The following is a 57,671-nucleotide window of genomic DNA, read 5'->3' on the forward strand; positions in this document are numbered from 1 at the left end:
AGACGAATTTGCCGTCTGCACCTGCCTGACCATAGACCTCGGCCAGCGCTCGAAGTTGCGAATTTGATCCAAAGACCAGATCAACCCGCGTGCCGGTCCATTTGACAGCACCGCTGGCGCGGTCGCGGCCTTCATAGACGCCGTTGCCCGCGGGCTTCCATTCGGTGCCCATGTCCAGCAGGTTGGTGAAGAAATCGGTGCTGAGCGCGCCGACCCGGTCCGTGAACTCTCCGAATTTCGTGTCGCCGAAGGTTGCACCCATAACCCGGAGACCGCCGACCAGCGCCGTCATTTCCGGTGCCGACAGCATCAGCAGCTGCGCCCTGTCGACCAACAGCTCTTCTGGAGAAATGCTGTAATCCGATTTCTGGTAGTTCCGGAATCCATCTGCAATCGGCTCCATCACCGAGAAGGAGTCCACATCCGTCTGATCCTGCGTCGCGTCCGTGCGGCCCGGAGTAAATGGCACCTGGACGTCGTGACCCGCCGCCGTGGCGGCCTGTTCGACCCCGACCGCACCGGCCAGAACAATCACATCGGCCAAAGAGACCTGTTTGCTGCCGGGCTGCGCATCGTTGAACGCCGTCTGAACGCCTTCCAGCGCATCCAGCGCTTTGGATAGCTTCATCGGCTCGTTCACGTCCCAGTCTTTCTGCGGCGCAAGGCGGAGACGGGCGCCATTGGCCCCGCCACGCTTGTCCGACCCGCGGAAGGTCGAGGCTGAAGCCCAAGCAGTCGACACCAATTCAGGCACCGACAGGCCAGCGGCTGCGATCTTGCCCTTCAGATCGGCCACATCCGCGTCATCGATCAGGTCGTGATCCACAGATGGGACATTGTCCTGCCACAGCAGTTCCTCAGCCGGAGCTTCGTCACCGATATAGTTCGAGCGCGGCCCCATATCGCGGTGGGTCAGTTTAAACCAGGCACGGGCAAAGGCGTCGGCGAACTCTGCGGGGTTCTCGTGGAACCGCTTTGAGATCGGCCCATAGATCGGATCCATGCGCATCGCCATATCGGCGGTGGTCATCATGGTTTTGACCTTTTTCGACGGATCATGCGCCGCAGGGGCCATGTCTTCTTCTTTCACGCCGACAGGTTCCCAGATCCACGCGCCCGAGGGGCTTTTGGTCAGGTTCCAGTCATAGCCAAACAGCAGGTCGAAATAGCCGTTGTCCCATTGGATCGGGTTCGCGGTCCACGCCCCTTCGATACCACTGGTAGTAGTGTCGTCGCCTTTGCCGGAGCCGAACTTGTTGATCCAGCCAAGGCCCATTTCCTCGATCGGGGCGGCCTCGGGTTCCGGCCCAACCAGATCGGGGTCGCCTGCACCATGTGCCTTACCAAAAGTGTGACCGCCAGCGACCAGAGCGACGGTTTCCTCATCATTCATTGCCATCCGACCAAACGTGTCGCGAATGTCACGACCTGAGGCCAACGCATCCGGTTGCCCGTCCGGGCCTTCGGGATTCACATAGATCAGGCCCATCTGCACAGCGGCCAGCGGGTTTTCCAGATCGCGTTCGCCCGAGTAACGGCTGTGCGGATTATCAGTCGGGGCCAGCCATTCGGTTTCAGTGCCCCAATAGACGTCTTCTTCGGGTGCCCAGATATCTTCACGGCCACCGGCGAATCCAAAGGTCTCGCCGCCCATGGACTCGATGGCACAGTTACCAGCCAGGATGATCAAGTCAGCCCAGGAAATCTGATTGCCGTATTTCTGTTTGATCGGCCACAGCAGGCGGCGCGCCTTGTCCAGGTTGCCGTTATCCGGCCAGCTGTTGAGCGGCGCGAACCGTTGGTTCCCGGTCGAGGCACCACCGCGGCCATCGGCCGTCCGATATGTTCCGGCGCTGTGCCAGGCCATACGGATGAAAAGGCCACCGTAATGACCATAGTCTGCCGGCCACCAATCTTGCGAATCCGTCATCAGCGCGTACAGGTCTTCCTTCAGCGCTTTCATGTCCAGCTTTTGAAACTCTTCCGCATAGTTGAAATCCTCGCCCATCGGATTCGATGCGGGCGCGTGCTGATGCAGGATGGACAGGTTCAGTTGGTTGGGCCACCAGTCCCGGTTCGACCTTGTGCCTGCACCATGCATGACAGGGCATCCGCCCGTTTTGGGGTTGTCACTTCCGTCCATATCGATCTCCAATCCTGGCTAATTTCCGGCTTGTTCGCACGGTCAAAACTCGGTCAATCAAGACCACAAACAGATGACACTTTTACTCTGCCCGAAAGTGCGGCTGAAACCACCTGTTCAAGGCATTGAGTATCGGCACCTCTTTTGTCTTGTCGCGCCACTCCTAGCAAATTTAAATCATGCGAAAAAGTTTTGTTTATCGATCATTGTGATAATCAAAACCTATCAATCAAAGGACAACTGCACGCTATGTGTCGCGCATCAGCGCTTCCAGACCAACCCGGTAATTCGGGTACAGCAGGGATACACCCAGTTCTTCCTTGATCCGATCATTTCTGACCCGCTTGTTTTCATTGTAAAAGCTGCGCGCCATCGGGGTCAGGTCAGCCTGATCAAACGGCACGGCCGGAGGCAGAGGCAGGCCCTGTAACTCGGCCGCATAAGCGATCACATCCTGCGGCGGGACGGGTTCGTCATCACACACGTTGTAGACCGCGCCGGGATTTGGCGCCGCCATCGAAGCCGCAAGAACCTGCGCAATGTCGGCAACATGGATACGCGAGAACACCTGACCAGGTTTGACAATGCGCCGCATGCCGACCCGCTTGAGCTTGGAAAACGGGCCGCGCCCCGGGCCATAGATACCGGCCAACCGGAAGATATGCGTTGGCAAACCGGGAACCGCCAGCCATTGCTGCTCGGCCTTCACCCGCCATTTGCCGCGTTCGGCCGTTGGTGTAGCCTGTGTGGTCTCATCCACCCAGCCGCCTTGGTGATCGCCATAAACAGCCGTCGTCGACAAATACCCGACCCATTCAAACTGATCCGCGCGCGCAGCGATCTCGTCGTGCAGTGCCGCAAGCACCGGATCACCGTCGGCCTTTGGCGCGGTTGAGATCAGTATATGTGTCACCCCGTCCAGATTCGGCACCTGCCCCGGCCAGACCACAGGATCCGCGCCCGAGGCTCGGATCGTGGCGGATTGGGCCGGGTCCCGCGTGGTGCCGCAGATGCGCCAGCCCTGAGGGTGCAACACACGGGATAAGGCTTGTGCCGAATACCCGTGACCAAAGGAGAAAAGAGTACCTGTCATGATACCTTTGATGATCTGCAATTCCTGCCAATGCAAGCGTCCGCTCCGGAATACTTGATTCGAATCCCTCAATGCGCCTTTCTTCTAAGCATGAGCCAAAAAACACCCGACCTGCACTCTGCCTACGCGCTGGATTCGCCTGAAGACCACAAGCAGCTTTATGCGGAATGGGCCGGCGACTATGATGATACCTTTGCCGCACGCGAGGATTACCAGCTCCACATACAAACGGCCCGCGCCTTTGTGGCCGCTGGCGGGCAAGGCCCGGTGCTGGATGTTGGTGCAGGCACCGGTTTATGCGGTGCGGTTCTGGCCGGACTTGGAGTCGGGCCCATCGATGCCACCGATATCAGCGCCGAAATGCTGGATCAGGCCATGCGCAAGGATATCTACCGTGATGCGATTGTGGCCGATCTGAATCAGGGCATCCCGGTACCACAAGGCAGTTACTCCGGCATCGTCTCGTCCGGCACCTTCACCCATGGCCATCTCGGTCCCGAAGCGCTTTCGGCCTTGCTGCGCGTGGCGCGGCCCGGGGCGCAGTTCGCCCTGTCCATCAATGCACAGCACTATGAAAAGCTGGGCTTTGCCGATGCGCTACACAAGCTGGCGCAGGGCCAGATACAAAATCTGACCCTGTCCGAGGTCCGGATCTACGGCGATCTCGCAGCAGGCCCCAACAGGGATGACACCGCCCTGATCACGATGTTTGAACGGACCTGACAGCCGGAGACGCTCAAGTATACATCTGTTTCTTATACGCGCGGGTCCGGGTCGTCGCCTCGGCAGATCCGTCGTGATACGTGCCAAACCACTTGTCGAAAGGGATCTCGGACGTGCCATAGTTGCACTCAAAATACCGGTGATGCAGCTGATGAAAAAAGTCACCGGCCCGGGCGGCATCCGCATCACCTACCTTTAGCTTTTCAAACCCGGAATGGGACAAAACCGGGCTGACCTGCTGGAAATAGCTGTGGAACAGCAAGTGCAGCGGATGTGACGGCACGATCAGGTGGATGAAATACGTGGTGAAATAGAACAGGTTTTCATACCAGTGGTTTGAGATCCCCGACCACGGCCCGATATTGACGTTTCGGTGATGCACCGCATGCACATGCTTATAAAGTTTCGGGTGATGCTCCAGCCGATGTACCCAATAGAAATGCAGCCCGGACCACATCGGGATGAACGCTAGCCAAACCACACACCAGACCGGCGCACTGGCCCACGTCACGGTGGGTACGTACCCGTTTGCCATCGCCCAGTAGATTCCCCACTGGTAGATAGTTGCTACTGTCATCGCGCTGCCCAATGTCCACCAGATATTGTCCCAGACCTGATTGCGGAACGTAAACGTGCCGTTGTCGCGGGTCAGGTCGCGGCGGTCAAACTTTTTGTACATGCCCTGTCCCTTGCGCATGTACAGCCACCAATGCAGGCCGCCCGCGACCAGGATCTGCGGCACCATGTTCAGCAGCCAGATGCGAAACATCCAGCCGGGTGCAAAGCTGTGCATTGACTCTAACGCAGGGAAAAACAACGCATAGGCCCCGACCGCCAGCACCAGACACAGCGTCAGGGCGGTGATCTGCAACCACGCACCGCTGTACCATTTCAGCACCGCAACCGGGCGCAGCGGCCAGCGGAACAGAGGGTTCAAACTCACCGGCCCCTCGGGGCAGTAATTCCAGCGGGCGGATTCAGGGTCCGGGGTCGCGCCGGTTGTTTCGGCAGCCCTTTGATCACGTGGCATAGTCAGACCCGTCGGCATCTAGCAAGGCCTTGATCTCACGCAGGTGAGCACCGGACTGATCGGGATAGTCGTCCAGTTCCTGTGCCGTTTTTTCGGCGATCTCGTCGGACAACACGCGCAAAGGCTGACCGGTTTGCAAGGCGCGGATGTAGGTTTCGGCCGCGCGCTCAAAATAATAAAGCCTGTTAAAGGCATCCGCCGGGTTGCTGCCGATAATCAACACGCCGTGATTGCCCATGATCATGACCTTCTTTTTCGGGTCCGACAGCATCGACGCACAGCGCTCGCCTTCGCTTTCAAAGGCCAAGCCGCCAAACTCCTGATCGACAACATAGCGGTTGAAAAACGTGGCCGTGTTCTGATCGATCGGTGGCAGAGTACTGTCCGCCAAAGACGCCAAAACAGTGGCAAAGATCGAATGCACATGCATGACACAGCGCGCATGGGGGCAACGGCGATGAATCGAGCCATGCAGGCCCCAGGCTGTCGGGTCCGGCGCGCCGGGCTGGGACATGACATCTGGGTCATTTGCGTCCAGAAACAACAGGTTTGACGCCGTGATACGCGCGAAATGCATCTGGTTGGCGTTCATCAGGAATTGCGTGCCCTCTTCATTCACCGCCAGGCTGAAATGATTGGCAACGCCCTCATGCATATTCAATCGCTCGGTCCAGCGGAAGGTGGCGGCAAGGTCCACGCGTTCAGGCCAATGGTCGATATTGGGGCGCAAGTTGGCAACACTCATTCCGGACTCCTGTCGGATGGCTGGGTTTGGGAAAACCGTGACTGCGCTGACCAGATTTGACCAACGAAAAAATCGCAGCTATTTCATAAGCTGGACTTATGGCAAGGTTATGCGCATGCAGAAATCGCTTCCGCCGCTGGGTTGGCTGCGCACGTTCGAGGCGGCAGCCCGCCACCTGTCCTTTACCGGTGCCGCCCGCGATCTGAACATGACCCAAAGCGCCGTCAGCCAGCAGATTAAGTCGCTGGAAGGGTATCTGGGCCAGCCGCTGTTTCAGCGCCGTCCCCGCGCGCTGGAACTGACCGAAGCGGGCATCACCTATCTGCCGGTGGTGCGCGAGGCGTTTCGAACGCTGCTCCGCGGCACCCAGGCCATCACGGGCGCGCAGCAGCACGCGGTTCAGGTCCAAAGCAATATCAGCTTTGCAGTCAACTGGCTGGCCCCCCGGCTACCCCGGTTTCGCACCGAGCATCCTGACGTTCAACTCACCATCTCTACCGAGCTTTGGGAGCCCCGTGAAATGGCAGAAGGCGCATCCATCGAAATCCGATATTCGCTGCGGCCCTCGGATACGGTGCGGACCGAAGTATTGCGGACCGAAGACTATTACCCCGTCTGCGCACCAGGCTATGACGTGACGCTGGATACGCTAGAGGATCAACCGCTTTTTGACTGCTCAAACCTGCTGTCGAATTGGGCGAATTGGGCAGAAGATCAGGCTCTAAATTGGAGAAATCCACCCATTACCTATTCGACGACCTATCTGGTCAGCCTGTCTGTTGCGATGGCCGGAGGGGGGCTGTGTTTGGCCCATGACACCATCGCGCGGGGCCTGATCGAACAGGGGCGCCTTGTGGCCCCCTTCCCGCATCGCGCGGTGATGCCAGAGGCCTATTACCTATTGCTGTCCCCTCAGGCCGAGGAAACACCGGGTGCGCTGGCCTTTGCCGACTGGCTGCGGCACGAGATGGCGGCAGATACTTTGCACTGATCCCCAGGGATTCTCCCGCCCATCGTCCCTGCCCCTTCGGGGTTGTTCCTCTGGTTGGGCCACGCAGCGCTGGCGCGCTGTGTGACGGTTTCATGATAGCGGTCTGGCAGGGGTTGCACCTTCCGGCGCATTTGGGAAAGGTGGGCCATGGAATACACACCCCTCCCCAGCTGGCCCGAAGTTGCCCCCCGTTTGATCGCCGTTGCCGCAGGACGCGAAGCCGCAGATATGGTGATCCGCGGCGGCATCTGGGTGAATGTGCACAGTCGTGAAACCCTGCCTGATCACGACATCGCCATCGCCGCCGGACGCATTGCATTTGTCGGGCCCGATGCCGCGCATTGCGTAGGCCCCGGCACGCAGATCATTGAGGCACGCGGACGCTATATGCTGCCCGGCCTGTGCGATGCGCATATGCACATCGAATCAGGCATGCTGACACCTGCCGAATTTGCCCGCGCAGTGATTCCCCATGGCACCACATCAATGTTCACCGACCCACATGAGATTGCGAATGTCCTGGGCCTGGACGGCGTGCGCATGATGCATGACGAGGCCCTGATGCAGCCGGTGAATATTTTTACCCAGATGCCTTCCTGCGCACCTTCTGCTCCGGGCTTGGAAACCACGGGCTATGAAATCACACCCGAAGACGTGGCCGAAGCAATGAACTGGCCCGGCATCATCGGTCTAGGGGAAATGATGAATTTTCCCGGCGTAATCCATGGCGATCCCAAGATGCTGGCTGAGATTGCGGTGACGCAGAGGGCCGGAAAAACGGTGGGCGGACATTATGCTTCGCCTTATTTAGGGCCTGATTTCGCGGCCTATGTGGCGGGCGGACCGGCAGATGATCACGAAGGCACCTGCGAGGCGGACGCCATTGCGCGGGTGCGGCAGGGGATGCGCTCGATGATGCGACTGGGCTCGGCCTGGTATGACGTCGAAAGCCAGATCACCGCCGTCACGGAAAAAGGGTTGGACCCGCGGAACTTCATCCTGTGCACGGATGACTGCCATTCGGGCACGCTGGTCAATGATGGGCATATGAATCGCGTCGTGCGGCACGCAATTGCCTGTGGATGCGACCCACTGATTGCGCTGCAGATGGCGACGATCAACACGGCCTCCCATTTCGGGCTGGAGCGCGAGATCGGCTCGATCACGCCGGGGCGGCGGGCAGATGTGATTCTAAGCTCGGACCTGACCGAGTTGCCTGTCGAACTGGTCGTCGCGCGTGGTCAGATCGTGGCCGAGGATGGCGCAATCTCGGTGGAGTGCCCCCACCTGAAATGGCCGGGCACGGCGCGCAACACCGTTCATCTGGGCCACGCGCTGACCGCCACCGATTTTGAGATCGCCGCACCCGCCGGAGCCAACCGGGTGCAGGCCAATGTGATCGGCGTCGTCGAAAACCAGGCCCCCACCAAAGCGCTGAAGGCTGAACTGCCGATCATCGGCGGGCTGGTCGAAGGCGAAGATGGCGTGTGCCAGATCGCTTTGGTGGAACGCCATCGCGCGACTGGTGGGGTAACAAACGCCTTTGTCTCGGGGTTCGGGTATGAGGGCAAGATGGCCATGGCTTCGACCGTGGCGCATGACAGCCATCATATGATCGTCGTGGGCACCGACCGTGACCAGATGGCGCTGGCGGCGAACCGACTGGCCGAGGTCGGCGGCGGTATCACCCTTTTCCGCGATGGCCGGGAACTGGCACTGGTGGAGTTGCCGATTGCCGGATTGATGTCGGACAGCCCCGCCACCGAGGTCGCCGCCAAGGCAGATCAGATGGTCGAGGCGATGCAAGCCTGCGGCTGCCAGTTGAACAATGCGTATATGCAGCACTCGCTGCTGGCCTTGGTCGTGATCCCGGAACTTCGGATATCCGACCTTGGGCTGGTGGATGTGCGCACCTTTGAAAAGATCGAGCTTTTGGAACCTCTGGCATGACAATAATAAAGACACCTGACGTCCCGACCCCCGAGAAATTCACAGACCCCGCTGCCGCCGTAGCGCGGCTGGAAGAGCTGTATGAACAGGCGACGCGTTTCCTGTGCGACAGCTTTGCCTATGCGATGAAGCAGGGAACTCCCTCTGAACGATTCAGAGCCTATTACCCGGAAGTTCGCATCAAGACCTCGTCTTACGCTCAGGTCGACAGTCGCCTGAGCTTTGGTCATGTATCCGAACCTGGCACCCATGCCACAACGGTAACGCGCCCCGACCTGTTCCGGTCATATCTGACGCAACAAATTGCGCTGCTGATCAAAAACCACGACCAGCCAGTTACAATCGGAGCATCGGATACGCCGATCCCGGTGCATTTCGCCGTGGCCAACAATCCTGATCTGGTCGTCCCGCATCAGGGCGCTGCGGGGTTCACCCTGCGAGATGTTTTTGACGTTCCGGATCTAACCACCACCAACGATGACATCGTCAACGGGGTGCATGACCACGAAGATACGGCCGGACCGCTGTCACTGTTCACCGCTCAAAGGGTGGATTATTCGCTGGCCCGCCTGGCGCATTATACCGCGACCGACCCCAGCCATTTCCAGAACCATGTCTTGTTCACGAACTACCAGTTCTATGTGTCCGAGTTCGAAAACTACGCGCGCGAACAGCTGGCCGACCGCGACAGCGGCTATACCAGCTTTGTTTCGACCGGCAATATCCAGATCACCGCCCCGGATGCTGCTTTGGACCAGCCACTGAAGTTGCCTCAGATGCCGACATACCACCTGAAACGCGCGGATGGGTCGGGGATTACGCTTGTCAATATCGGCGTGGGCCCGTCAAACGCAAAGACGGCCACCGATCATATCGCTGTATTGCGTCCCCATGCGTGGCTGATGGTCGGCCACTGCGCCGGGCTGCGCAACACACAGGCGCTTGGGGATTTTGTACTGGCCCACGCCTATTTGCGCGAAGACAAAGTGCTGGATGACGACCTGCCTGTCTGGGTGCCGATTCCACCGCTGGCCGAGGTTCAGGTGGCCTTGGAACATGCCGTGGCCGAGGTGACCGAACTTCAGGGATACGAGCTGAAGCGGATCATGCGCACCGGCACCGTCGCCTCGGTAGATAACCGCAATTGGGAGCTGCGCGATCAGTCCGGCCCAGTTCAGCGGCTCAGCCAGTCGCGTGCGATTGCGCTGGATATGGAAAGCGCGACCATCGCTGCAAATGGCTATCGGTTCCGAGTACCTTATGGCACCTTGCTGTGTGTGTCTGATAAGCCCTTGCATGGAGAGTTAAAGCTTCCCGGCATGGCGTCATCCTTCTATACAACACAAGTCAGCCGCCATCTGGCGATCGGAATACGAGCGATGGAACACCTGCGCGGCATGCCGTTAGAGCGCCTGCACAGCCGGAAATTGCGATCTTTCGACGAAACCGCCTTCCTCTGAAGCAAAAAAGCAACGAATTCCCCCTATTTTTAGGGTTTTCGACGCTACTATTCGTTGTGTTCACCCACAATATCCCGTTAAAGTTACGCGGTGAGGCCCAAATTATCGGGCACGTTAAGGAGACCAAGAAATGGCAAAGCCTATGACAAAGACTCAGCTGGTTGCTGCTCTCGCTGAGGAAATGGGAACCGACAAGAAAGCTGCGAACTCTGCGCTGGAGGCCATGACTGGCCTGATCACCCGCGAAGTTTCGGCCGGCGGTGCGGTGACCCTGCCCGGCGTTGGCAAAATCTACTGCCGCGAACGCCCCGAGCGCATGGTGCGCAACCCCGCCACTGGCGAACAGTTCAAGAAAGAAGCTGACAAAGTGGTCAAGATGACCATTGCGAAAGCTCTGAAGGACAGCGTGAACGGCTAATCCCAGCCTTTACGGATAAGCGATTGAGGGCCGCCGTTTGGGGGCCCTTTTTCTTTGAAGTAGTTTGAGTTTCTTTGCAGTGATTGAGTTCATGTGCTCAGCTGAAAAAGTTTAGGCCAGCTTTGAGCCCTAAGAGGATATTTGATAGACCTCAAAACCTGCTCTCGCAACGTGCCACATTGTGGGCGGTGATTGGCCTGTTCTAAGAAGCGTCAAGCCGCTGACGACCGACACAGACAACTCGCGCGGATCGGAATGTCCGCACGTGCCGCGGCTTGATCAAGAAGCAGTTTAACATGTGGGAGTTCAACGGTCTCACCTCTGCGTTGGAGACATTCGTGAAGGCCATGTAGCCCCCACACATTGCGGGGATTCTGGCTTGGCCGCGGGAGCTTGCCATCGAGCCCTAGATCGGCGCGGTATACTGCTTCAGCCTCGTTATGTTCGCCAGCCTCCATCAGCAACGCACCCAGCGCATGGCGCGTTGGTTGAGGCCAGGACCATGGTTCTTCATATTCTAATCCATCGTCCAATTTGACTGCCTTGCGAAGGTGATCGAGACCGGATTCCAGATTGCCGGCTTTGAACTTAACTTCACCTTTCATCATCTCTTCTGCTATGGCGAGAACATCGCGTGCCTTATTGTTAAATAGCATTCGACTATCCGGCACTTCGGCATAGGCGGCAGTGAAATTACCCATTTCGGACTGCGCCTCTTCGTGACGCCCGAGATTGGCGAGAGCAATAGCCTTGGCATAGTAGATGAGTGCGTTGGTGGTTACGTAGAGCTCCTTATCCTCTGGTTGTGGAAGTTCGAGAATCTCAGCCCACATTCCGAACCGGATATAGACATGAGGTGCCGCCGCCACGAAGGTCTCGAATATGTCAGGGTAAGAGCGCACCACCTCGTCTGGCACTTCATCGCGCAGGCGGGTAACCGATTCCACGGCAGCAGCCTTTTGGCCAAGGAACATCGCGCCGTAAAAAGCAAAGTGCAGATTGTGAATGCGGTAAAGAGCGTAGAAATTCGCCGCCCCAGCATATTCTTTGAACGCCTCATCCACCTTGGCCGCAGCGAGGTTGCGGTAAAGCACGTTCTGATACTCACCGCAGAGAACGTCGATATGTGTGGCCATATGAACTAGGTGACCAGCATCGGGCACAAGATCTGTAAGCTTATCGCCATGACGCAACGCCTTTTCTGGGTGCGGCGACATTTCCATCAGGTGTATATACATATGCAACAAACCCGGATGGTCCCACGCACCTGGGAGTTGGTCAAAGGCTCGTTCGAGAACTGACATGGCCTCGAGGGTCGAAGCTTCGGGGTTTGGAATTCCGTTGCTAAAATCCCAGAGCTGCCATGGCGTCCGGTTCATCATCGCTTCTGCGTAGATGCATGCAATGTCCAGATCGTCCTTATTGGCCTCGTAGACGGGTTTCATCACCTCCGCAAACCCATCGTTGAAGGGTTGATAGTCCTCGATTTCTGGATCAGTAGGATAGCGCGAAGCCAGTGCCTCAATTAATGCACGCTCCGTTGGTTTGGCGTTTTCAATTGCGAGCCCGGCTTTGAGTGCTGCGTGAGCCTTCGCCAGCGCAGGCGCCTTCTCATCGGGAGTGAATACCTCCCAAGGTTTATTGTAATTCGGACCAATGGCGTAGGCTATACCCCAATAGGCCAGCGCGCAGTTGGGATCGGCTTCGACAGCCTTCTCAAAGCAGACGATTGCCTCATCGTGATTGTAAGCGAACACCCAAACAAGGCCTCGATCAAACCATGTCTGTGCTGCAGGCACAGTACTTACAGGGCGGCTGTAACATCCCAAATCAAAGTAACCGGTCACAAGAAATACCCCCTCTTGAAAAGCGCACCCTAACACGATTCGCCGAACATTGATCGAATGCTCCAATTTTGAGGCTGAAGTGCCGCCAAAAGTCGGCCTTGTCTCGTTTTGTGTGAATTTACTGGCATTTCGTTTTTTCAGTCGCGGTGAATGTATCTTTTGACAGGCCGTGCCGCAGCACTCCGAACTCGTAATCAGGCTCGGCTTTGGGTCGCGCCTGACTCCGAATTAACCGTGTTCCAAGCAATGGCGCGCCATAGGCCGCGCGGGCGTTGAACTTATGTCCGCGATCTTCGTTTTTGTGATTATGTGCCGGGCTTTAGTCTTTTTCTTTGAGCCCGTGAGGTTAGTGCTGCCCCAGGCATTCGATGCCGCCGTTCTGTTCATTTTGGTTACAACTCTGATTATGCTTCATTGGCAGAAGCTGGATCATGCCGCCATTTCAGCGGTGCAACCGGCACAGAAGCTGAATGCGTCGGAACAGGTGTGGCGGTATGAAGCTGCAGCGCTGGCATTTTGGCGCGATTTCATGAGAATATCAAAAACGCCTCCGTGGTGCCGATCGCACACCACAGCCCGCGTATCTTACCGCGGATCATGATTGCGACTTCGTCCATGTGCCACTTGTCGTTCGTTTGAGGTCGATCCCGCCGGGTGCAATCTGCAAAATGCCGAGTAATACGATTGACCCACAGCCGCATCGTTTTTTAAGTGACAATCACGCGTCGCGCAGCCAAAAAGCCTCCCACATCAGCCGTACTCAGCGCGAAGCGGGGGTACGCCGAGACGAGCCAGGCAATGATCTCACATGGAAACCGGAATCCCTACAGGCGCGGCATGTTGGTCGGAGTGTTCATGGCCCGCAGATAGCCCGGTCAAGTCCAGCGAACAATTTGGCAATAACCGCTGGACAGGTGCGTCAATACGAAGGCTAAACCCAACCTTTCCGGAAATTTGCGACATAACCCACATCGGCTGCCTGCTCGCCAGCTTTCTGTTTCTTGATCGATTGGCTGGTTTGTTCGTTGGTGAATCTCGTCTTCATTTGTCCGTCCTTTGGTAGGGTGGGCTCTACAAAAGATGGAGAAGACACAGGAACTCAGGTCAGCTGGAATACAGGTATACTGCACTTTCAACCCTGTCGCGGAAGCAAGGAGGTGAGAATGAAGTCCTTTACACTCCCCATAAGCTTGCGCATCGGCACTTCTGATAGCACGCTACGATAAGCGCTGCCTTCCAGAACCTCGATTATTATCTGTGACGCTTGTTCCGGGTCGGGGACTGCACGAAAATCTTTGTCATCAATTCCCCTTTTCACAACAGCGGTAAGCGCGTGGGTCAACTCGGCGTGGTTATCGACAAATAGTTGCGCAATGTCTGGCTGACGGATTGCTTCACTGGAGATTTCCAGAGTGAGAATGACATTTTCCGGCGCGGCCAAGTACTTTGAGTAAGCGCGAATGAACTTATCCAACACTTTTGGAGTGGGCGACCGCATTGCTAGAATCTTTAGAAAAGGGTCCATTTCCTTTCGTTCCAACATCGCAATTTCGACCAGCACATCGTGCTTGCCGGGAAAGTGGTTGTAGAGATTTCCAAGACTAACCTGCGCCCGGTTTGCAATGTCACGCACGCCGGTCTGGTGATAGCCGCGCTCAAGAAAGCACATTACGGCCGCCTCAAGTATCTGATTCCGGCGCTGTGCCGAAGCTTTGTCCCGCTTGGACGCAGGTTTCTTTTCAGTTTCAGTCATTTTCAGTTTCACTATTGAACGAACGATCGTTCATAGTATATGACAATCAATCAACCGCCACAAGGCGTGTGTTAATAGATACTGAGAGGATGGTTGCGGAGTGGAAGCTAATCCCGATAAAGTTGCGCATAGACCTGCGCGCCCATGGGTGTGGATCGGGCTCTCGCTATTGGTCTTGATGGTAGTCGTCGTCCTGCTGTTCGGCGAAGAAGACACGATTGACGTGCAGGCATCGCAAACCGCGCCTTCCCCCCCTATAATCTCAGTGGTCAAGGTCAGTGCGGCACCCGCAACGACCCAGTTGTCTGCCTATGCCGAGGTTAACCCGCTTTGGGATGCCGAATTAAGGTCAGCTATTTCCGGGCGAATTATCGCAGTCCACGACGCCGCCCTTGCCGGCGCAAAAGTGGTTGATGGAGACCCTCTATTTTCAATCGAAAAGGCCCCTTACGAAAGCGCGGTCGCCGCCGCTGAAATGGAATTGGAAGAGGCCAAGCTTGCGTTACTGCGCGCGCAGAACAATGTGACGGTGGCCCGCAGGCAGTTCGAAAGAGATGGCACTGAACCGCCAACAGAACTGGCATTGCGACTACCCCAACTAATAATTGCGGAAAAATCAGTGGCCGCGGCTCGCTCGAGGTTGAGCGCAGCGCAAAGTGAGTTATCGGATACTGATGTAATTGCGCCATTTTCGGGCTTTGTGACTCGCCGCTTTGCCAGCTTGGGCCAAACGGTGGCTCCGGGAGACGCATTGGTTCACATTTCGGACAATCGCCAGTTTGAACTGGTCGCAGAGTTCAGTCAGGATGACTGGTCGCTGTTGAAGCACCCGATTTCCAACACCTACGCGAAGTTGCTGCATCGCAACGGTGAGCCATTGGGACAGGCGCGCGTGCGCCACGGAGGCGGTTTTCTGGATCAAGACACGCGACAAGTGCGCGTCTTTCTCGATATCACCAAACCGGATGAACGAATACTCGCCGGTGACTTTCTTCAGGTTCAGATCACAGGTCGCACGATCGCCGATACCTTCACTTTGCCGGAAAGTGCGCTGACACGCGCGGGCCATGTCTGGCTGGTTGGCGATGACGATCAGCTGCAGCGCGTAACACCAGAGATTTTGTTCCGCAGCGAGGGCACAATCACAGTCCTCGCGCCAGAAGCGGTGGGCACTTGGCGGGTTGCAAAGACCCCACTGGCTTCTTTTCTGCCGGGTCAGCGGGTGACATCGCAATTGGATGAGGGCTGAGCCATGCATGTGCTGACATCCTGGTTCATACGCAACCCCGTCGCCGCCAACCTTATGATGGCATTGATCCTTATTCTTGGGGTGCAAACGCTACTGAATATCCGCATCGAGGGTTTCCCCCGTATTCCGCCGGAAAGCGTTACAATTGTGATCGAATACCCCGACGCGACAGCAGAGCAGGTGGACGAGCTTGTCACTCAGAAGGTCGAACAAGCCCTTGAGGGGCTGGAGGGCGTGCGCAGTGTCACATCACAATCAGAAAACGAATTCAGCACTGTCACCGTGCGGCGGGCGGGCGGAGAGAAGCTGCAGGCGGTTTTGGACCGGGTTCGCATTCGGATCGACGGATTAACCGATCTTCCGGACACGGCCCGCCGCCCTGTCATCGAAGCGTCTGGCTTTGACTTTCCTGCACTGTATCTGAACCTTTACGGGCAAACAGACCCGGCCACATTGCAGACGTTGGCACAACGGCTCAAAGAAGAGTTGTTGGCACAACCAGAGCTCTCGCGTTTGCAAATCTGGGGGTTGATCCCGCGTGAAATGCGGATCGAGATCGACCCGGTGCGGTTGCGCTATTATGGCCTGACAGTTTCGGATGTCACGCGCGCCATTGACCAGAACTCGCTCTCGTTTCAGGCCGGACGCCTTCGCACCGAAGGCGGCACCATTTTTCTGCGCGCCGACAACCGAGCAAAATATCGCCCGGAATACGCGTTGCTACCAATCATTGAACGCAGTGATGGCTCTTTTGTCTCGCTCGGGGATATCGCGACCATCGAAGACGGGTTTCAGGACGGTGAATATCTGTTTCGCCTGAACGGCCATCCGACGGTTGGTATGGAAGTTCTGGTCGGGCAGAAAGAAAACCTGTTGGAAATCAGCGATGTAGTACGCAGCACCGTTGAAGAATTCAGTCGTCAGTTGCCAGGTGCAATTCAAGTCGACGTCTGGGGTGATAGCTCCGGATACATCGCTGACCGCCTCGCCCTTTTACGGTCGAACGGAGTGCAGGGGCTGATACTTGTAACGCTTATGCTGTCCCTGTTCCTGAACGTGCGATTGGCCTTTTGGGTTGCAATGGGCATTCCGGTTTCAGTCATGGGCGCGATCGCGGTCTCAGGCTCAAAATGGGTGGATTATTCACTGAACGATGTCACCACGTTTGGCCTGATCATCGCGTTGGGGATCTTGGTCGATGACGCCGTTGTCGTTGGTGAGAGTGTTTTTGAAGAGCGTCAGAAAGGCAAGGACGCCATCAAGGATACAGAACGCGGCGTGAAACGCGTAGCGGTCGCAACTGTATTTGGCGTGCTGACTACAATCGCCGCTTTCTTTCCGATGCTATTGATCGACAACCCGTTGGGTAAGGTACTAGCCGGATTTTCGGGCGTCGTAATCCTGACACTGATCTTCTCGCTCATCGAAAGCAAATTCATCCTGCCAGCCCATTTGGCGCACGTTCCAATGGGACGTGGGCGCCGCTATCTGCTAACCCGGCTTTGGGGCCAGGTGCAGGATGCCGCTCAAGGGGGGCTGCATTGGGTTCGGGATCGCATCTACCAGCCAATGCTTGTCGCTGCAGTACGCCAGCGCTACGCCGTGTTGATCCTGTTCATTGCCGCAGCGACCCTGGGGCTTGGACTGATGTACAAAGGCAAGGTCAGAACCGTGTTCTTCCCCGAAGTCCCGGGACAGATCATCACGATGAATGTTGAAATGGATGCTCGTGCGCCCTTTTCGCTGACACGCGCCAATGTAGACAGAATTGAGAGCGCACTGAACGACCTGAACACCGAACTTGCCAACGATGCGGGCATGAGCATTCTGCCCGTTCGGTCTGTGTTCACCATTATCAGCGGTGCTGGCGAGGCGCAAATCTATGCCGAAATGATCCCGGTAGGCGAACGCCCAAATGTGCCGATCCTGAGAGTCGTGCGCGACTGGCGAGATCGGGTGGGCGATGTCGAAGGGGCAACGGAATTGGAATTCACCGGGTCAGAGGCGCTCGCCGGTGGCTTTCGTATTCGCTTGATGTCCAAGGATGAAGATTTGCTTGAACAGGCCAGTGCCGAGATAAAAACATTTCTGTCAAAGATTGAAGGTGTGACGAACGTTCGGGATGGTCTTGTCGGAGGTCAGCCTGAGCTGAAACTGCGACTGCGCCCGGACGCGCGGAACCTTGGGTTCAACTCGGAAACCCTTGCCACTCAGATCGGATACGGATTTGGCGGCGCAGAAGTGACAAAGGTCAGGCGCGAAGGGTCCGAAATAAAGGTCGTTGTCCAGAACGCGCGTGAAGACAGCGATACACTGGCCGATCTGATGCAGACACAATTGCGCAGCGCGTCGGGTGCCTGGGTGCCGTTGGAGACCGTTGCCGAAATCGAAGGCTCCTATGCATCAGGTGTCGTCAACCGTCGGGACGGCAAACGCATGAACATTGTTGCCGCTTCCATCGATCGCACGCTTGTCGCCCCTGAAGAGGTCGGACAGGCCGTGTTTGAGACTTTGGTTCCTGAGCTGCGCGCAAAATACCCCAGCGTGACCGTCCTGGCCGCAGGCGAGCTGGAGGAAATGTCTGATATCAGTGGCGGCTTGAAGCGCGCCCTGCTTTTGGCCGCGGTTTTGATCTATGTACTGATGGCCGTGCCATTGAAAAGCTACTGGCAACCCTTTGTCATTCTGGCGATCGTCCCCTTTGGCTTTGTCGCAGCCGCTGTTGGTCATCTGATCATGGGTTTTTCGCTCTCTCTGTTTTCCTTTTTCGGTATGCTTGCACTGACCGGTGTCATCGTGAACGACAGCCTTGTTATGATCACCCGGTACAATCAGGCGCGCGACGAAGGTCAACCTGTCGACGCTGCATTGCACTCGGCTGGAGTCGGGCGGTTTAAGGCAATTTTTCTCACCACCGCAACCACTGTAATCGGCCTGCTACCTTTACTGACCGAGACATCAGAGCAAGCCCAGTACCTGATCCCAGCCGCAATCTCTTTGGCCTACGGTGAGCTTTTTGGCACTGCTCTGATGCTGGTGTTAGTCCCTGCGCTGATTGCCATCGCCGAAGACGTTATCGGTCTCTTCAAAACCACTCCCCTGCACCCTGCCGCCCAAGGGACATCAGTATGATCAGAACGCTCATACACTCTGCATTTGCCACCTTGGCACTGACAATGCCTGCTGTAGCTGACGGTCTTAATGTGACCGTCGTTGGTATCCGGAATTCCAAAGGAAATATCGTGATCCTCATTTTTGATGATGCGCGCGCCTTTGACAACTTCGACGTCTGGAGTGCCGTTGACTATGTTCAGATCCCGTCAAGGAAAGGCAATGTCCGTCACGAGTTTGAGAACCTAACCACGGGTCCTTACGCGGTTCTGTTGTTCCACGACGAAAACAGCGACGAAGACCTGAACATGACGGCGACGAAACTGCTGGAGGGCGTTGGTTCGACAGGAGCTCCAAATCCTCAGGATGAACCTGATTTCAATGCCGCTTCGGTCTGGCCAGGTGATGTTAGTGTTCGGATCCACTATGATCAGTAACCCGCTATGCTGACGGATCGAGACTTAACGGTTGGCACGCTTCTGAGTGTGTTTCGCTGGCGTGTCGGACTTACGTGGGCACTGATCCTGTCTGAAACTGCACTCACTGTTTTGATCCCGCTGTTCATCGGCTTTGCTATCGACGGGTTGCTGACCGAAGTATTTCAGCCCTTCTTCTATCTGGGGGCACTTTTGATCGCCCTCATACTGATCGGCGTAATCCGTCGAATCTATGACACTCGGGTTTATGGGAACATCCGTGTTGAGTTGGGTAAGGCGCTTGCATTTCGCTTTTCAAACTTACCGATATCGTCACTCAACGCCCGGATCGGAATGGGCCGCGAATTGGCAGATTTCATGGAAGAAACACTGCCTTCGGCAATCGCCGGAGTTGTACAGTTTGTTGCCTCGGGTATCCTGTTATTCTACTTTTCTCCTACGCTAGCCCTTTCGGCCTGTGTAGTGCTCTTTGGAATGATATCCGTCTATACGTTGTTTCATTCAACATTCTGGCGCTGGAACAGGGCGCTGAACGAGCAGGTAGAGCAGCAAGTTCGCATATTGGAACAACGCAGCGACCGACCTGCACACGTACACTTTAACAGACTGCGCCAGTTCGAAGTAAAACTCTCGGATACAGAAGCCGTTCTTTACGGTACGATCTTTGTTCTGCTGATCGGTCTGGTTCTGTTCAACCTTTGGTTTGCGACGCAACACCTGAGTGTGACGCCGGGGGCCATCTTTTCGATTGTCAGCTATTCTTGGGAGTTTGCCGAAGCCGCGCTGGCACTGCCGGTGACCTTACAATCATGGTCACGCCTGTCTGAAATCACGACACGCCTGGACCGCTCTAATGGGACAGCTCAACCGAGGACCTAGAGGCCCTGATGCCGATCGCTGAGATCTAAATTGCTAAACGCGGGTGGATGGCAGGATCACAGATGTCTCTTGCCGATATTACTTTCGGCACACAGCTGTTTGCTACTTTACTGTCCAGCTTGATCGACCCGATTTACCGAACCTGCGGGCTTACTATGACCGCTTGCACACGCCCCGGCTTACGCCGAGCGCGTGATAGTACATAAGCAACTTGAATTCCAACGTCCGGACTGCATCAAGCGCTACACTCGAGCTATACAGAGGTTCAAAGCCTTCGCTTCAGCAGAGGCCACGCTGGCAGGCAGCGACGTCGCATACATGATCCGTTAGGGCCAACACACGCCCGAGATCGGTCCCTTCAATCAATTCGCTAAGCTGGCTTGCGCCGCCAGACGGCCATCAACAGGGCCTGAAGCGCGAGGTCAGTTGTCATACGAGATTGCGCAGAAACAGCCATCTGCCGCTTCGAAAGCAAGAACGGACGATGCAGGGGTTCGATCTCTGGGAGATCTCCAGCGGTTCGTGGCACCGATTCGACCGTTCAGAACTGCTTTTGTGTCCCTGCACGTCGTCGCTCCGCCTTAACAAACCGGTATCTCTGTCTCGGAGCGTTTGACGCCCGGAAGGCGGCCGCTCGAGCAGCATGAAATCAGAGCATCGCGAGTTGTCTTTACTAAGGCGACTAACGTGACATCACCGTGCTCGGGGTTTGCTTGGCAGCCTTCCAATAGTAACTTGGCTGCTCAGGGATCGCGGCCATACCGCATCGAGATCATGTTCGAGCGCCTGAAGGGCTGGAGAAGTGTCACAACCCAATATGAACGCTGTCCCAAAGTCTTCCTGTCCGCAACCGCATTCGCTGCAATCGTCACCTACTGGTTACGAATCCTGTGCCTGGGATTTGTGAGCATCGAATAAGCATTCAAGGAATAAATTCAGTCGTCGCCCTTTGGATCTGCTCTTTCTCACTATCGCGGACATTTTCGAGACAAAACTTGCAGGCTTACAGTCAATTTTCCGGACTTTGCCTGCGTCCAGAAATGGTGTTGCCGTATGGCTCGGCAGGAAGCCGAGGTATCGTCCCGACAAAACAAGAAGCGCGAGAGCTTCTTCGTTTTGAACAAACGCAGATTTGCGTAGTTTGAGTTTCTGATGCACAGCCATGTTTGGTGAGTTGAAACTGAGCCCCGCAAACGAATACTTCCGAAGTTCAGCTACGGTAAACTCTGTTTTCTGGCGATCAAAAAGTTCGTGACTTCGACCACAAAACAGATGCATTTCTTCAGTGTAAAGGTCGGTGTAACTCAACATTGGTGATTGGCGATGCAGGGGCACTATGCCCAGGTTGAACTTGCCGTTGATGACGCCTTCCTCAATTATGTTCGGCGGCTCCATTGAAATGTCGAGCGTGACACCTGGTGCTTTGTCGCGAAACATCTGTATCGCACCAAAGACATTGGCCTCGGGGTTTGATGAAGCGTGATCGAAAAATGCGATCTTCAGCTTGCCGGTTAAATCTGCACGTGCTTCGTCAATTTGTTCCTGAAACCGATCGATGGATATAAACAGATCTTCCGAAGACTTCAGAACTTGCTCGCCGTCTGACGTTACCGAGAACCCGGCCGGACCGCGATGGCAAAGCTTAAGGCCCACGCGAGTCTCTAGGTCGGAGATGTGTTTACTGATCGTTGATCGGCCGATGTTCAGTTCAAATTCGGCTGCGGTGAACCCGCCGCAAGCAACAACTGTTTTAAATACGTCCAGCAACCTGATGTCGACATCCGTAACCCGATTTATCGCAATTTTTTTGGCCATACAAAAGTTTCCTATTTATCGACCTTTAATTCAACAAGTTTGTATTAACGACCCGGTTAAGCCTTTCTATAGTCCGCGCAATGACCGCCCGCGAAAAAAGGACCATTGCGGTACATTTCTGCTAAGATCGTGACAATAAAAAAGGGAGAAAGAGCTTATGAATATGATAAAATCATTATCCGCAGCAGCGGCAGCCGCATCCGTAGCCGTGCTGACACTTACCGCCCCGGCCTCTGCAAAGAACTTCAAAATTGCGGTTGGCGACAGCGGCGGCAGCAGCCAGGAAGCCACCGGTCTGGGCTTTGTCAAAGCACTTGAAGAGCTTTCTGGCGGCAAGCATACCGCCACCCTTTTCTTGAACGGACAGCTGGGTTCGGAACAGGATACCGTAAACGAGGCGGCTATCGGCACGCTGGATATGTCGCTGTTGGCGATCAACAACATCACACCATTCTCGCCAACCGTTGGTGTGTTCACACTGCCCTACGTCATTCTGAGTCTGGAAGATGCAGAAAAGCTGACCCAGGGCCCTATCGGCCAGGAATTGACCGAAAACACAATCAACGACGCTGGTGTACGCATCATCGCTTGGACCTACACCGGCTTCCGGGTTCTGACCAACTCAAAGAAACCGGTAAAATCAGTTGCAGACCTTGAAGGGCTTGTCATTCGCGTTCCCAAGAACGAAATTATGATCGACACCTATAAGGCCTGGGGCATTAGCCCAACACCGATGGCCTGGTCCGAAACCTTTGCGGGATTGCAGACCAAAGTGGTCGATGGGCAGGATAACCCTTATACCACCATCAACGCGATGAAGTTCTACGAAGTGCAAAAGTACGTCACGAACATTCGCTACATCTTCTCAATCGAGCCACTGATCATTTCCGAGCAAGTATTCCAGGAACTTTCCCCTGAAGACCAGGAAATCGTTCTGGAAGCCGGCAAGGCTGCGACCGCTGCATCTGCACAGTTTCTGCGTGACAAAGAAGCAGAAATCAAACAGATCCTTCTTGATAAGGGCATGCAGATTGATGATCCGGAAAACAACGAGCAAGAGTTCATTGATCTTGCGACGGCAGCTGTATGGCCGAAGTTTTACGAGAGCATCGGTGGCGTTGAAAAGCTGAACGCTGTTTTGGTCGAGATCGGTCGCGACCCCGTCTCGGAATAATCCTACCATAATATATGTCGGAGAGCGCCTTTCGGCGCTCTCCCAACAAAGGTGAGGGACCAATGACAAAGTTCTGGGGAATTCTCAACAACATAGAAAGCTACATTTGCCGCACATTACTCGCGGTTTTTGTTTGCCTCTTGTTCCTGCAAGTCATCGTGCGAACCCTGTTCAACTTCTCATTTTCATGGGTAGAGGAGCTTTCGGTATACATGTTCGTTTGGTTCGTTTTCTTTGGCGCAAGCTACGCAGCCAAAATGAACGCGCATAACCGGGTCACCTTCCAGTTCAAGTTCCTGCCTCCGCGCGCGATCAAGTACATTGAGGCATTTGCAGACCTGTTCTGGCTGTTTTTCAATGTCTACTTCATCTATCTGGCCATTGATTTCATCTTTAACAAAATGAACAGATTCCAATCTTCACAGACGTTGGGTTTTCATCTCAGCTGGGTCTATATCGTTTTGCCTATAGCATTCACGCTGATGACCATTCGGATTCTTCAGGTGAACTATAAGAAGATCATTCTGGACGAAGATCTCGTCGACCCCGATGCCATCGACCTTGAAGAAGTGCGCGCTGAAACTGGCGCGGACCCGATCGACATCGACTCAATTACTCAAGATCAGGAGAAGAACTGATGGGATCCGAAATCGTACTCATCTTGTTTGGAGCGTTCCTGCTACTGCTGTTTATCGGTGCCCCGATCACAGTTGCACTGGGCGTCTCAACGCTTCTCACCTTTATTTACCTGGATGAGAACCCGATCAAGTTTGTCCAGATAGCCTTCACTTCAGTCGGTTCGTTTCCTTTGATGGCACTGCCCGCATTTATTCTGGCAGGCGCGTTGATGGAGGCTTCGGGATTATCCAGACGGCTCATCAATGTGGCTGAAAGTTTCGCAGGTCCCTTCACCGGAGGCATGTCTGCTGCCACAGTTTTCGCCTGCCTTTTCTTCGGCGCTATATCGGGGTCCGGTCCGGCAACGACGGCCGCGGTTGGCATGCTGATGATCCCGGCAATGATAGAACGGGGCTACGGCCGCAGTTATTCATCCGCCATAACAGCATCTTCGGGTGGATTGGGCATTGTGATCCCTCCGTCAATCCCACTGATCATCTTCGGCATTGCCGCCCTTGGCATGCCAGCCCCCCCAGACGCGGTTGCGGAACACGGCCAGTTCCAAACTGTGTCGATTCCGAAACTGTTTATCGCTGGTTTCATGCCTGCTTTCCTTATCGCAGGCAGCCTGCTGGTGATGAACTATATTCTCGCCAGAAAGAATGGCTACAAAGGCTCGGCAGAAGGCTGGTCAGCAAGAGAAATCTGGTGCGAAATGTACCGTGGTTTCTGGGCACTTATGGCGCCTGTCGTAATTTTGGGAGGCATCTATTCAGGATTCTTCACACCAACCGAGGCCGCCATTGTAGCGATCTTTTATACATTGGTTGTTGGTGCGTTCATCTACCGCGAACTGACATGGGAAAAGTTGTTCACTTCGCTAGAGACGACCACATGGTTGACTGGGCGAGTACTGCTGATCATGTTCACCGCGACGGTTTTTGGGCGCCTTTTAGTGGAAAACCAGATCCCGGCGGTGATTGCTGATGGTATGCTGTCTATCACAGACAACATCTATGTCATTTGGACACTGGTGATATTCTTCTTGCTCTTCGTGGGTATGTTCATGGAGACACTGGCGACTATCCTTATCTTGGTGCCGGTAATGTTGCCTGTCGCATACAGCATGGGGATCGACCCGATCCACTTTGGCGTTGTCATGGTCTGTACACTTGGTATCGGTTTTCAGACTCCGCCATTGGGTGAAAACCTGTTTATCGCATCGGGTATATCGAACATTTCGATAGAACGGATTTCCGTCGCCGCCTTACCTTTCGCGTTCATCAACACAGTTGCGATCTTTATCATCGCGTTCTTCCCTGAAATAGCACTGTGGCTGCCGCGCGTGATGGGTTACTGACCCACCGAACAGAAAGGATTTTCGAATGCTACCTGAAATCAATGACATTCTGTTCGCGACGGATTTGTCCAAGAACTCGGACAATGCGCTGAGATACGCTTTATCTACGGCGCGTGCCTATGGCGCGGGGGTTCACGTCCTTCATGTGACTGAACCCTTGTCCCAGGATGCAATCGTCACACTTCAGATGTTTCTGCAAGATGACGAATCCCGGAAAAAAGCCATTGGCGATCGGCACGCATCAGTAAAGGAAATGCTCAGGAAAAATCAGCAGGATTTTGTGCAATTGCTGCCCGAAAGCGAAAAACAAGACTATTCAGTAGTGAAATCGGTTGAGCTGGTTGACGGGCATTCCGCAGAAGTGATCCTACAGAGGGCTTCTGAATTGAACTGCCAGTTGATCGTCATGGGAACGCACGAGCAGGGTACCGGCCATACCTTTATCGGAACTGTGGTCAAACGGGTATTACGACGCTCTTCCATACCTACGCTGATCATTCCCAACACGGCATAACTGAAATCCTGCCCTGTGGAAATTCACAGCGGTTCGTTACTGCCATAGGTTCTACGCTAGGGTCAGGTCCCATTGATTTCCGTCGAGCGGCGTGCTTCACCGCTCGAAACGGAGCGGTGACATGTTTGATCTTTACTGGTTGAGCGACGCACAGATGGCGCGTCTTGAGCCCGATTCTCCAAAGTCCCACGGCAAGCCGCGTCGATGATCGACGCGTTCTGAGTGGGATTATATTCATTAGTCGCAATAGCTTGAGTTGGCGTGATGCGCCCAGGGATTACGACCCACTTAAGACGCTGTACAACCGGTGGAAGCGCTGGAGCGACAAGGGCATTTTGCCCAGATGATGGTCGGGTTGGCGGTTCGTCATGGCGAAGAGAAAACCGTGATGATTGACGCCACATTACTGAAAGCGCACCGAACGGCGACCAGTATGGGCGTGAAAAAGGGGGACGCAGTCTGGTCGAATTCGGACGGGTCGACGCAATGATTGCGCGGATTGGCGACCGGGCATTGCTGAGCAGTCTTCCAAACGTCGACTGGTTGCTTGGGGATTGTGGCTATGACGCTGACTGGTCCAGAGAAGCGTTGAAAGACAAAGGGATACGCCCCTGCATCCTGGGTCGCAAGCAGCGCAAGGTAACCGTCAAGTACGACAAGCGCCGCTACAAACGCAGTAGTCGCATCGAGATCATGTTCGGCAGGCTCAAGGATTGGACACGCGTCGCGACACGTTACGATCGCTGCCCAAAGGTATTCCTCTCCGCAATCACTCTCGCAGCAATCGTAATCTATTGGTTGTGAGTCCTTACACTAAGTCGTCGTAGGCGGACGCTTAGGGCATATGGGGTCACGGCGTATGAATGTTTGTCTATCTTCGTCAATTCACCGACCGGTTTAGACAAAGTTGTCACCACCTTCTCTCAATTTTCCGGACAAGTAGAGTGACGGCGCAATACCGCTTTGCGTGTTAAACGCAAACGCCCCTCCATATAGAAGTGAGCCGTTTTCGTTTTGGTAGGCGTATCCAAGTTGTAAGCTGATGTCATCGGTCGGGTAGTGAGACACCATCGTCCGAACAAAGAAATCGTTGTCGATCACATCCCCACCTGTAACACCTGCGATGGCATCTATAGGCATTCGTCCAAGATAGAGCGCGCCCTCGACTCCGCCTTGATAGAAGTCTGCGTTCAGTCCATTTCCAAGATTTACGTAACCTGCAACAATGCCAAGCAGATCCTTTGACGGATCACGCCAAGAGAAATGGAACCCGGTCCCAAGAATATCAACGTTGTCGGAGTTGCTACTGTTGAGTTTTACAGCAACCCCGTCCAGTTGGAGCCCGTATTGGTAACCCAGCGGTACCGCGAAAGAACCCGTTGCACCGTAGGCATCGCCGTCTCCGAAAAGCCCGCCGAATAACAGTTCGCCATTTGCCCCGTCAACTGCGGGCTGGGTGTTTGATGGGGCTTCCACCTCCTGAGCGCTGGCGGCAGTTGAGATCAAGACTGCAAGAGAAAACGCTCCAATCAAAACATAAGCACAAAACCAAAGTTGCCTCTTCGAAGTGCGTTGTCGAATTTGCCTAAACCCGCCCCAATTGTTACCAAGCCTCAGACGAATAGGCATTGTTCCCTAATTCAGTTTATTCTTTGTTGGCCAGAACTTTGATGGGTCCTGTTGCACGGATCAAACGAAAGAACCATTGTCCCGCTTCTCATGGCCCCCGTTTACACTTTAACTTTGTTCAGGTTTGCTGTTTCACCCAAGGCAGACGGTAACAAAGCTGCGCGAACAGCAGCTTTGTCCGCATAGCGAACATCCGCAAAAGTGGGTGCTCCCAAAGGAAAATGGGCACCACATGAGTGCCCGTTTCAGGTTTTGATCGCGACTGATTAGTGAACCGTCTCGACCTTGTGGAAGTCCAGATCGCGATCTTCAGGCATTGAATTGATGCTCAAGACCTCTTTGCGCTTGGTGATCAGGATAAAGACCACGCAGGCCAGATAGAGACCGACGACCACGGCACCGATCCACTGAATCTGCAGCCACTGGCTCTGGAACAACAAGGTAAGAGCAAATAGCAGCGCAACATTGCCAGCCACGTAAGGCGTCTTACCGAACCGCTCGACCGTCATATTCAGGTTGTCTGTATAGAGCCTAATAAGGGAATCAAGCGAATTGATCACAAAGGTCACGCCCACGATCACCATGGCGATATTGGTAATGCCCGCAGTGCTGAGATCGTTTAGGTGATAGTAATATAGAACGGTGAACCAGATCCCCAGCGGGATTGACGGGAAGATCAACAGCGCCGCCAGAAGCTGCCAAGTCTTCAACCCACCCACAAAGCGTGAAGTGAACTGACCGATCATGATCGACCATGCGAACCACCAGAACAGGTAGAAGGCGTGATAGTCGGTCAGCGGCAGGACAAATTTGTGCAGATTGCCGAAATAGGCGCTGATGTTGCTGCCGGTTTCGACAAACCCGCCGATGCCCATTCCCGCAGCGATCCACATACCCAGGATTAGCGACAGGAACAAAAAGGTCGAGCCCACCGACAGGATGCGTACGTATTTCAAGTCGGTCGAGGAATACGCCGCCGCCAGAATGACCACAAACACGATCACGTAGAAAGTGGTGACCACGGATTCACCGTCGCCAATCTCGGGCAGGTAGCCGGGCAGGTAGATCAGGAACAGGCTGGCGGTGAAAGCGCAGGTCCCAATGATGACTACGTTGTTGATCAGCTTGACCACTGGGATCTCAAAGAACTTTACCCGCGGCTCGATCACGCAAAAATAGAAGGCCGTCAGGAAGTAGAAGGCCCAGATCAGAAAGCCCCAGAATCCGAACTCGATCGCCAGTGGGTTGGCAAAGGCATAAGCCGGTTCTTCGGCATAGCCGCCGAATTCAGTCAGGGGAAACATGATCAGACCGACGTCCAGACCGGATGTGAACAGAATGGCAATGAACGTGAACAGATGAACGGGAGTGACGCCTACACATCGCAGGTTCCACCACTTCACCACAAAGAAGGCGACCAGTCCCAAAGCCAGCAGGACGCCAAACGACAGAATGAACTCCAGAAACACCGGCAAACCCCCTTTGATGCGGCATACACTCTGGGCTTTTATTATTTACTGGCCAATCAATCAATAAAAACGAATCTATTTCCCGTTTTGCTCATTTTCTCTGCTTTTATTGGTGTTCACTATTACTGGTGCTTGTGGCGTGCTGCAAAATCGGGAACAGTCCCGAAGATTTCAAAAGGGGGATGCAATGGATCTGCGCGCCACGGCCATGGGGCTGACATTTGCGTTGATCTGGTCCTCGGCCTTTACCTCGGCCCGGATCATTGTGGCCGATGCATCGCCGCTGTTTTCCCTGGCGCTGCGGTTTCTGATCTCGGGGCTGATTGGAGTCGCGATCGCGCGCGCGATGGGACAAAGCTGGCGCCTGTCACCGTCACAATGGTATGCGACGATCCTGTTCGGAATCTGCCAGAATGCCCTGTATTTGGGCCTGAACTTCTATGCGATGCAAACGATCGAGGCCTCTGTAGCCGCGATCATCGCTTCGACCATGCCACTGTTGGTGGCACTGGCAGGCTGGCTGTTTCTGGGGGAAAGGCTGCGGCCCGTCGGGGTGGCCGGGCTGTTTGCCGGTTTTGCAGGCGTTGCCGTGATCATGAGCAGCCGGGTCGGTGCAGGCGTGGATATGTTCGGCGTGATGCTGTGTGGGATCGGGGCGCTGGCGCTGACCTTTGCCACGCTCGCGGTGCGCGGCGCGACATCGGGCGGCAATTTCATGATGGTGGTTGGCCTGCAGATGCTGGTCGGATCGGGTGTCCTGTTCGTTGCCGCCCCCCTGTTTGAGACGATCTACATCCATCCCACTGTGCCTCTGGCACTGGCATTCACCTATACGACCCTGTTCCCCGGACTGCTGGCCACATTGATCTGGTTTCTGCTACTGGACCGAATCGGAGCCACCCGTGCGGCCACGTTCCATTTCCTCAACCCTGTCTTCGGGGTGACCATTGCCGCACTGTTGCTGGGTGAAAAGTTGGGTCCGCTGGACGCGATTGGCGTACTGGTGACGACGCTGGGAATTCTGGCGGTTCAGGTGTCGCGGCAACCGGTTCGGGGCAGCAAAGACTCGGCCTGACTCGGAAACTTTAAGAAATCAGATCTGGTGCCTGGCCCATAAGATGCCACAACCGGGCCCTAGGGATCACCCGCACGAGGTCGCGAGGCGGTTGAAACATGGCTTTGATTTCCCCGACACCACGCCCAAATAGTGTACAACACGCAAAACCCTCCGGAGGAGCCATGACCCGCTACACCAAAGACCCTGAGGCCATAGCCGCCCTCTCACCCGAAGAGTTTCACGTCACGCAACGCAGCGGGACCGAACGACCGGGCACAGGCAAACACCTGAACAACAAAGAACCTGGGATTTACGTCGATATCGTGTCGGGCGAGCCATTGTTCGCTTCGACCCACAAATACGAATCCGGCTGCGGCTGGCCCAGTTTTACCAAACCTATCGTGCACGCACATGTTGATGAGTTCAAAGACAGCACTCTGGGCATGATCCGCACCGAGGTCCGCTCGAAACACGGGGATAGCCATCTGGGACACGTGTTCCCCGATGGCCCGCGCGAACACGGCGGGCTGCGCTATTGCATCAACTCTGCCGCGCTGCGGTTCATCCATCGCGACGAGATGGAGGCCGAAGGCTATGGCGAATTCCTGATCCATGTGGAGGACATCCAATGACCGAACACCGCGCCGTTCTTGCCGGAGGCTGCTTTTGGGGCATGCAGGACCTGATCCGCAAACTGCCCGGCGTTTCGCGTACCTGCGTCGGATACACCGGCGGTGACGTTCCCAACGCCACCTATCGCAACCATGGTACCCATGCCGAGGGGATTGAGATCTGGTTTGACCCCGCGAAGACCACCTATCGCGACTTGCTGGAGTTCTTTTTCCAAATCCACGATCCCACCACCGCCAACCGTCAGGGCAATGACCGGGGGATGAGTTATCGCTCGGCCATCTACTATGTGGATGACGGGCAAAAACAGGTGGCCGAGGATACGATTGCGGATGTGAATGCCAGCGGCCTCTGGCCCGGTAAAGTCGTGACCGAGGTGGAGCCCGTCGGCGCGTTCTGGGAGGCCGAGCCCGAGCATCAGGATTACCTTGAGCGTCTTCCCAACGGCTATACCTGCCATTTCCCCCGCCCCGATTGGGTACTGCCGAAACGCGACGCGGCTGAATAAACGGGTTTGCCCTCCTTGCGGGGGCTAACCCGACGCCACTCGAGGTCGTCCGCTGGCCTCAACCGTCACCATCGCCTCGACAAACACCTCCTGCGCTTCAATCCGGGCAGTGCGGATATCCCGGTCGACGACCACACGGATATCCTCGGCCCCGGCCTGGCGGACTGCACTTTCGGCCTCTTGCCGCAACACGGATTCCAACAGGGCCAGTGCTGCGTCAGAATCATTGAAATCCTGCGGGCCATCTTCAAGATGCACCCGGTAGCGACCCTCGGACGGTGAAGTCACCGTGCCCGACCGGCGCAATGTCAGCCGTCCAACCACCGCGCCGATGGCATTGGCAACCCCGGCATGTTCTGGCAGGATCATGCGGCAATGCAGCCGGTCCCCAACCGCTGGGTAATAGCTAGGGGCAGAGGCTCCCAGACCCACAACATCAACATTAATCGACGTATCCAAAGCCAGCAAACCGCGATGCCGGGCCAACCCTTTTTGCGTCAAAACGTGGCGCGCAAGATCAGAGGACGGAACCCCAAATTCCTGCGCTTCTTCGGCAAAAGCAGTCTCTAATAAGGTCAAAGCGGTTTGTTCCGTCAGCTGATCCACAATCATGTGCGCCAGAACCTCCGGTGCCGAGGCCAACATATCACCCGTCCCGATCCGTTTGCGCGCCATCAGTTCCAGTGCTTTACGCGCGGCCTCTGCATCCCACGAATCTAACCGCCCCAGAACGTGGCTGGCATCCGACGGCGTCACACCCGACACCTGAACGATCCCGCGATCTACCAGCCGCGTCAGTGCACCGTTTTCCATTCGTGTGCGCAGCAGGTCGCTCAGAGGCAGAACCTGGTCTCCCAACCGCTCCAACAACGCTTCTTCGCGTGCGCCCAACCCATCTGCGTGGATTCCGGGAATGCGGCGAGCAAACCGTGTGTCATGCTCACCCACCGTCGTGGCCCGCAGTTGTGCGTCCAGAACGGCATGGACCGCCTTGGGTGCCTCTGACGCGATCAGCGACACTGGCAGGACACGCCGTGGCCCCAGAAACACGCCGCCACGCAGCCCTTCGGTGACCACATGCACTTGACTGTCGCCGCCCAGACCATGCGTGCGCATCGCCACGGCCTCGACCATGGTCCGGAACCCTCCAACCCGCGCACCTGCGGGGTCAATCGCGGGCTTGCCGTCCCGGATCAGCGCCACATCCGTCGTCGTCCCACCAATATCCGATACCAGAGCGTTCTCGGCCCCGGTCAACCAGCTGGCTCCAACGATCGACGCCGCTGGTCCGCTGAGAATGGTCTCAATCGGCCGCTCTCGCGCTTGGTCCGCGCTCATCAGCGCACCATCACCGCGCACCACCATCATCGGCGCGGTGATGCCCAGTTCTTGCAGGCGAACCTGCGCACGTCCGATCAAACCGTCGATCATCCCGATCAACCGGGCGTTCAAAACAGCTGTCACTGCGCGCTTCGGACCGTTCAACTTGGCCGACAGATGGTGTGAACAGGTCACCGGCGCACCGGTTCTTTCGGCGATGACTCGCGCCGCTTCAAGCTCATGCGCCGGGTTCCGCGTGGCAAACTGCGCCGCCACTGCATACCCCGAAATCCCTTTATGAGAGTCTAAAAACGCCTCAAGCGCAGCCCTGTTCAGCGGCGCAGATTCACCCCCGGCATGGCTGTGACCGCCAGAGAGCACCAGCGCCGGATCGCCTTTCAAGGCGTCCTGCAGACCGTGCTTTTCCAGATCACTGTCTTTAAACCCGATATAGATCAGCGCAACGCGCCCACCCTGCCCCTCGACCAGTGCATTGGTGGCCAATGTGGTCGACAGTGACGCCATCGAGATCTGATCCGGAGAGACCAGCGCCTGATCCAGCACCGCCTGAATTGCCTGACCCACACCAATCGCCAGATCCGCGCGCGTTGTCAGCGCCTTGGCTGAGGCAATCACATCGCTCTCATCCCGGATCAACACCGCATCCGTATAGGTTCCGCCCGTATCTACCCCCAAAGCCAGCGCCATCGGGATCTCCTTACTGTTCGCTGCAAACGGGTGTAGCGGTTTGGACCGACACGTCCAGCCTGTTTGCGGCACCTACGACAGTTGTTTCACCGCCCAACAGGCGGCATCGACCACCGTCGGATCGGCATCCTCGGCCAAGCCTTGCGCTACAGGTTTCAACCCCTGCGCGCCAGAATTACCGATGGCATAGAGCACATTGCGCACAAACCGGTCCCGCCCAATGCGTTTGATGGGCGATCCGGAAAACTTGGCCCGAAACGCGGCATCATCCAACGCGGCCAGTTCAGCCAGCGCGGGCGCTTTCAGGTCGTCACGCGCGGCGTAACGCAGATCGCTGGCCGCGACAGCAAACTTGTTCCACGGACACGCCGCCAGGCAATCATCGCATCCATAAATACGATTGCCGAGCTTCGCGCGCAGGTCTTCGTCGACCGGACCTTTGTGCTCGATGGTCAGATAGGAAATGCACCGCCGCGCGTCGAGCTGATACGGTGCTGGGAAAGCATCCGTCGGACAGGCATCCAGACACTCCCGACATGACCCGCAATGATCTACCTCTGCCATGTCGGACGGCAATTCCAAAGTGGTAAAAACAGAGCCGATAAAAGCCCAGCTGCCCCAATCCCGACTGACCAAATTGGTATGTTTTCCCTGCCATCCCAACCCGGCAGCATGGCCCAGCGCTTTCTCAGGAACCGGTGCTGTGTCGACAAAAACTTTTACCTCTCCGCCGCCCTCGGCAATCAGCCAGCGCGCCAGACGTTTCAGGCGCTTCTTCACCAGATCATGGTAATCCTTGTTTTGCGCATAGACGGAAATCGCACCGCGCTCGCGGTGGCCCAGAACTTCGATGGGATCATGCTCGGGCGTGTAGCTTTCGGCAAGCATGATCACCGATCGTGCCTCGGGCCATAATGCAGCCGGGTCGCCCCGCCAATGGGTCCGCTCGGCCATCCACCCCATCTGCCCGTGATAACCGGCCTGCAAAAACGCCTCCAACCGCTCAGGAACTTCGGGTACATCCCAAGGCCTGCACACACGGCATGACACGAACCCTTCGTTCAGCGCCTGCGCCACCAGTTGTTCTTTGAAACCCGGTCCGCTCTTCATCTGGCCAAAAATATCCTCGGGGGTGAATTGGCCCACCGGGCCAAGAGGGGGCAGACAGCCTCCTGACCCAGCCTATCAGAAATCCAGATCAGCGTAATGGGCCGGTGGTCGAAACCCAGGCACCTGATCTGCCAGAATTGACCTGAAGGCTGGCCGCGACTTGATCTTTGCATACCAGTCCTTGACCGCCTGGCTGCGGTTCCAATCCACGTCCGAGATGTAATCAAGCGCCGACAGATGCGCGGCGGCGGCAAAATCGGCCAATGTCATCTGATCCCCGGCCAGCCAGCGGCGGTGATCCAGCAACCAAGTCATGTAATCCAGATGGTATTTGATCGCGCGCGCGCCTTGTTTGACGTTCTTGCTGTCAGGATAGCCCTCGCCGGTGACCTTTTTATTGACCCTCTCATACAGCAGTTTCGCTGTGACCTCGTGGTGAAATTTGTCATCAAACCAACCCACCAGACGTCGCACTTCGTACCGAGCCTCTGGGGATTTGGGCATCAGCGACGGATCCGGGCGCGTTTCCTCGATGTATTCACAGATGGCGGCGCTTTCCGACATGGTTTGCCCGTCCAGACGCAGCACCGGCACCTTGCCCGCCGGGTTCCGGCGCAAAAAATCGGGGTCTTTTTCCCAGTATCGCTCCTCGACCAGCTCAACTTCGATTTTCTTTTCCGCCAGCGACAAACGGACCTTGCGGCAATACGGGGACAGGGGAACGTGAAACAAACGCGCCATGAGCTTCCAATCGAACCAGTGATACCCCCCAGCTTTAGCCTTGTGAGGGCACCAGTTTCAATCCTCGAAACAATCCGCGCGGCCATCTGCGCGGATGGTGGCCGCCCCATCCAGGATCGCAGCCGCGCGTCTGCGGGTCCGAACCGAGGGATCGGTGACCGATCTGTTACGCGGGGACGGCAGGATCGCCGCAATCCGAGCGGCCTGAACCTGCGACAGCTGAGCGGCGGATACATTGAAATTTCCTTGCGCCGCAGCTTCGACACCAAACATGCCCTGCCCGGTCTCGGCAACGTTCAGATAAACCTCAAGAATCCGCTGTTTGCTCCAGACAATCTCAACCACTGGCGTGATTGAGGTTTCCAGTGCCTTACGGATCCAGCTGCGCCCTTGCCAAAGAAACACGTTTTTGACCACTTGCTGCGTAATGGTCGACGCGCCGCGCGACCCGCCATCTTCCAGGGCGTCACGGATCGCTTCGACGTCAAACCCCCAATGCAGGCAGAAATTCGCATCTTCGGCTGCAACCACCGCGCGCGCCATGATCGGAGAAATTTCCTCAATGGGAACCCAATCGCGTTCGACCTTGCCCAACCGTCGCCATTCCGACCAGATCGTATGGGTCACAGGGGGGTTTACCACTGAAAAAAGCGCCACCAGACCCACCACAAAGACAACCACACCCAACGCAGTGCGGCTCAACCAACGGCGAATCCGCATTGATGTTTGTTTCTTTGCTTTTGACGCTTTGCTTTTTTTATTGCTCGATTTGCGCGCTGCTTTTTTTGCCATGCGGTTGCTATACGATGCGACGCCCGAGTTTGGAACGGTCTAAATCGCCAAAGCGCGCGCCTCACGCGGGCGCACAACGGGGCGTGCGGTTTCGGGCAGAACCGGATTGCGGGCATTCAGCTCGGGGAACAGGCGCAGCACTTCTGCCCTGGTATCTTTGTCCGATTGGGACACCGCATGGCCAGGATAATAGCTTTCGCTTTTGGCCCCGTTGGCGATGACAATTTCATGCCGCGAGAACAGCAGGTGAATATAGTCAACTTCGCCACCCTCAACCCGGGTAACAGTGACGCCGTTGACCAGACAATGCGCGGCGATCAGCACTTCGGAATGCCCAAACAGATAGGGCGCGCGCCAATCCTCAACCAACATGCGATGCTGCGGTGACACTGTCAGCGGCTGCTGCAACCCCAGCACATCAGCCTCAAACCGGATCGGCGCCAGTTTGCCCTCAGCCTGGACCCGAGTGCGACCCACCCACAGCAAAGGCTGCGCACCGTGATCAGAGGTGGTGATCATATCCCCGGGTTTCAAATCTTCGACGCGGCGGGACCCTTCTGGCGTGTCGATCAGTGTTCCGGGCGTGAAACAGGGCGGGCCAAGGTCGTCGTTGATGATATCAACCGACCCGAAGGACCCGCCGGTATCACTGAAATCCGTAGCACTAGAACTGACAAAATCACCGTTTTGCAGAACCTGGCCATCAGTCGGTGTAAACACCTCGCGCCCATCGGCCAGATAGAAGGTCACGCCGGTGTAAGTGACCTGCGATCCGTCAGACAGCTGAATCGTCACCATGTCGTTGAAGTACGAGGCCGTGATGTCGGACCCATCTACCGAGTCGTTGTCGAGCCGGTTGATCAGGTCGTCATCATTCTGGTCGATGATATCAAGCTTTTGAAACGTCAGGGCCGTTCCCGGGGCCGTGCCATTGGCACCAGGGTTTGCAGGGTCCAGAATGAAGAACTGATCTGTATGGGTCGTCGGCATACACCTGCTCCTGCGAACTCATAAAACTGGGATGCAGTATGGCTGCCAATCCCGAACAAACTGTGGCCATAGCTAGGCGCGATCCGTGAAAAAACGCAAGAAATCTAACCAAACTGGCAGAAAATCATTAAAACCCGCGTGTTTTTTGTGACACGCGGGTTTTAGAATCATCGGTGAAATGCCGGTTTATTCAGCTGGAATTGCTGTTGCTTCGTTTGACAGCGGATGGCTGAGCTTGTTCAGCATTTCTTTCGGGCAGACCTGCAGGAAGTGGGATTTCTCAACCTCCCAATGCTGCAGAATGTCTGCCGCCTTGCGGCTGAAGGTTTCCGCCTGATGGATTTCGACCAGTGACTTCAGCTGGGATTCCCAATGGTCGACGGTCACCGGGCAGGTTACCAGCGTTTCCATGTTCATCAGCGCCTGCGCCTTGCCTTCGGGGTCGTACAGATAAGCCATACCGCCCGTCATTCCCGCACCAAAATTGGCACCGATACTGCCCAGAATCACAGCCACACCGCCGGTCATGTATTCACATCCGTTCGAGCCGCAGCCCTCAATCACCACCTTCGCGCCCGAGTTGCGCACCGCAAACCGCTCGCCGGCGCGACCGGCTGCAAACAGGTGGCCATCTGTAGCACCATACAGAACGGTATTGCCAATGATGGTGTTGTCATCCGCCTTCAACGGGCTGACCTGCGGCGGTCGCACAACGATCATGCCGCCCGACAGGCCCTTGCCGACATAATCGTTGGCATCGCCTGACACTTCCAGCTTTAGCCCCGGGGCAGCGAAAGCGCCCAGCGACTGACCGGCAGAGCCCTGCAGTTTTACATGCAGGTGATCCGATTGGAACGTGTTCCGCATCCCGAAATTCTGCACGATATGGCTGGAGACACGTGTCCCCACAGACCGGTGCGTGTTCTGGATCGCGTAGGACAGCTGCATCTTTTCGCCATCCCGCAGGAACCGGGCCGCATCGCGGACAATCTCAGCGTCCAGCGTATCCGGCACCGCATTCCGGCCCTTGTCGCGGTTATAGACAATGTTATGCGCGCCATCGACGGTGATCAGCAGCGGATTGAGGTCGAGGTCGTCCAGATGTGCCGAACCCCGGCTGACCTGCGCCAGCAGATCGGCCCGCCCGATGATGTCGTCAATAGACCGCGCGCCAAGGCTGGCCAACAGTTCGCGAACTTCCTGTGCGTAGAACGTGATCAGGTTGACCACCTTGTCCGCATTGCCCGTGAACTTGGCACGCAGGCTTTCATCCTGCGTACAAACACCAACCGGGCAGGTGTTCGACTGGCACTGACGCACCATGATGCAACCCATCGCGATCAATGCGGCAGTGCCGATGCCGTATTCCTCGGCCCCCATCATCGCGGCCATGACGATGTCACGACCAGTGCGAAGCCCGCCATCGGTCCGCAGGGTCACGCGATCGCGCAGGTTGTTCATCGCCAGAACCTGATGCGCCTCGGTCAGGCCCATTTCCCATGGCAGACCAGCGTATTTGATGCTGGTCGCAGGCGATGCGCCGGTGCCGCCATTGTGGCCTGAAATCAGGATTACATCTGCCTTGGCCTTGGCAACGCCCGCGGCAATCGTTCCGACGCCCGATGACGCCACCAGTTTGACCGTCACCTTGCAGCGTGGGTTGATCTGTTTCAGATCGTAGATCAGCTGGGCCAGATCCTCGATCGAATAGATATCATGGTGCGGCGGCGGTGAAATCAACGTCACACCCTTGGTCGAATGACGCAAACGCGCGATCAGGTCGGTGACCTTCATGCCCGGCAATTGACCGCCCTCACCGGGTTTTGCACCCTGGGCGACCTTGATCTCCAGCTCTTCACACTGGTTCAGATATTCGGCGGTCACACCAAACCGGCCCGAAGCCACCTGTTTGATCTTTGCCGAAGGATTATCACCATTGGGTTCAGGCACAAAATGCGCCGGGTCTTCGCCGCCTTCTCCACTGTCGGACTTTGCCCCGATCCGGTTCATTGCCACGTTCAGCGTCTTATGCGCCTCTGGGCTCAGAGCGCCCAGGCTCATGCCGGGGGTGACAAAGCGTTTGCGGATCGAGGTGATCGATTCGACCTCTTCGATCGGCACTGGCTTGCCCAGCGGTTTGAAATCCATCAGATCGCGCAGATGGATCGGTGGGTTCGATTGCATCTTGGCCGAATACTGCTTCCACAGTTCATATGAGGCTCTGTTACAGGCCATTTGCATCATATGCATCGAGGTCGCTTCCCACGCGTGGGTCTCACCCGATTTCCGTGCCTTGTAGAAGCCACCAATAGGCAGGACGTCCAGACCGCTGTCCCAGCCCTTGGCATGAATTTCCTCGACCTTGGTCTGAATACCAGTGACTCCGATGCCGGAAATCCGGCTGGTCATACCAGGAAAATACTCAGCCACCATGGCACGGCTGAGGCCAACGGCCTCAAAGTTCAAGCCGCCGCGATAAGACGAGATCACCGAAATCCCCATCTTGGCCATAATCTTCAGCAAGCCTTGATCGATGGCATCGCGGTACCGCGCGACATTTTCCGTCAGGGTGCCGTCCAGCAACCCACGATCAATGCGATCGGCCAGCGAATCCTCGGCCAGATAAGCGTTCACAACGGTGGCGCCACAACCGATCAGCACGGCAAAGTAATGCGGGTCCACACATTCAGCCGACCGCACGTTCAGCGAACAGAACGTCCGCAAACCCTGACGGGTCAGATGCGAATGCACCGCGCTGGTCGCCAGGATCATCGGTATCGCCACCCGCCCTTCACCTGAGTTCATGTCGGACAGCACCAGATGCCCGGCACCAGATCGCACTGCCTCTTCTGCTTCGGCTCTAATACGGGCCAAAGCAGCGCTCAGGGCACCCCGACCGGCTTCAAAACTACAGTCAATTTCGGCCAAGGGTGAACCAAACGTTTCGACCAGCTTGTCCCACTGTGCGTTGCCCACAAAAGGGCTGCCCAACACGATGATCTCAGTCTGACTGCTGTCTTCGTCCAGCACGTTTTTCAGGTTCCCGAACCGCGTTTTCAACGACATCACGCGGTATTCCCGCAGGCTGTCGATGGGAGGGTTGGTCACTTGGCTAAAGTTTTGGCGGAAGAAATGGCTGAGCGGGCGGTACTGTTTCGACAAAACCGCCGAGGGCGTATCATCACCCATTGAGGCCAGGGACTCCTTGCCGTCCTCTGCCATTGGGGCCAGAATCTGTTCTAGCTCTTCAATCGAATAACCCGCCGCAATCTGACGCTTGCGCAACTCTTCGCCGGTGAATTTCGGCGTTTCGGTCACGCCCGCAAGCGAATTGTCCAGATCGTTGATCTTGCCGACCCATTCGCCAAAGGGCAGGGCGCGCGCCAGTTTGTTCTTGATCTGCTTGTCGCGGAACAGTTTGCCCTTTTTCATGTCCACGGCCAGCATCTGACCGGGACCCAGAGCGCCTTTTTCCGTTACGCTGGCCTCATCAATCGGCACCATTCCCGCCTCGGATCCGGCGATCACCAAACCATCGCCGGTCACTACGTACCGCATCGGGCGCAACCCGTTCCGGTCCAGACCCGCGCAAACCCAGCGTCCATCGGTCATCGCCAGCGCTGCGGGGCCATCCCATGGCTCCATCACCGAGTTGCAATAGGAGTACATATCGCGCCAGGCCTGCGGCAATTCCACCGCCTGCTTTGACCAGCTTTCAGGCACCAGCATGGTTTTTGCCATCGGCGCAGACCGCCCTGCGCGCACCAGAACCTCAAAAACCGAGTCTAATGCGGCCGAATCTGAAGATCCCCCGGCGATGATCGGTTTGATATCCTCGGCATGATCGCCAAAGGTTGCGCTGGCCATGCGGATCTCATGGCTCTTCATCCAGTTGGTGTTGCCTTTGAGCGTATTGATCTCACCGTTATGGGCCAACATGCGGAACGGCTGTGCCAACCACCATTGTGGGAAGGTATTCGTGGAATAGCGCTGGTGATAAATCGCGAACGCGGATTCAAACCGTTCGTCCATCAGGTCGGGGTAGAATACCGCCACCTGTTCCGCCAGCATCATGCCCTTGTAGATGATCGACCGACAAGACAGCGATGCCAGGTACAGCCCCGAAATCCCGGCAGCCGCAGCGGCTTTTTCAATACGGCGGCGAATGACGTAAAGCTCGCGCTCAAAGGTTTCTTCGTCCACACCCTTGGAGTTCGAGATCAGAATCTGTTCGATCTCGGGCCGGGTCGCGTTGGCCTTTTCACCCAGGCAGGTCACATCGACCGGTACGTGCCGCCAGCCATAGATGTAATAGCCCATGCGCAGAACTTCGGTTTCCACGATCGTCCGGCACTGTTCCTGCGCACCGAAATCGGTGCGGGGCAGGAACACCTGGCCCACGGCGATCAGTTCGTCCATGTTGGGCTCGTGCCCGGTGCGGCGGATCTGGTCATAGAAGAACGGCACCGGGATCTGAACGTGGATACCCGCCCCATCGCCGGTTTTGCCATCCGCATCCACGGCACCGCGATGCCAGATCGCCTTCAGCGCGTCGATCCCGGCATTGACCACCTTGCGCGAGGCCTTGCCATCAACAGACACAACAAGGCCAACCCCGCACGAAGAATGTTCTTCTTCCTCGGAATAGAGACTGTTTTCGGCCATGAACTGACGTTTGGCTTCTTCGGCCCGCACCCAATCGGCATCATATTTGGTCATTGGCTGTCTCCTTCTTCCGACGGGGCAAACATTGCAAAGACCTCAGCTTCGGTCATCTGCCGGCGCTCGCCTTCGAACGCATACCCGTCGGGTTTTTTATCGATGAAAAGTTCCAGTCGCAGCGGGTTGCCTGTGTCCTGAAACAGGCCCGCGGCCATTTGTGTGCTTCCGTGCCGTTCGCCCGGTAGGGTGATCCGATACCAAAGGGAGGACCCGCATTCGGAACAGAACGCGCGTTCCGCCCAATCGGAAGAGGTGAACGTCTTGACCGGACCCAACGCGGCGTATCCTTCCTGCGCCGGAAAGGTCATCAGCATTGAACTGGTCCAGCGGCGGCACTGGTCACAATGGCACGCACCCAGCGAATCCTTCGCTGGGGTTGCGGTCACCGTGACCGCGCCGCACATGCATTGGCCTTGCAATTCGGGCATTCCTGACCCTCCTGGTCGCTGGGCGTTGGGTTATTCGGCTGCGACAGCAGCCTTGCTGTTGAACCGATCGATGATCGCGTCGGCACAATCGCGGCCGTCGCGAATGGCCCAAACCACCAGTGAGGCACCGCGCACGATGTCACCAATGGCGTAGACGCCGTCCATCTCGGTCTCACCTGTCTCGAACGCAGCCTTGACGGTGCCCCAGCGGGTCACGGGCAGGTCGGGCTGGCCGAACAGGGTGGGCAGGTCCTCGGGCTCGAAACCCAGCGCTTTGATCACCAGATCGGCGTCCTCTACATAATCCGCGCCCTCGATCACTTCGGGGGCCTGTCGGCCAGACGCATCAGGTTGACCCAGACGCATCTTCTGCACCATCACACCTGCAACCGTGCCGTCACCTGTGAAACCCTTGGGTGTGCTGAGCCATTCGAACACCACGCCTTCTTCCTCGGCGTTTTGCGTTTCGCGTTGCGAGCCGGGCATGTTGGCGCGGTCGCGGCGATACAGGCATTTGACCGAAGTCGCGCCCTGACGGATCGAGGTGCGCACACAGTCCATCGCGGTATCACCGCCACCGATCACAACCACCTTTTTGCCTTCGGCGTTCAAACGACCATTGTCAAAATCTTCAACCTCATCACCAAAGCTCTTGCGGTTCGAGGCGGTCAGGAAGTCGATCGCTTTCTCAATTCCGCTCAAGCCGCTGCCCGGCATGGACAGATCGCGCGATTTATACACACCCGTCGCAATGATCACGGCGTCATGCTTGGCACGAATATCCGCGAACCTGGCGGCATCGACATCGCAGTTCAGCTCAAACGTGACGCCGCCATCCGCCAGCAGGTCATTGCGGCGCTGCACGACATCTTTTTCCAGTTTGAATCCCGGAATGCCGTACATCAACAGACCACCTGCGCGGTCGTGGCGGTCATAGACGGTGACCTGAATGCCTGCACGACGCAACAAATCCGCCGCGGCCAGACCACCGGGTCCGCCGCCGATGATGCCAACGCTTTCCGGCCGTTCCGCTCCGGGCGAGACGGGTTTGACCCAGCCTTTGTCCCAGGCGGTATCGGTGATGTATTTCTCAATCGAGCCGATTGTGACCGTGCCATGACCAGATTGTTCGATTACGCAGTTGCCTTCGCACAGGCGGTCCTGCGGGCAGATGCGGCCACAGATCTCGGGGAACGTGTTGGTTGCCTGGCTGGTCTGATAGGCCTCTTCCAGGCGACCGGTCGCCGTCAGGTTAAGCCAATCAGGGATATTATTGTGCAATGGGCAATGCGATTGGCAATAGGGCACGCCGCACTGGCTGCAGCGACTGGCTTGCTCAGCTGCTTTTTCTGCCGCGTATTCGGCATAGATTTCGTCAAAGTCTTCCTTGCGGTCACCGGCGGCACGCTTTTCCGGCATGACGCGGTCGATCTGCACAAATTTCAGCATCGGTTGCTTGGCCACGGGTCGGACTCCATGAATTGGCTTGGTCGCGTTTCTTTAAGGGATGAATAGTCGAATGAAAAGTCAAATATACTGACCTAATTTCAAAAACTTTGGGTCACACGACCAACCATACGGAAAATATCGACGTTTTTAGTACCGAATCGGACCTATATGTGCGCTTTCCTTTTCGGCACCACACTTATACCCATTGAACACAAAGAACACGTGACGGCAGCACGGGCAGTGATATGAGTTTTCTCCAGTTGATTCTTGCGGCGGTCATTCAGGGTATCACTGAGTTTTTGCCGATTTCCTCATCCGGTCATCTGATCCTACTGCCCGCCCTGACCGGGTTGGACGACCAGGGGCTGGCCATCGATGTGGCAGTGCATGTCGGCACGCTGGGCGCGGTGGTCCTGTATTTCTGGTCGGACGTGAAACTGGCGATTGCGGGCCTGCCGCAGGCCTTGATCGGGAAAACCGATACACCGCAGGCGCGTTTGGCGATGGGGCTGATCATTGCGACAATCCCCACGGTGATTGTCGGGACCATCCTGTTCAAATCCGGGCTAAGCCAATCTCTGCGATCCATGACCGTAATCGGCTGGACAATGCTGGGATTTGGGCTGCTGTTGTACTGGATGGACCAAAAAGGCGCCCAGACCAAAGAGGCCGACGACTGGGGGCCGCGCGATGCGCTGATCATGGGTTTGTGGCAGGTTCTGGCGCTGATACCGGGCACATCCCGGTCCGGCATTACCATCACCGGAGCGCGGCAGCTTGGATATACGCGCGAAGACGGGGCCCGGATTGCGATGCTAATGTCCATCCCGACGATTTTGGCGTCCGGAGTGCTGCTGTCGGCCGAAGTGATCCACGAGGCAAACGCACAGCTGGCCATTGATGGCGCCATCGCCGCGCTGTTCGCCTTTCTCTCTGCGCTGCTGGCCTTGCATCTGATGATGCGCCTGCTGCGCAGCGTCAGTTTTACGCCCTATGTTATCTATCGTGTGATATTGGGCGCGATCCTGCTGGGGATCGCCTACACCTGATCAGGTCCGCAGATTGTTGGCTGAATTCTGGATGTCGTCATACTGACCCGAGGGGCGGAATTTCCACAGATAGTCGGGCAAGATGGATTCCAAAGTCGCAGGCTCGATCCCCAGATCGTCAAACCCTTTTGCGCCCTCAGACACTACATTGTCGCGGCGCAGGTTCTTCAGTTGGTCCCGCGTAAGAATGTGGTTCGGAAACAGCTGAAAACTGGCGAATTTCGCAATGTCCAGCATCCCGGCCATGATCCGGGCTACAAAGAAGGGAATCCCGATGATGACGCGGCGGCGATAAATCACCTCTAGCATCTGATCCATCAACGCACGGAACGTCTTAACTTCGGGCCCGCCCAGTTCATAAGTGCCGGTCTCAGCCTTACCCAGGGCGCCCTGAACGGCAGCCTTGGCCACGTCATCTACATAGACCGGTTGAAACCTGGTGTCCGCCCCAACCAGAGGCAGGAACGGCCCCATCCGGGTCATCCCGGCAAATCGGTTAAAGAACTGATCCTCGGTCCCGAAAATGACCGAAGGGCGAAGGATCACCGCATCCGGCATATGGGCCAGAACACCGGCCTCACCCTGTGCCTTTGTCCGGGAATACGCACTGTCAGACTCTGCATCGGCACCAATGGCCGAGATATGAACCATACGTGCTATTTTCTGATCCGCCGCAAGCCGCGCAATTCGCTCGGCCCCGTCGGCCTGCACCGCATCAAACGCGTTTTTGCCAAGCTCGTTCAGAACACCAACGCAGTTGACCACTGCATCCGCTCCGCGCATGGCTGCCGCGACGGACGCGTCATCGCGGATGTTGCACAGAATGGGTTCGACCTGACCGACAACACCGTATGGTTTGACGAACATCGCCTCGTTCGGGCGCCGCACCGCGACCCGCACACGCCACCCTGCCTTCGCCATTCGCCGCGCGATATACCGGCCGACAAATCCCGATCCGCCGTAAATCGTGACCATTTTGGACATGCGAGGGCTCCTGCTGATGGGTCCTGATCCGATTTACCGCTCAAAGCCCCGGCAAACAAGGCGCAATAACGCCGCGCGCCTGCGAAAAAAGCCGCGCACTGAAAGGGCTGCCGGGTGGGGAACAAAAAACTTTCAGGAAACTTTCCGAATCTGGTTGACGCCCTCGGCCAGTCGGCTTAAACGCCGCTCCACGACACCTGCCCAGGTGGCGGAATTGGTAGACGCGCTAGCTTCAGGTGCTAGTGTCCGTATGGACGTGGAGGTTCGAGTCCTCTCCTGGGCACCATTCATTCAACGTTTATACAATAAAAACAAATGGATGCGAATATTTTTCTTCGCTTAGTCCACCCTCGAATCCACCTAACGGTCCTGAGCTTACGCCGTTCTGGTGGCGTTGGATGTTTCGCTAAGGATGTGTAAGTCACTATCTTCTGCGGCGCGTGAAGTGGTAGGTCGAACATGCCCAATGTTTTTTCGTCGCTCTGAAGCACCCAAGTATCCTTGACCGCTTTGAACTCCAAAGAATCTCGCCTGCACCAAGCGGCTGCCTACCACCAATTCAATTGGACTGTTAGAGTGGTTGAAGAGTTCCAGAGAAACGCAACCTCTAAATCCCGGTTGAAATGACGATGCAGTGTCAGGCTTAGCCGTTCACAATCTTGGACAATTCGGTTTCAGCACCGGTAGGTAGCTTGGCCCTGATTGTGAACTGATTTGGGTATCGGTTGGCGTAACCGTACCGCCTCACCCTGGCTGCAATGCGCATATCCTTGGCGTCCAGCATCAGCAGGTCCGTGGCCTGAAAGTGATCCAGCGGATCTGGGGCAGCCTGTAGGATCTGCGAACCAATGATGCTCTCAATCTCGGGCAAGAACTGATCCGACCAATGCCGGTTGACGCTGTAAAAACTCATATCAAATACCACCAAAAAAAGAGCGCGGTTAATTCCGCGCCCGAACTGTTTATGAACAGGCTCAAGCAGCCTTGGTCTCCTCTCGGTATTCTTCAATACACTTTTTCAGGACTTCCTTTGCCTGATCCAAGGGGACGGTGTTTTTTACGTAGGCTCTGATTGCGAAGGCGAACATTTCCACTTCGTCTTCATCAAGCTCGGCGATGTCCGACTCCATCTGATTACGACCCCTCTGGCGTTCGCGGAACACAGCGGCCATGCCTTTTGGATCGCCACACACCAACCAGTCGATGGAAATACCTTCGTCCTTGCACCAACGCAGAAACACATCGTCGACCAGAATGTCGCCGTCCTCGTCGTACCGCAGGCCAGGGTCTGGCAGGTCGAACCACCGGCAAAACGCCGTTACGCGCTGCTGGCAAGTTATCAAGTCAGAAAAGTCTGCAACAAAGATTTCTGAGTTTGCGTCGAAGTCAGTTGTTTTGGTCTCGGCATTCATGACGTCATCTCCGGTTCGCTGACAGAGTCCAAGGCGATGTTGAGCTTTTGTGCCCGCTCCTGAGCCATAGCCATAACTTCAACCAAGTGTTCTTGACTGTCATTGCCACCGATAAGCGAAGTGGCGGCGTCAAGCAGGCATTTGACGATTAACGCCTCATGCTGCAACTCAACGCGGGTGCAGCTCTTTCTAGGATAAGATAAAACTTCTCCATTCGCGCTGGCGCGTTGTTCTTCCATTGCCTTGGTTCTCCATTGTGGTATGATCCTTAGGGATCAATGTATCGAATGATCCGAAGGGATCAATGGGCAAAATGACAGGCAATCAATTGCAGGCAGCCAGAACGCTAATTGGCTGGTCACAAGCGCGGGTAGCAGACGCTGCTGGAGTGTCCGTTCCGACAGTCAAACGCGCAGAGGGCGCGGGCAAACACTCCGCATCTTCGAGTGCGATAGGAGCAATCCAAACGACTCTCGAAGCCCAAGGAATCCAGTTCCTGGACGAGGGCGACACAGCCAATGGGGTTGGGGTTGTTTTGGTAGGGTCCGCCGATAAGTAGCCAGTGCTGTGCCTATTTTCAGGTATCAGCCACGCTTTCGGCTCAGCAAACCGTATTTGACGGCCCATGACCGAAAGGACCGCCGCTTGCGCTTGCCTTGTTTCAGAGGCTGTTTCGACTCTGCACCGCCCTTTCGGTTGAACTCAAACACATCAATAACTCGCTCCGCGCAACCACAGGCTTCTCCCATGCCAACCTTGGCGAAATAGAACTTTTCGAAGCTTCCCGGCTTTTGCATGAAAATCCTCCTACCTTGCCTGTTTTTACAACGAAAGCGGCTCATTCCCCAATCAAAACAAACTTTAGGCGTGTGACCCGCTTCACAGACCAATGCACTCGAATGCTACATTCTGAAGTTGTAGTGAGTTGGCGCTTCTTTTTTTTCGAGCGTCTGGTTTTTCATAGTTCTCCCTGTTCACTAGGGCGCGTCAGAAATAGGCGCGCCCTTTTAGTTGCCCCTGATGGTGTCCCTAGCTTCCTGTGTGACCCATCAGCGCGGGATACGGCGCGACTGACCTGTTGGCGTGTGGTTCCTGTGAGGTCGGCTGTTTCACCAGGGAATTCCGCCGGTCTGCCCCGCCCGCGAGTTTCGGAACTATTTGTTTCACTATTCCTTCGCGCCTCACAAAGCTCTTTGCGCTTAACAAGATGCTCGGACAACTGCGTCGGCGTCAGTTCAGACCGCATGAGGTTTTCGTTGAGCGCTTTCAGAAATCCAAATTCTCTTTGAGGAAGTCGAGTACGTCCCGCTGAGCCCGTTCGAATTCCAGCAGTCCGTGTTTGCCAGCTAAATCACCATCGCTGTACACAATGGATCTACTGCCATTTTGGGAATTCAAAAACTTTGAGCAGTCTCCTTCGGACCACTTGTTTTGATACCAAGGGTCGCCCGCGCCAACGAGGGTTAGAACGGGTTCACTTTCCGGTGCATTAACCCCTCTGGCTTCCGAAAATGGCGTATGACATGTCCAGCCTTCCGCGACCCTGGCCTTCACTCGCTGCTGTTCGTTTTGGGCTTCAAAGTTCACAGTGGCTACGGCACCTTCGCTAAATCCCATCAGGACAATGTTGTTTCCATCGACAATGGGGAGCTTACGTGCCATTTCAATTGCGTATCCTGCATCATTTCGACGTAGCACCAATGTGCCACGGAACAGGTCGCCCTCGCGTGTTTCCACATTGCAGGACCGGGGGTACGTTTCTCGCGCTAGACTGGCTGGTGCAATTACAAGGTAACCGTTTTCGGAGAGAAACTTAGCTCGTCTATGAGTACCCGGCCAAATGCCGCTACAACCGTGCAAGTAGACAATTGTTGGTAGCTTTCGTTCGACGCCGGATTTCTGCTCCCGCAGGTCATCGGTTGTCACCTGTTTGGATTGGCCGTTTTCGACAGGAACTCGAACGATGGCGGCTCGCCATGTTCGTTCCAATTCGTCCGGATCGTCCCAATCCATCCAAGAGAGATCCGCAGGGGCTGAGAATACCTTCGAACTATTGTGTAGGCCGTGATCCTGCGAAAAGACAGGTGATGACGGCAGCAATGCCACAAGAAACGCAACCAGGCTTCCAATGATTTTGATCCTGTTGCAGTGAACTGACGGCAATTGCGCATCCTCCTTTGGAGACTTGCAGGCAATTATATCAGGTCAGGAGCCATGCTCCCAGATTTCCCTTCCCATCTGAGTTATCGGGTCCGGAGTTTGTTGTGCAGAATTGCATATCGTCCCCCACCCCCTGCTACATCTGTTACTTCTGCTACATGGGAATGATTGCGGGTTCCCCCATTTCTGGGGAGACCTTCTGCCGCCCCTGTTTTCCCCTGTATTAACAGGGCCAGGGATTTGCTGAACGGGCCGTTGTTTCACGGTGGAAACCGGTGAATGTGGGCGCGCCGCCTGAGGAATATGCGCCACCGTTGAGAGAAACCATGCAGATATGTACGGAATGAACGTTGACTATTGTGGGCCTTCGAACATCCGGTTCGAGCCCAAATTGACCAAATCGTGTGACTGCACCATCATGCCGCTCATAGCTGCAGAAATAAGGAGTTGCCGGAATTTGTTGAATTCAAACTCCATCAAGAAATGGCTCACTCAAGCATTCGAGGTTATCTATTATTTATCCGGTGAAGGCAGCTGGAAACTCCTTGCTCATGAAAAGCTAATATTGATGGCGGCAATTGAGAACCTTGTTCCGGATGAACGAGAATTGTTGCGTCAGCAGCTTCACCAGGACTTTTTTGTCGAAAGAACTAACAATAGGATCAGCGTTTTGCGGTTCTACGAAGCACATGAAGACCTGAGGGTTCAAGGAACCGATTTCGAAGACAGATGGATTCGGGTTCATATGCTGGTCAACGGTAAGAAACAGATTTGCAACGTCAACGTCTATCGAGGGCTAGTGTTCAGCGTGGAAACACGTTCACCAAGAAAGACCTACAAAGGCACAGAGATCCGTGTCGTCAAAGTTGTCGATGGCAATGGAGCAGACTCGTTTACAAGAGCGATTGACCGGCAAGAACACGGAACTGGCTGAACCTATTGTTTCATATACCTTTGGTAACAAAGTCCGCACTGCCAACCTCTGTTGCGCTGGGAGTTCTTTGATGGCTGACAGAAGTTGTCAGATGACCGCTTTGAGCCCAAAGCAGACATTCATTTGCTCTGGGTCGAACGTTTTGTGCGGTTGCCTATTGTTCAGCCGGGACGATGCCCACTTCTTCCGCATAGGCATCCCACGCCGCGATCAATTCAGTCAGCAGGCCTGGCATTTCTTTTGAAAGATCGCTTGTTTCGCCGGGATCGACAGAAAGATTGAACAGACGCCATTCACCGCCGCCGTAAGGTGCGGGTACTTGAATCGCTTTGAAATCTCCCTTGCGAACCCATTTGCCCCCAGCCATTTCACCTGAGACAACTTCCTCGGGATCATACAGCGTATCATCGTCGCCGCTTAGCAACGCCATCATCGAACGGCCTCGTGGTGGCTCAACCTGATGCCCATTGAACGTCTCAGGATACTGTACCCCGGCAGCATCAAGCAGCGTTGGAAGGATATCCCAAACATATGCAAAAGCTCTTGTGGTCTCGCCCTTTGAAATGCCTGGTCCCGACACAATCAGAGGAACTCGGATTCCCCCCTCACCCACGGTCTGCTTGTATAGGCCGAGAGGTCCGCTGGAACCGGCTGCAAACCCAGGGCCGTACGCATAATTTGAACCAGGATGCCCAAGGTTTTCGAAACTGTGATCGAATTGAGCGACAAAATCGGGATCGTCGGCGCCGGGATAGTCCACGGAATAAAATGGGTTGGACCCGTTGTCCGACAGGAACACCACAATCGTGTTATCTAACTCATCAATGTCCTGCAGGAAATCAACCACACGGCCATAATGATAGTCCATTGCCTCCACCATGCCAGCATAAACTTCCATCCCGCGGGCTTCAGTTCGGCGCTCATACAGCTGCAGTTCTTCCCAAGGTGTCACTAGGGGCTGAGAACCCGGCAATTGCGCTTCTCCCGCAATGAGGCCAAGAGACTTTGCCGCCTTCCAACGTCTCTGTTTCAGAACATCGTAGCCTTCGTCGTACTGGCCCGCGTATTTTGACATCCAGGGTTCGGGCACGTGAACAGGATCGTGCGGTGCTGTGAACGCGAGATAGCCGAAAAACGGTTTGCCGTCGTCTCGGTTTGCCCTGATCGCATCAATCAGAAAATCCGCGTAACTCCGGCTTGAATAGAAATCTGCAGGAAGAACATCGAGATAACCGCCATTCGAAGCATACTTTGCTGGGTCATCTTCGGGCAATATTCCGAGTCTGTCCGCCCAGTGGCTGGCACCGCCAACCAGCATGGTCAACGTTGTGTCGAATCCACGATTGAACGGCAGGCGTTCCTTGGAGTGTCCCAGATGCCATTTGCCAGCCATGTAGGTGTTGTATCCGGCAGCTTGCAGGATTTCAGGCAATGCCGCGACGCGGTCGTTCAGGTAACCCTCATATCCCGGCTGGCCGCGCTGGTTATCAACGAGCATCTCGCTCATCGTTCCCAGTCCGGCAATGTGATTGTCATTACCAGACATCAACATAGCGCGAGTGGGCGAGCAAGACACGGACGCGTGGAAGTCAGTGAAGAGCATTCCCTGCGCAGCCAATTGGTCTAGGCGAGGCGTGTCAATCTCTCCACCATACGACCCAATATCGCTCCACCCCAAATCGTCAGCCATGACCAACAAGATGTTCGGTCGCACATCGGCAGCAGCGGCACTTGTGGTGAACGACAAGAAAAGAAACACGAAAAGACAGTTGTTTGCGCGAAACACTTTTTCACTCCTTTTCGCAGCTACTTGAATTCATACCGAAGCAATTGCCAGTGAGTGCAACTTCTACCTATGACAGATCAAACCAGTTAATGTCCGCCTTGTCCGCAACTCGGACGTAGGCCCTGTTCAAACCAATGACCGGTCCAGTCTCTATTGGGCAATCGACAATGTTGCTCAGATGACCGCTCTGACACGGCGACCCTCTGGGTTCGAAATCAGAACTCTGCTAAGTCCCCAAAGGCAGCAAGGGAGCATATCATGGAAATTCACCGCGCCGGGGGCCGGCCCTCTCAATTTCCCGGCAATGAGTATTTCACCGGCACGGTCCGCTTTGATCCCGTTGTGACAGGGAACGATCCCTCGCCGGTCAAGATCCTTACAGTGACTTTTGAGCCTGGCGCACGGACAGCTTGGCACACGCACCCTGCCGGTCAAACGCTCCATGTTTTGTCGGGCTTGGGCCTAGCTGCGTCCGAGGGGCAGCCAGTGCAGGTGTTGCGCCCTGGCGATACGGTGTGGTTCGCGCCAGGAGAGCGGCATTGGCACGGCGCGTCGCCAGACTGCGCGATGACCCATCTGGCTGTGCAGACGGCTGTCGAGGGCAAGACTGCGGATTGGATGGAGCTCGTCTCAGACGAGGATTACAGCGCAACGCGCGCGGAATGAAGCGCCTTCGTCAGCTAGGAGCATCCGCAGGCACCAGTATTGTCATTCCTACTCGACCTGCAACGGCCATGATTGCCGGAATATCTGGCGGTCCATCTGGCGCCGGAATGCCTGTCGTGCCGTCAGGCATTGCTTCACCAGCTTCAGTAAAGAAAGTATCATGCATAGCACCGGGGGCGTTTATGCAAAGTAACCGGCCAGGCTGTTCCCCGGTACAAGTAAAAGCGAGCACTGCGCCGTCCGGGACTTTGACGAAGTCACCACCTTTGACGTTGACTGTCTCCCCATTCGAAAAAACTCGAATTCACCATCGAGCACATAAAAACTCTCGTCTTCGCCGGCATGATGATTGGGCGGTGCACCGGCACCCGGCGCCGTCTTTATCTCAACAATTGCGCAACGATCTCCTGTCTCACTTGGAAAGGCGTGAAAAGTCAAAAGGTTCCCAAGAAGATGATAAATTCGCGGGCGAGGTTCAGTCATTACTGCGACTCCCTTTACTCAAAACACACTGCCCTTATAATACATATATCTACTTATGAGACAAACGTATCACAAAAGGTTTGAAATTGGCGCCTCGTACAAATCAAATCAACCGAACACGAGAAGCACTTCTTTCGGCGGCACGTGACTTGATGTCTGAAGGCAAGGAAGTCACACTGGCAAAAGTCGCTGAACGCGCCAAAACCAGCCGCGCGACGGTCTATCGTTACTTTTCTGACCCAAGTGTTTTGGCTCTGGACGCGACGCTTGATCTTGATGGCATCCCAACGTCAGTGCTTCTCGAGGGACTGGATGACGCTAGGAACCGTGTACATGTCGTCGCGCGCTACTATCTGGATTTTTCTCGGGTTCATGAGGCGCACTTCCGGCAGTTTCTGGCTGAATCGCTAAAGGCATCACTGGAGAATGCAACGGTCAAAATGCGTGGTGCCAGACGAGTGGCGGCTTTTGCCGATGCTCTTGCACCAGTTCACACATTGATGGAGGCAAAGGAAATTGACGATCTGGCCAAGCGATTGTCTATGACGACGGGCATGGAACAACTTGTTATTCTCGAAGACATCTTGCGTGTGGACGAAGCTACCGGCAACCAACTGCAAGAGGGGTTAGTCGACGCTTTGTTGGATCAGTACTTGCCAAAAACTGAGACAGAATTCAGATGCCGACTTTACCCTAAAACTACTGGCCTATAAACACCAGTTTAACGTCCGTTTTGGGCTGCCACCAGCCCATCGAACCGATTGCTGAGAGTGTCAATTCTGAGCCCTCATAGCTTTTCAACCATCGCAGCGAATGTCGACTTCCTTGAATAAGAAGCCATCAGGAATTCGCTTTTCAACTAGACCGTCGAACAAACAGGGTTTCAGGTTTGTCCATCTCTACTTCCCAAGCGTCGTTGCTCGACGTGAACACGTCTTTGAATCCCTGCATATTCGACGGCTCGTCCGAGATCAGGACCCAACCTTCATCGGACACGCTACCGATCAACCGGTTAAGCACCTCCAGCCGATCTTTTTCCAACAACATGTGCAAGGTGCGATCTATGAGCAATACGTCGAACTTATCTTCGGGAACAAAGGTCCTTATGTCTTCGACGATACCCTCAACACTTGAATTCTCGTGACGTGCTGCTTCACGAAAATCACGAATGCCATTGGGAGAGATGTCAACACCTACAACGCTGTGACCCAACCGTGCAATGAACAACGCGTCACGGCCTTGACCGCAGCCAATGTCCAACACGCGCAGTGGTTTGCCAGAGTATTGTTTGAAAAAGCCGACAAAGACTTGAGTGGGTTCTCCAAGTGCATTGCGCGTTGACCGATAGAGCTTGTCGAAGTTGTACGGTATATACAGGCCAAACATCTCGGTTGTTGAATTTGACAACCCTTCTTCCAGCTCAAATCCGTTTTTCTTCAATACTCTGGCAGAAGCTGGGTTGCCCGATTCAACACCGCCATAAAGCTGCACCGATTGGCCGTCGGCCCTGTACGATGTGATGAGACCCGAAATCAGTTCGGTCGCATGGCCTTTCCCCCAGGCGCGTTCGCAAAAAAGATACCCCAGATGAACTGTCTTAAGCGTTTCGGGTTCTAAAAATTCAGCTAAGATCAGAAGACCCAAAATGCTATCATCAGCTCGATCTCGAACCGTCAATACCTCGCTCTCGGCAGCCCGCTCGTTTATCCAGTCCTTTATCGAGGAACCGGTATCATGAATCTGCAACGGTTCAGGCAGATGTTGTAAAACAGCAGGTGTTAGAACGTCCTTAAGTTCATCGATCAATTGGCGTCGTTGTTCACCATTGCTCACTTTCTCTGACCAGCTTTGAACTCGCAAACGCGCGGTCTCAAATTTCCTTGTTTGTTCCAAAGCGTCTACCTCGATTTGATTGCTTGCAAAGTTGCGGAAGCACTATTGACTTCGCGTTCATACAGGTTAGTTAGTGAGACTGACTAAATAGGGTAGTAGCATGAAATTGGCAAGGCTGATCGAACTGGCGCACAGACAAGGCCACAGACAGTGGGCGAAAGCGAGTGGGAAACTGGGGATGACCCACAGCGAATACGAGTATCTTCGCGCGATAAAGGATCAGGAAGCCACTAAAACGGACAAAGACAATCATGGGCAACATCTTCAAAATGTTGTTGATGATATGGGTGTTCGAAAAGCATCAGCCAGTGCGATGGTCTTGAAGCTTGAGGAGCGTGGGTTAGTCGTGCGTTTCCCTTGTCAGTACGACGCCCGCGCTCAACACATAATGCTAACAGAACAGGGTCAAAACCTACTGTCTTCTAGTGAGCAGATCTATGAAGCGGCAGCGAAGGAGTTGCTTGAGGAACTGTCCGAAGATGACGTCAGAGAGATTGAAATCGCAGTAGGGCAGCATCGGAAACCGGTCTGACAAGTATTTTGCAACTAAAAGTTAGTCAATCTAACTAACATAATAGGGAAACTAAAATATGACGCTCGAACTTGTACTAATGGTGACGGCCATCCACATCTTGATTTGGGAGAAACTCCCTGAATGGGGAACTTGGTTCAACCGCTTCATTGCGGCGCTGCCTCGGCCGCTAAGTTCACTCTATGAACAGTGGCATTGCCCGTACTGTGCCGGGTTCTGGATCGCGCTTATGCTGCATGGGCTGACAGGGTTTTGGACCATACCGAAACTTGCTACTTTGCCGAAGTACCTTGGCGTCACTGCAATACCTATTGGATGGACATTGGATGCCTTGGCCTCGGCAACCTTAATCTATGCAGCAATCATCGGATTGAAAGCCATTGGCTTACCAGCCATGAAAGCGCACATGATGAAAGAAGACTTCATGAAGTCCAGTTTTTCGAAAGAAGGTGCCTAAACTTCCGAAGAGTATGACTGGAATTTGCGGGCAGAGTGAATGTCCGCAAACAACCCAACCTACAAACTCTTGTCGATCTGCTAGTGACAGGTTTGTTGCGCATCTCGAAAGCTGCAAAGCTTGGTCGTGAGGGTCCGCTTTAGGCGGCGACCAGCCAATCGAACAGATTGCAGAGAACGGCGTAGCAGATCCCAAAGTGACGGATGCTGAATTTTTATGAATGTCCGGTTTCAATTCTGGTCAGGTTGTTTCGATGCGAAAACACTGCGAGCAAAACGACACCAACGGCTAGAACAAAACACATCGCAAACGTTCCTGCCAAAGCAAAACTTATGATCCGTGCACCGTCTGCGATGCCTGTTCCAAAGGATGCTAACGACCAAAAAACTGTGCTGACTGATGTAGCCCCAAGGATAAAACCGAAGTTACGGCTGAGATTGAGTACACCCGACGTTACGCCTCGATCTTGTTCTGAGGCATTCTCCATCACCGCGGTGTTCAGTGCTGCTAGGATAACCTGGTAGCTGGGCGCAAGTAGAACAAAAGCTAAGATGAATCCGCCAAGCCCGAAGAAAAACGGCAGCGCCGCCATGGCTGCACATGCTACAACCATTGCCAACGCGCCAGCTATCATCGCGCGGCCAGCCCCCATCCGCTCTGTGAACCGCCCGGCCGGAATACCGCTCAGGGCAGACGAGATTGGGCCGACTGACAACACCAGTCCCATCTGAGCTGTCGTCAAACCAAGCCCTTCCACCAGGAAGAACGGCCCCACCAGCAGTATTCCCATCATGACGAGAGACACGATGGCATTCATTGCTAAACAGGCAAGCAAATGCTGGGAACGCAGCAAAGAAGGCGGGATGATCGGTGAGTTGGTGTTCGCCTCAATCGCAAGGAACGCCACGAATGAAACGCCTGCCAAAGCTGCCAGAGTAACTACGGAAGTGTCAAAACCATTGGCCATATCAGACAGGAGAAGGGTGAATGCAGCGAAACAAATGGCCAAAGCGCCTGCGCCGGGAAGATCGATTGCTTCCTGTTTATCAAGGCGCTTACTATTTTGGAGGCACATGAGACAGAGCATAAGTGCGACAAGCGCTATTGGTATTTGCAGCAGATAAACGGCGCGCCAGCCAAAGCTGGCCACAACAGCACCGCCAATTGCAGGGCCTGAGGCTGTCCCGATTGCCGACATGGTTCCCATCACCCCCATCCAACGCCCAATCTGTCCGGACGGAACTAAATCGCGTACCGATGCCAGGGGCATTGCCATCATTGCAGCAGCGCCTGCGCCTTGGACAAAACGGCTGGCGATCAGAACTGGTAGAGTTGGTGCCACGAACGCAAGGAATGCGCCGAGGCTAAATAGGGACAAACCTGAAACAAGCACAGCGCGCTTACCATAGAGATCGCCTGCGCGTCCTACCGGTACGATAAGTGCCGTGATTGCAAGGATGTAGACAGCCACCACCAATGTCGGGTCCAAGCTTCGTCCCTGAAAACTCACAGAGACCGCCGGTAAAGTGACGGCAGCAGAGCTTATCCCCAGGGCCGCGAGAATTATTGACAAACTAGGACCAGACAGAACCGTCAACGTACTGTTTTGACCGGTGGGTATAGAAGAATCGCTCAACTTAACTGCTCCCTTGCAATATCGGAGCAAGAACTCTACGACTTGAAGTCAACTTAAAGTCAATGGGGTTTGAATGGAAAGACTTCTGGATATCGCCGAGGTGTCAGATCGATCCGGCGTAAGTCCGTCTGGCCTGAGGTACTACGAAAAAAGGAAGCTAATCGTCGCGGTTGCCCGCAATGGACTACGTCGCCAATATGAGCCAGCAGTCCTTCAGGAGCTGGCGCTCATCAACTTGGCGAAATCGGCAGGCTACTCTCTTGATGAGATAGGTTCGGTATTACGCCGACCCGGAGCGACGGTCATTCCACGCGACGCACTGGTCGAGAAGGCGGGAAGTCTAGAAGAACAGGCTAAGAGGCTGGTCAATCTCGCGAAGATGCTGCGCCATGTCGCGGACTGCCCTTATGAAGATCACTTTGAGTGCTCGCGCTTCCGGAAGCTGTTAATAGTCGCAACAAAAGTCACGAACGGCTGAGTTGCAGTAAATTCCAAAGCCGTTGTTGGAGGCGCAGCGGCCACCGGCAGCAAAGCCCGCATCTCGGAAACGGTAAAGCTTAGTTTTGAATGTCCGCTTCGGGCTGAGACCAGTCGAACACGTGTTCAGCACACCCTTAACACTGCGTGGTAGGTCTGGGCTCCTGCCGCTATTCTCTGCGGTGGGCATCGATAGGAGTAAGAGCCCTTAGAGCCGATGCTGCACGAGGATTGAACGTCCGCGCCTGTGGCCCTGGCACCGCTAGTGCCTATGCTTCTCGGATCGCCTTGGGTGCAATTTCTTCAACAATGTGATGCAAGACCTTTGTTCTTTGAACT

The 57,671-nt window shown here is 55.4% G+C and carries 51 protein-coding genes, 1 tRNA gene and 2 pseudogenes (1 of these 54 running past the window's edge); 27 read left to right on the plus strand and 27 right to left on the minus strand.

What is annotated here, in order from left to right; genetic code table 11:
* A protein-coding gene (gene katG / locus SJY13_RS14235; protein WP_377191653.1) for a catalase/peroxidase HPI crosses the window boundary here: on the minus strand, nucleotides 1-2,143 show its 5' portion. It extends 59 nt beyond the left edge of the window; only the first 2,143 of its 2,202 coding nucleotides appear in the window; its start codon is at nucleotides 2,141-2,143; its stop codon lies beyond the left edge, outside the window.
* 247 nt (nucleotides 2,144-2,390) lie between these two features.
* A complete protein-coding gene (locus SJY13_RS14240; protein ID WP_377191655.1) occupies nucleotides 2,391-3,236 on the minus strand; it encodes an SDR family oxidoreductase in 846 nt (281 codons plus the stop codon).
* 90 nt (nucleotides 3,237-3,326) lie between these two features.
* Here SJY13_RS14240 and SJY13_RS14245 point away from each other — a divergent pair, with 90 nt between their 5' ends.
* Entirely contained in the window at nucleotides 3,327-3,959 is a 633-nt protein-coding gene (locus SJY13_RS14245) for a class I SAM-dependent DNA methyltransferase (RefSeq protein WP_377191657.1), read from the plus strand.
* Nucleotides 3,960-3,972: 13 nt separating this feature from the next.
* Here SJY13_RS14245 and SJY13_RS14250 read toward each other — a convergent pair whose 3' ends face one another.
* Complete coding sequence (locus SJY13_RS14250; RefSeq protein WP_377191659.1) at nucleotides 3,973-4,989, minus strand: sterol desaturase family protein; 1,017 nt, start codon at nucleotides 4,987-4,989, stop codon at nucleotides 3,973-3,975.
* Complete coding sequence (locus SJY13_RS14255; protein WP_377191661.1) at nucleotides 4,979-5,734, minus strand: class II aldolase and adducin N-terminal domain-containing protein; 756 nt, start codon at nucleotides 5,732-5,734, stop codon at nucleotides 4,979-4,981. Before SJY13_RS14255 ends, SJY13_RS14250 begins: the two co-directional genes overlap by 11 nt.
* Nucleotides 5,735-5,849: 115 nt before the next feature.
* On the opposite strand from SJY13_RS14255, the gene SJY13_RS14260 reads away from it, so the two are divergent.
* The 4 genes from SJY13_RS14260 to SJY13_RS14275 all read left to right on the plus strand — a co-directional run bounded on the left by SJY13_RS14260 (nucleotide 5,850) and on the right by SJY13_RS14275 (nucleotide 10,553).
* Entirely contained in the window at nucleotides 5,850-6,725 is an 876-nt protein-coding gene (locus SJY13_RS14260; RefSeq protein WP_377191663.1) for a LysR substrate-binding domain-containing protein, read from the plus strand.
* Between the two features lie 147 nt (nucleotides 6,726-6,872).
* Nucleotides 6,873-8,675 carry an adenine deaminase gene (ade, locus tag SJY13_RS14265; RefSeq protein ID WP_377191665.1) on the plus strand — a complete coding sequence of 601 codons (1,803 nt, stop codon included), beginning with the start codon at nucleotides 6,873-6,875 and terminating at the stop codon, nucleotides 8,673-8,675.
* The gene (locus SJY13_RS14270) at nucleotides 8,672-10,135 is read left to right on the plus strand and encodes an AMP nucleosidase (protein ID WP_377191667.1); all 1,464 of its coding nucleotides are present in this window, start codon (nucleotides 8,672-8,674) and stop codon (nucleotides 10,133-10,135) included. Before ade ends, SJY13_RS14270 begins: the two co-directional genes overlap by 4 nt.
* Nucleotides 10,136-10,265: 130 nt before the next feature.
* Nucleotides 10,266-10,553 carry an HU family DNA-binding protein gene (locus SJY13_RS14275; protein WP_085822390.1) on the plus strand — a complete coding sequence of 96 codons (288 nt, stop codon included), beginning with the start codon at nucleotides 10,266-10,268 and terminating at the stop codon, nucleotides 10,551-10,553.
* A gap of 212 nt (nucleotides 10,554-10,765) precedes the next feature.
* Here the strand turns inward: SJY13_RS14275 and SJY13_RS14280 are convergent, their stop codons facing one another.
* Entirely contained in the window at nucleotides 10,766-12,466 is a 1,701-nt protein-coding gene (locus SJY13_RS14280) for a tetratricopeptide repeat protein (protein WP_377191669.1), read from the minus strand.
* 214 nt (nucleotides 12,467-12,680) lie between these two features.
* Between SJY13_RS14280 and SJY13_RS14285 the strand changes: the two genes are divergently transcribed.
* Nucleotides 12,681-13,001, plus strand: coding sequence for a hypothetical protein (locus SJY13_RS14285; RefSeq protein WP_377191671.1), 321 nt, complete (start codon nucleotides 12,681-12,683; stop codon nucleotides 12,999-13,001).
* Between the two features lie 531 nt (nucleotides 13,002-13,532).
* Here the strand turns inward: SJY13_RS14285 and SJY13_RS14290 are convergent.
* Nucleotides 13,533-14,153 (minus strand): TetR/AcrR family transcriptional regulator, encoded by a 621-nt coding sequence (locus SJY13_RS14290; protein WP_377191673.1) that lies wholly within the window; start codon nucleotides 14,151-14,153, stop codon nucleotides 13,533-13,535.
* Between the two features lie 178 nt (nucleotides 14,154-14,331).
* Between SJY13_RS14290 and SJY13_RS14295 the strand changes: the two genes are divergently transcribed.
* The 5 genes and pseudogenes from SJY13_RS14295 to SJY13_RS23170 all read left to right on the plus strand — a co-directional run.
* Nucleotides 14,332-15,402: an efflux RND transporter periplasmic adaptor subunit gene (locus tag SJY13_RS14295; RefSeq protein ID WP_377191675.1), complete on the plus strand. Its 1,071-nt coding sequence runs from the start codon at nucleotides 14,332-14,334 to the stop codon at nucleotides 15,400-15,402.
* 3 nt (nucleotides 15,403-15,405) lie between these two features.
* Entirely contained in the window at nucleotides 15,406-18,534 is a 3,129-nt protein-coding gene (locus tag SJY13_RS14300) for an efflux RND transporter permease subunit (RefSeq protein WP_377191677.1), read from the plus strand.
* Nucleotides 18,535-18,566: 32 nt separating this feature from the next.
* Entirely contained in the window at nucleotides 18,567-18,950 is a 384-nt protein-coding gene (locus SJY13_RS14305) for a DUF2141 domain-containing protein (RefSeq protein ID WP_377191679.1), read from the plus strand.
* 6 nt (nucleotides 18,951-18,956) lie between these two features.
* Nucleotides 18,957-19,829, plus strand: a complete 873-nt coding sequence (locus SJY13_RS14310; RefSeq protein WP_377191681.1) for an ABC transporter six-transmembrane domain-containing protein — start codon at nucleotides 18,957-18,959, stop codon at nucleotides 19,827-19,829.
* 448 nt (nucleotides 19,830-20,277) lie between these two features.
* Nucleotides 20,278-20,476 (plus strand): annotated as a pseudogene (locus SJY13_RS23170) (IS6 family transposase); the annotation flags it as partial.
* Nucleotides 20,477-20,708: 232 nt separating this feature from the next.
* Here the strand turns inward: SJY13_RS23170 and SJY13_RS14315 are convergent.
* On the minus strand, nucleotides 20,709-21,644 hold the full coding sequence (locus SJY13_RS14315; protein ID WP_377191683.1) for a LysR family transcriptional regulator: 936 nt from the start codon (nucleotides 21,642-21,644) through the stop codon (nucleotides 20,709-20,711).
* A 157-nt stretch (nucleotides 21,645-21,801) separates the two neighbouring features.
* Here SJY13_RS14315 and SJY13_RS14320 point away from each other — a divergent pair, with 157 nt between their 5' ends.
* From SJY13_RS14320 to SJY13_RS14340, 5 genes and pseudogenes are all read left to right on the plus strand, one after another.
* Nucleotides 21,802-22,818: a TRAP transporter substrate-binding protein gene (locus tag SJY13_RS14320; protein WP_377191685.1), complete on the plus strand. Its 1,017-nt coding sequence runs from the start codon at nucleotides 21,802-21,804 to the stop codon at nucleotides 22,816-22,818.
* A 62-nt stretch (nucleotides 22,819-22,880) separates the two neighbouring features.
* Entirely contained in the window at nucleotides 22,881-23,456 is a 576-nt protein-coding gene (locus SJY13_RS14325; protein ID WP_085823678.1) for a TRAP transporter small permease, read from the plus strand.
* A complete protein-coding gene (locus SJY13_RS14330; RefSeq protein WP_085823679.1) occupies nucleotides 23,456-24,796 on the plus strand; it encodes a TRAP transporter large permease in 1,341 nt (446 codons plus the stop codon). Before SJY13_RS14325 ends, SJY13_RS14330 begins: the two co-directional genes overlap by 1 nt.
* 25 nt (nucleotides 24,797-24,821) lie before the next feature.
* The gene (locus SJY13_RS14335) at nucleotides 24,822-25,310 is read left to right on the plus strand and encodes a universal stress protein (RefSeq protein WP_377191688.1); all 489 of its coding nucleotides are present in this window, start codon (nucleotides 24,822-24,824) and stop codon (nucleotides 25,308-25,310) included.
* A gap of 121 nt (nucleotides 25,311-25,431) precedes the next feature.
* A pseudogene (locus SJY13_RS14340) lies at nucleotides 25,432-26,114 on the plus strand (transposase).
* A gap of 93 nt (nucleotides 26,115-26,207) precedes the next feature.
* Here SJY13_RS14340 and SJY13_RS14345 read toward each other — a convergent pair.
* The gene (locus SJY13_RS14345) at nucleotides 26,208-26,939 is read right to left on the minus strand and encodes a hypothetical protein (protein ID WP_377191690.1); all 732 of its coding nucleotides are present in this window, start codon (nucleotides 26,937-26,939) and stop codon (nucleotides 26,208-26,210) included.
* A gap of 266 nt (nucleotides 26,940-27,205) precedes the next feature.
* Nucleotides 27,206-28,402 (minus strand): BCCT family transporter, encoded by a 1,197-nt coding sequence (locus SJY13_RS14350; protein ID WP_377193659.1) that lies wholly within the window; start codon nucleotides 28,400-28,402, stop codon nucleotides 27,206-27,208.
* Between the two features lie 193 nt (nucleotides 28,403-28,595).
* Between SJY13_RS14350 and SJY13_RS14355 the strand changes: the two genes are divergently transcribed.
* From SJY13_RS14355 to msrA, 3 genes are all read left to right on the plus strand, one after another.
* Nucleotides 28,596-29,483 (plus strand): DMT family transporter, encoded by an 888-nt coding sequence (locus SJY13_RS14355; RefSeq protein ID WP_377191692.1) that lies wholly within the window; start codon nucleotides 28,596-28,598, stop codon nucleotides 29,481-29,483.
* A 164-nt stretch (nucleotides 29,484-29,647) separates the two neighbouring features.
* The gene (gene msrB, locus SJY13_RS14360; RefSeq protein WP_085822395.1) at nucleotides 29,648-30,097 is read left to right on the plus strand and encodes a peptide-methionine (R)-S-oxide reductase MsrB; all 450 of its coding nucleotides are present in this window, start codon (nucleotides 29,648-29,650) and stop codon (nucleotides 30,095-30,097) included.
* On the plus strand, nucleotides 30,094-30,603 hold the full coding sequence (msrA, locus tag SJY13_RS14365) for a peptide-methionine (S)-S-oxide reductase MsrA (RefSeq protein WP_377191694.1): 510 nt from the start codon (nucleotides 30,094-30,096) through the stop codon (nucleotides 30,601-30,603). Before msrB ends, msrA begins: the two co-directional genes overlap by 4 nt.
* A gap of 24 nt (nucleotides 30,604-30,627) precedes the next feature.
* Here the strand turns inward: msrA and SJY13_RS14370 are convergent, their stop codons facing one another.
* The 8 genes from SJY13_RS14370 to SJY13_RS14405 all read right to left on the minus strand — a co-directional run bounded on the left by SJY13_RS14370 (nucleotide 30,628) and on the right by SJY13_RS14405 (nucleotide 42,878).
* Nucleotides 30,628-32,631 carry a hydantoinase/oxoprolinase family protein gene (locus SJY13_RS14370; RefSeq protein WP_377191696.1) on the minus strand — a complete coding sequence of 668 codons (2,004 nt, stop codon included), beginning with the start codon at nucleotides 32,629-32,631 and terminating at the stop codon, nucleotides 30,628-30,630.
* 72 nt (nucleotides 32,632-32,703) lie between these two features.
* Complete coding sequence (gene queG / locus SJY13_RS14375; protein ID WP_377191698.1) at nucleotides 32,704-33,741, minus strand: tRNA epoxyqueuosine(34) reductase QueG; 1,038 nt, start codon at nucleotides 33,739-33,741, stop codon at nucleotides 32,704-32,706.
* 75 nt (nucleotides 33,742-33,816) lie between these two features.
* Nucleotides 33,817-34,482: an FtsZ-binding protein FzlA gene (gene fzlA / locus SJY13_RS14380; protein ID WP_377191700.1), complete on the minus strand. Its 666-nt coding sequence runs from the start codon at nucleotides 34,480-34,482 to the stop codon at nucleotides 33,817-33,819.
* A gap of 57 nt (nucleotides 34,483-34,539) precedes the next feature.
* Complete coding sequence (gene mtgA / locus SJY13_RS14385) at nucleotides 34,540-35,274, minus strand: monofunctional biosynthetic peptidoglycan transglycosylase (RefSeq protein ID WP_377191702.1); 735 nt, start codon at nucleotides 35,272-35,274, stop codon at nucleotides 34,540-34,542.
* 39 nt (nucleotides 35,275-35,313) lie between these two features.
* On the minus strand, nucleotides 35,314-36,264 hold the full coding sequence (locus SJY13_RS14390; protein ID WP_377191704.1) for a Hint domain-containing protein: 951 nt from the start codon (nucleotides 36,262-36,264) through the stop codon (nucleotides 35,314-35,316).
* Between the two features lie 186 nt (nucleotides 36,265-36,450).
* Entirely contained in the window at nucleotides 36,451-40,983 is a 4,533-nt protein-coding gene (gltB, locus tag SJY13_RS14395; protein WP_377191706.1) for a glutamate synthase large subunit, read from the minus strand.
* Entirely contained in the window at nucleotides 40,980-41,414 is a 435-nt protein-coding gene (locus tag SJY13_RS14400; RefSeq protein WP_377191708.1) for a GFA family protein, read from the minus strand. The genes gltB and SJY13_RS14400 overlap by 4 nt, the downstream gene beginning before the upstream one ends.
* Nucleotides 41,415-41,444: 30 nt before the next feature.
* Nucleotides 41,445-42,878, minus strand: a complete 1,434-nt coding sequence (locus SJY13_RS14405; RefSeq protein ID WP_377191710.1) for an NAD(P)-dependent oxidoreductase — start codon at nucleotides 42,876-42,878, stop codon at nucleotides 41,445-41,447.
* A gap of 230 nt (nucleotides 42,879-43,108) precedes the next feature.
* Between SJY13_RS14405 and SJY13_RS14410 the strand changes: the two genes are divergently transcribed.
* Entirely contained in the window at nucleotides 43,109-43,912 is an 804-nt protein-coding gene (locus SJY13_RS14410) for an undecaprenyl-diphosphate phosphatase (RefSeq protein ID WP_377191712.1), read from the plus strand.
* Here the strand turns inward: SJY13_RS14410 and SJY13_RS14415 are convergent, their stop codons facing one another.
* Nucleotides 43,913-44,896 (minus strand): complex I NDUFA9 subunit family protein, encoded by a 984-nt coding sequence (locus tag SJY13_RS14415; RefSeq protein WP_377191714.1) that lies wholly within the window; start codon nucleotides 44,894-44,896, stop codon nucleotides 43,913-43,915.
* A 199-nt stretch (nucleotides 44,897-45,095) separates the two neighbouring features.
* Here SJY13_RS14415 and SJY13_RS14420 point away from each other — a divergent pair.
* Nucleotides 45,096-45,182, plus strand: a tRNA-Leu gene (locus SJY13_RS14420).
* 357 nt (nucleotides 45,183-45,539) lie between these two features.
* Here SJY13_RS14420 and SJY13_RS14425 read toward each other — a convergent pair.
* The 5 genes from SJY13_RS14425 to SJY13_RS14445 all read right to left on the minus strand — a co-directional run bounded on the left by SJY13_RS14425 (nucleotide 45,540) and on the right by SJY13_RS14445 (nucleotide 48,321).
* Nucleotides 45,540-45,809: a hypothetical protein gene (locus SJY13_RS14425; protein ID WP_377191716.1), complete on the minus strand. Its 270-nt coding sequence runs from the start codon at nucleotides 45,807-45,809 to the stop codon at nucleotides 45,540-45,542.
* Between the two features lie 61 nt (nucleotides 45,810-45,870).
* Nucleotides 45,871-46,308 carry a hypothetical protein gene (locus tag SJY13_RS14430; RefSeq protein ID WP_377191718.1) on the minus strand — a complete coding sequence of 146 codons (438 nt, stop codon included), beginning with the start codon at nucleotides 46,306-46,308 and terminating at the stop codon, nucleotides 45,871-45,873.
* Entirely contained in the window at nucleotides 46,305-46,547 is a 243-nt protein-coding gene (locus SJY13_RS14435; protein WP_377191720.1) for a hypothetical protein, read from the minus strand. Before SJY13_RS14435 ends, SJY13_RS14430 begins: the two co-directional genes overlap by 4 nt.
* A gap of 345 nt (nucleotides 46,548-46,892) precedes the next feature.
* Entirely contained in the window at nucleotides 46,893-47,105 is a 213-nt protein-coding gene (locus SJY13_RS14440) for a hypothetical protein (protein WP_377191722.1), read from the minus strand.
* A 469-nt stretch (nucleotides 47,106-47,574) separates the two neighbouring features.
* Nucleotides 47,575-48,321: a dienelactone hydrolase family protein gene (locus SJY13_RS14445; protein WP_377191724.1), complete on the minus strand. Its 747-nt coding sequence runs from the start codon at nucleotides 48,319-48,321 to the stop codon at nucleotides 47,575-47,577.
* Between the two features lie 565 nt (nucleotides 48,322-48,886).
* On the opposite strand from SJY13_RS14445, the gene SJY13_RS14450 reads away from it, so the two are divergent.
* Nucleotides 48,887-49,402 (plus strand): hypothetical protein, encoded by a 516-nt coding sequence (locus SJY13_RS14450; protein ID WP_377191726.1) that lies wholly within the window; start codon nucleotides 48,887-48,889, stop codon nucleotides 49,400-49,402.
* Nucleotides 49,403-49,556: 154 nt separating this feature from the next.
* Here the strand turns inward: SJY13_RS14450 and SJY13_RS14455 are convergent, their stop codons facing one another.
* Entirely contained in the window at nucleotides 49,557-51,188 is a 1,632-nt protein-coding gene (locus SJY13_RS14455) for an arylsulfatase (RefSeq protein ID WP_377191728.1), read from the minus strand.
* Nucleotides 51,189-51,446: 258 nt separating this feature from the next.
* On the opposite strand from SJY13_RS14455, the gene SJY13_RS14460 reads away from it, so the two are divergent.
* Nucleotides 51,447-51,854 carry a (R)-mandelonitrile lyase gene (locus SJY13_RS14460; RefSeq protein WP_377191730.1) on the plus strand — a complete coding sequence of 136 codons (408 nt, stop codon included), beginning with the start codon at nucleotides 51,447-51,449 and terminating at the stop codon, nucleotides 51,852-51,854.
* A 180-nt stretch (nucleotides 51,855-52,034) separates the two neighbouring features.
* Here the strand turns inward: SJY13_RS14460 and SJY13_RS14465 are convergent, their stop codons facing one another.
* Nucleotides 52,035-52,337, minus strand: a complete 303-nt coding sequence (locus SJY13_RS14465; protein WP_377191732.1) for a hypothetical protein — start codon at nucleotides 52,335-52,337, stop codon at nucleotides 52,035-52,037.
* Between the two features lie 86 nt (nucleotides 52,338-52,423).
* On the opposite strand from SJY13_RS14465, the gene SJY13_RS14470 reads away from it, so the two are divergent.
* Nucleotides 52,424-53,050 (plus strand): TetR/AcrR family transcriptional regulator, encoded by a 627-nt coding sequence (locus SJY13_RS14470; RefSeq protein WP_377191734.1) that lies wholly within the window; start codon nucleotides 52,424-52,426, stop codon nucleotides 53,048-53,050.
* Between the two features lie 142 nt (nucleotides 53,051-53,192).
* Here the strand turns inward: SJY13_RS14470 and SJY13_RS14475 are convergent, their stop codons facing one another.
* Nucleotides 53,193-54,230 (minus strand): GNAT family N-acetyltransferase, encoded by a 1,038-nt coding sequence (locus SJY13_RS14475; RefSeq protein WP_377191736.1) that lies wholly within the window; start codon nucleotides 54,228-54,230, stop codon nucleotides 53,193-53,195.
* Nucleotides 54,231-54,330: 100 nt separating this feature from the next.
* Here SJY13_RS14475 and SJY13_RS14480 point away from each other — a divergent pair, with 100 nt between their 5' ends.
* Together SJY13_RS14480 and SJY13_RS14485 are read left to right on the plus strand one after the other, a co-directional pair.
* Nucleotides 54,331-54,762: a MarR family winged helix-turn-helix transcriptional regulator gene (locus SJY13_RS14480; protein ID WP_377191738.1), complete on the plus strand. Its 432-nt coding sequence runs from the start codon at nucleotides 54,331-54,333 to the stop codon at nucleotides 54,760-54,762.
* 58 nt (nucleotides 54,763-54,820) lie between these two features.
* Nucleotides 54,821-55,219 carry a hypothetical protein gene (locus SJY13_RS14485; RefSeq protein WP_377191740.1) on the plus strand — a complete coding sequence of 133 codons (399 nt, stop codon included), beginning with the start codon at nucleotides 54,821-54,823 and terminating at the stop codon, nucleotides 55,217-55,219.
* A 214-nt stretch (nucleotides 55,220-55,433) separates the two neighbouring features.
* Here the strand turns inward: SJY13_RS14485 and SJY13_RS14490 are convergent, their stop codons facing one another.
* Nucleotides 55,434-56,885 (minus strand): MFS transporter, encoded by a 1,452-nt coding sequence (locus SJY13_RS14490; protein WP_377191742.1) that lies wholly within the window; start codon nucleotides 56,883-56,885, stop codon nucleotides 55,434-55,436.
* Between the two features lie 43 nt (nucleotides 56,886-56,928).
* Here SJY13_RS14490 and SJY13_RS14495 point away from each other — a divergent pair, with 43 nt between their 5' ends.
* Entirely contained in the window at nucleotides 56,929-57,333 is a 405-nt protein-coding gene (locus SJY13_RS14495) for a helix-turn-helix domain-containing protein (protein ID WP_377191744.1), read from the plus strand.
* Nucleotides 57,334-57,671: the final 338 nt, after the last annotated feature.

This window comes from Ruegeria meonggei (assembly GCF_042768335.1).
Taxonomy (GTDB): Bacteria; Pseudomonadota; Alphaproteobacteria; order Rhodobacterales; family Rhodobacteraceae; genus Ruegeria; species Ruegeria meonggei.

Excerpts from the sequence above, each read along its gene's own strand:
- SJY13_RS14430 (WP_377191718.1), bottom strand. The coding sequence starts at position 46,308 with ATGAATGCCGAGACCAAAACAACTGACTTCGACGCAAACTCAGAAATC.
- SJY13_RS14495 (WP_377191744.1), top strand. The coding sequence starts at position 56,929 with ATGGAAAGACTTCTGGATATCGCCGAGGTGTCAGATCGATCCGGCGTA.
- SJY13_RS14485 (WP_377191740.1), top strand. The coding sequence starts at position 54,821 with ATGACGCTCGAACTTGTACTAATGGTGACGGCCATCCACATCTTGATT.
- SJY13_RS14410 (WP_377191712.1), top strand. The coding sequence starts at position 43,109 with ATGAGTTTTCTCCAGTTGATTCTTGCGGCGGTCATTCAGGGTATCACT.
- ade (WP_377191665.1), top strand. The coding sequence starts at position 6,873 with ATGGAATACACACCCCTCCCCAGCTGGCCCGAAGTTGCCCCCCGTTTG.
- gltB (WP_377191706.1), bottom strand. The coding sequence starts at position 40,983 with ATGACCAAATATGATGCCGATTGGGTGCGGGCCGAAGAAGCCAAACGT.
- SJY13_RS14390 (WP_377191704.1), bottom strand. The coding sequence starts at position 36,264 with ATGCCGACGACCCATACAGATCAGTTCTTCATTCTGGACCCTGCAAAC.
- SJY13_RS14460 (WP_377191730.1), top strand. The coding sequence starts at position 51,447 with ATGGAAATTCACCGCGCCGGGGGCCGGCCCTCTCAATTTCCCGGCAAT.
- SJY13_RS14300 (WP_377191677.1), top strand. The coding sequence starts at position 15,406 with ATGCATGTGCTGACATCCTGGTTCATACGCAACCCCGTCGCCGCCAAC.
- SJY13_RS14335 (WP_377191688.1), top strand. The coding sequence starts at position 24,822 with ATGCTACCTGAAATCAATGACATTCTGTTCGCGACGGATTTGTCCAAG.
- SJY13_RS14415 (WP_377191714.1), bottom strand. The coding sequence starts at position 44,896 with ATGTCCAAAATGGTCACGATTTACGGCGGATCGGGATTTGTCGGCCGG.
- SJY13_RS14260 (WP_377191663.1), top strand. The coding sequence starts at position 5,850 with ATGCAGAAATCGCTTCCGCCGCTGGGTTGGCTGCGCACGTTCGAGGCG.
- msrA (WP_377191694.1), top strand. The coding sequence starts at position 30,094 with ATGACCGAACACCGCGCCGTTCTTGCCGGAGGCTGCTTTTGGGGCATG.
- SJY13_RS14285 (WP_377191671.1), top strand. The coding sequence starts at position 12,681 with ATGTCCGCGATCTTCGTTTTTGTGATTATGTGCCGGGCTTTAGTCTTT.
- SJY13_RS14325 (WP_085823678.1), top strand. The coding sequence starts at position 22,881 with ATGACAAAGTTCTGGGGAATTCTCAACAACATAGAAAGCTACATTTGC.
- SJY13_RS14240 (WP_377191655.1), bottom strand. The coding sequence starts at position 3,236 with ATGACAGGTACTCTTTTCTCCTTTGGTCACGGGTATTCGGCACAAGCC.
- SJY13_RS14425 (WP_377191716.1), bottom strand. The coding sequence starts at position 45,809 with ATGAGTTTTTACAGCGTCAACCGGCATTGGTCGGATCAGTTCTTGCCC.
- SJY13_RS14435 (WP_377191720.1), bottom strand. The coding sequence starts at position 46,547 with ATGGAAGAACAACGCGCCAGCGCGAATGGAGAAGTTTTATCTTATCCT.
- msrB (WP_085822395.1), top strand. The coding sequence starts at position 29,648 with ATGACCCGCTACACCAAAGACCCTGAGGCCATAGCCGCCCTCTCACCC.
- SJY13_RS14270 (WP_377191667.1), top strand. The coding sequence starts at position 8,672 with ATGACAATAATAAAGACACCTGACGTCCCGACCCCCGAGAAATTCACA.
- SJY13_RS14445 (WP_377191724.1), bottom strand. The coding sequence starts at position 48,321 with ATGGATTGGGACGATCCGGACGAATTGGAACGAACATGGCGAGCCGCC.
- mtgA (WP_377191702.1), bottom strand. The coding sequence starts at position 35,274 with ATGGCAAAAAAAGCAGCGCGCAAATCGAGCAATAAAAAAAGCAAAGCG.
- SJY13_RS14370 (WP_377191696.1), bottom strand. The coding sequence starts at position 32,631 with ATGGCGCTGGCTTTGGGGGTAGATACGGGCGGAACCTATACGGATGCG.
- SJY13_RS14480 (WP_377191738.1), top strand. The coding sequence starts at position 54,331 with ATGAAATTGGCAAGGCTGATCGAACTGGCGCACAGACAAGGCCACAGA.
- SJY13_RS14295 (WP_377191675.1), top strand. The coding sequence starts at position 14,332 with ATGGTAGTCGTCGTCCTGCTGTTCGGCGAAGAAGACACGATTGACGTG.
- fzlA (WP_377191700.1), bottom strand. The coding sequence starts at position 34,482 with ATGGCGCGTTTGTTTCACGTTCCCCTGTCCCCGTATTGCCGCAAGGTC.
- SJY13_RS14310 (WP_377191681.1), top strand. The coding sequence starts at position 18,957 with ATGCTGACGGATCGAGACTTAACGGTTGGCACGCTTCTGAGTGTGTTT.
- SJY13_RS14330 (WP_085823679.1), top strand. The coding sequence starts at position 23,456 with ATGGGATCCGAAATCGTACTCATCTTGTTTGGAGCGTTCCTGCTACTG.
- SJY13_RS14345 (WP_377191690.1), bottom strand. The coding sequence starts at position 26,939 with ATGCCTATTCGTCTGAGGCTTGGTAACAATTGGGGCGGGTTTAGGCAA.
- SJY13_RS14440 (WP_377191722.1), bottom strand. The coding sequence starts at position 47,105 with ATGCAAAAGCCGGGAAGCTTCGAAAAGTTCTATTTCGCCAAGGTTGGC.
- queG (WP_377191698.1), bottom strand. The coding sequence starts at position 33,741 with ATGAAGAGCGGACCGGGTTTCAAAGAACAACTGGTGGCGCAGGCGCTG.
- SJY13_RS14400 (WP_377191708.1), bottom strand. The coding sequence starts at position 41,414 with ATGCCCGAATTGCAAGGCCAATGCATGTGCGGCGCGGTCACGGTGACC.
- SJY13_RS14355 (WP_377191692.1), top strand. The coding sequence starts at position 28,596 with ATGGATCTGCGCGCCACGGCCATGGGGCTGACATTTGCGTTGATCTGG.
- SJY13_RS14255 (WP_377191661.1), bottom strand. The coding sequence starts at position 5,734 with ATGAGTGTTGCCAACTTGCGCCCCAATATCGACCATTGGCCTGAACGC.
- SJY13_RS14465 (WP_377191732.1), bottom strand. The coding sequence starts at position 52,337 with ATGACTGAACCTCGCCCGCGAATTTATCATCTTCTTGGGAACCTTTTG.
- SJY13_RS14315 (WP_377191683.1), bottom strand. The coding sequence starts at position 21,644 with ATGGCCAAAAAAATTGCGATAAATCGGGTTACGGATGTCGACATCAGG.
- SJY13_RS14250 (WP_377191659.1), bottom strand. The coding sequence starts at position 4,989 with ATGCCACGTGATCAAAGGGCTGCCGAAACAACCGGCGCGACCCCGGAC.
- SJY13_RS14275 (WP_085822390.1), top strand. The coding sequence starts at position 10,266 with ATGGCAAAGCCTATGACAAAGACTCAGCTGGTTGCTGCTCTCGCTGAG.
- SJY13_RS14320 (WP_377191685.1), top strand. The coding sequence starts at position 21,802 with ATGAATATGATAAAATCATTATCCGCAGCAGCGGCAGCCGCATCCGTA.
- SJY13_RS14450 (WP_377191726.1), top strand. The coding sequence starts at position 48,887 with ATGCCGCTCATAGCTGCAGAAATAAGGAGTTGCCGGAATTTGTTGAAT.
- SJY13_RS14245 (WP_377191657.1), top strand. The coding sequence starts at position 3,327 with ATGAGCCAAAAAACACCCGACCTGCACTCTGCCTACGCGCTGGATTCG.
- SJY13_RS14290 (WP_377191673.1), bottom strand. The coding sequence starts at position 14,153 with ATGACTGAAACTGAAAAGAAACCTGCGTCCAAGCGGGACAAAGCTTCG.